Origin of the sequence: Coprococcus ammoniilyticus (genome assembly GCF_025567345.1) — a bacterium.
Taxonomy (GTDB): domain Bacteria; phylum Bacillota; class Clostridia; order Lachnospirales; family Lachnospiraceae; genus Coprococcus; species Coprococcus ammoniilyticus.
The window spans coordinates 178,354-236,024 of record NZ_JAOQJS010000003.1 but is presented as its reverse complement, the minus strand read 5'-3'; the positions used below and the strand labels follow the sequence as shown (position 1 = coordinate 236,024).

The 57,671-nt window shown below is 38.8% G+C and carries 42 protein-coding genes and 2 pseudogenes (1 of these 44 running past the window's edge); 43 read left to right on the top strand and 1 reads right to left on the bottom strand.

The features are described 5' to 3' along the window. The first annotated feature begins 370 nt into the window (after nt 1–370). The 19 genes from OCV60_RS05690 to OCV60_RS05605 all read left to right on the top strand — a co-directional run bounded on the left by OCV60_RS05690 (nt 371) and on the right by OCV60_RS05605 (nt 20,280). Complete coding sequence (locus tag OCV60_RS05690) at nt 371–1,822, top strand: sugar transferase (protein ID WP_262529689.1); 1,452 nt, start codon at nt 371–373, stop codon at nt 1,820–1,822. A 187-nt stretch (nt 1,823–2,009) separates the two neighbouring features. Then, nucleotides 2,010–3,131: a UDP-galactopyranose mutase gene (gene glf / locus OCV60_RS05685; protein ID WP_055052972.1), complete on the top strand. Its 1,122-nt coding sequence runs from the start codon at nt 2,010–2,012 to the stop codon at nt 3,129–3,131. A gap of 2 nt (nt 3,132–3,133) precedes the next feature. Continuing rightward, complete coding sequence (locus OCV60_RS05680; RefSeq protein ID WP_055052971.1) at nt 3,134–4,216, top strand: glycosyltransferase; 1,083 nt, start codon at nt 3,134–3,136, stop codon at nt 4,214–4,216. Beyond that, nucleotides 4,216–5,196: a glycosyltransferase gene (locus tag OCV60_RS05675; RefSeq protein ID WP_055052970.1), complete on the top strand. Its 981-nt coding sequence runs from the start codon at nt 4,216–4,218 to the stop codon at nt 5,194–5,196. The genes OCV60_RS05680 and OCV60_RS05675 overlap by 1 nt, the downstream gene beginning before the upstream one ends. 30 nt (nt 5,197–5,226) lie before the next feature. Further along, a complete protein-coding gene (locus OCV60_RS05670) occupies nt 5,227–6,201 on the top strand; it encodes a glycosyltransferase family 2 protein (RefSeq protein ID WP_055052969.1) in 975 nt (324 codons plus the stop codon). A 7-nt stretch (nt 6,202–6,208) separates the two neighbouring features. Further along, nucleotides 6,209–7,300 carry a polysaccharide pyruvyl transferase family protein gene (locus OCV60_RS05665; protein ID WP_055052968.1) on the top strand — a complete coding sequence of 364 codons (1,092 nt, stop codon included), beginning with the start codon at nt 6,209–6,211 and terminating at the stop codon, nt 7,298–7,300. Between the two features lie 11 nt (nt 7,301–7,311). Beyond that, entirely contained in the window at nt 7,312–9,066 is a 1,755-nt protein-coding gene (gene menD, locus OCV60_RS05660) for a 2-succinyl-5-enolpyruvyl-6-hydroxy-3-cyclohexene-1-carboxylic-acid synthase (protein WP_055052967.1), read from the top strand. 15 nt (nt 9,067–9,081) lie between these two features. Further along, nucleotides 9,082–9,930, top strand: a complete 849-nt coding sequence (locus tag OCV60_RS05655) for an SDR family NAD(P)-dependent oxidoreductase (RefSeq protein WP_055052966.1) — start codon at nt 9,082–9,084, stop codon at nt 9,928–9,930. A 36-nt stretch (nt 9,931–9,966) separates the two neighbouring features. Next, nucleotides 9,967–11,085 (top strand): glycosyltransferase, encoded by a 1,119-nt coding sequence (locus tag OCV60_RS05650; RefSeq protein WP_055052965.1) that lies wholly within the window; start codon nt 9,967–9,969, stop codon nt 11,083–11,085. Further along, nucleotides 11,082–12,212, top strand: coding sequence for an EpsG family protein (locus OCV60_RS05645; RefSeq protein WP_055052964.1), 1,131 nt, complete (start codon nt 11,082–11,084; stop codon nt 12,210–12,212). Before OCV60_RS05650 ends, OCV60_RS05645 begins: the two co-directional genes overlap by 4 nt. A gap of 35 nt (nt 12,213–12,247) precedes the next feature. Next, nucleotides 12,248–13,228: a glycosyltransferase family 2 protein gene (locus OCV60_RS05640; RefSeq protein ID WP_055052963.1), complete on the top strand. Its 981-nt coding sequence runs from the start codon at nt 12,248–12,250 to the stop codon at nt 13,226–13,228. Nucleotides 13,229–13,253: 25 nt separating this feature from the next. Beyond that, nucleotides 13,254–14,390, top strand: a complete 1,137-nt coding sequence (locus OCV60_RS05635; protein WP_055052962.1) for a polysaccharide pyruvyl transferase family protein — start codon at nt 13,254–13,256, stop codon at nt 14,388–14,390. 16 nt (nt 14,391–14,406) lie between these two features. Beyond that, complete coding sequence (locus OCV60_RS05630; RefSeq protein WP_055052961.1) at nt 14,407–15,927, top strand: lipopolysaccharide biosynthesis protein; 1,521 nt, start codon at nt 14,407–14,409, stop codon at nt 15,925–15,927. Nucleotides 15,928–15,984: 57 nt separating this feature from the next. Beyond that, nucleotides 15,985–16,416, top strand: coding sequence for an acyltransferase family protein (locus OCV60_RS05625; protein ID WP_173706480.1), 432 nt, complete (start codon nt 15,985–15,987; stop codon nt 16,414–16,416). A 2-nt stretch (nt 16,417–16,418) separates the two neighbouring features. Next, complete coding sequence (locus OCV60_RS13145) at nt 16,419–17,048, top strand: hypothetical protein (RefSeq protein ID WP_368041939.1); 630 nt, start codon at nt 16,419–16,421, stop codon at nt 17,046–17,048. A 28-nt stretch (nt 17,049–17,076) separates the two neighbouring features. Continuing rightward, nucleotides 17,077–18,117, top strand: coding sequence for a Coenzyme F420 hydrogenase/dehydrogenase, beta subunit C-terminal domain (locus OCV60_RS05620; RefSeq protein WP_262529685.1), 1,041 nt, complete (start codon nt 17,077–17,079; stop codon nt 18,115–18,117). 27 nt (nt 18,118–18,144) lie between these two features. Beyond that, nucleotides 18,145–18,339 (top strand): 4Fe-4S binding protein, encoded by a 195-nt coding sequence (locus tag OCV60_RS05615; RefSeq protein WP_081016994.1) that lies wholly within the window; start codon nt 18,145–18,147, stop codon nt 18,337–18,339. A gap of 142 nt (nt 18,340–18,481) precedes the next feature. Then, nucleotides 18,482–19,384 carry a sugar phosphate nucleotidyltransferase gene (locus tag OCV60_RS05610; protein ID WP_055052958.1) on the top strand — a complete coding sequence of 301 codons (903 nt, stop codon included), beginning with the start codon at nt 18,482–18,484 and terminating at the stop codon, nt 19,382–19,384. 152 nt (nt 19,385–19,536) lie between these two features. Continuing rightward, on the top strand, nt 19,537–20,280 hold the full coding sequence (locus tag OCV60_RS05605) for a hypothetical protein (protein ID WP_217798545.1): 744 nt from the start codon (nt 19,537–19,539) through the stop codon (nt 20,278–20,280). A gap of 45 nt (nt 20,281–20,325) precedes the next feature. On the opposite strand, the gene OCV60_RS05600 is transcribed toward OCV60_RS05605, so the two are convergent. After that, complete coding sequence (locus OCV60_RS05600) at nt 20,326–20,682, bottom strand: hypothetical protein (protein ID WP_055052957.1); 357 nt, start codon at nt 20,680–20,682, stop codon at nt 20,326–20,328. 149 nt (nt 20,683–20,831) lie between these two features. Here OCV60_RS05600 and OCV60_RS05595 point away from each other — a divergent pair, with 149 nt between their 5' ends. From OCV60_RS05595 to OCV60_RS05475, 24 genes and pseudogenes are all read left to right on the top strand, one after another. Next, nucleotides 20,832–21,074 (top strand): helix-turn-helix domain-containing protein, encoded by a 243-nt coding sequence (locus OCV60_RS05595; protein WP_044987291.1) that lies wholly within the window; start codon nt 20,832–20,834, stop codon nt 21,072–21,074. A gap of 111 nt (nt 21,075–21,185) precedes the next feature. Beyond that, nucleotides 21,186–21,788, top strand: coding sequence for a transcriptional repressor LexA (lexA, locus tag OCV60_RS05590; protein WP_055052956.1), 603 nt, complete (start codon nt 21,186–21,188; stop codon nt 21,786–21,788). 185 nt (nt 21,789–21,973) lie between these two features. After that, nucleotides 21,974–22,210, top strand: a complete 237-nt coding sequence (locus OCV60_RS05585) for a hypothetical protein (RefSeq protein ID WP_004612933.1) — start codon at nt 21,974–21,976, stop codon at nt 22,208–22,210. 518 nt (nt 22,211–22,728) lie between these two features. Beyond that, nucleotides 22,729–23,082 (top strand): helix-turn-helix domain-containing protein, encoded by a 354-nt coding sequence (locus OCV60_RS05580; RefSeq protein ID WP_055052955.1) that lies wholly within the window; start codon nt 22,729–22,731, stop codon nt 23,080–23,082. Nucleotides 23,083–23,262: 180 nt separating this feature from the next. Then, nucleotides 23,263–23,403, top strand: a complete 141-nt coding sequence (locus tag OCV60_RS05575; protein ID WP_167338126.1) for a hypothetical protein — start codon at nt 23,263–23,265, stop codon at nt 23,401–23,403. Between the two features lie 165 nt (nt 23,404–23,568). After that, the gene (locus tag OCV60_RS05570) at nt 23,569–24,273 is read left to right on the top strand and encodes a sigma-70 family RNA polymerase sigma factor (protein WP_055052954.1); all 705 of its coding nucleotides are present in this window, start codon (nt 23,569–23,571) and stop codon (nt 24,271–24,273) included. A 508-nt stretch (nt 24,274–24,781) separates the two neighbouring features. Continuing rightward, nucleotides 24,782–30,769, top strand: coding sequence for a SpaA isopeptide-forming pilin-related protein (locus OCV60_RS05565; protein ID WP_055052953.1), 5,988 nt, complete (start codon nt 24,782–24,784; stop codon nt 30,767–30,769). A 105-nt stretch (nt 30,770–30,874) separates the two neighbouring features. After that, nucleotides 30,875–31,033, top strand: a complete 159-nt coding sequence (locus OCV60_RS05560) for a hypothetical protein (RefSeq protein WP_167338125.1) — start codon at nt 30,875–30,877, stop codon at nt 31,031–31,033. A gap of 278 nt (nt 31,034–31,311) precedes the next feature. Further along, a complete protein-coding gene (locus tag OCV60_RS05555; RefSeq protein ID WP_242857114.1) occupies nt 31,312–32,172 on the top strand; it encodes a DUF6017 domain-containing protein in 861 nt (286 codons plus the stop codon). Nucleotides 32,173–32,192: 20 nt separating this feature from the next. After that, entirely contained in the window at nt 32,193–32,711 is a 519-nt protein-coding gene (locus OCV60_RS05550) for a PcfB family protein (RefSeq protein ID WP_055052950.1), read from the top strand. Next, nucleotides 32,708–33,304, top strand: a pseudogene (locus tag OCV60_RS05545) (type IV secretory system conjugative DNA transfer family protein); the annotation flags it as partial. The gene OCV60_RS05550 and the pseudogene OCV60_RS05545, both read left to right, overlap by 4 nt. Before the next feature lie 756 nt (nt 33,305–34,060). Continuing rightward, nucleotides 34,061–35,908 carry a group II intron reverse transcriptase/maturase gene (gene ltrA / locus OCV60_RS05540; protein WP_055052949.1) on the top strand — a complete coding sequence of 616 codons (1,848 nt, stop codon included), beginning with the start codon at nt 34,061–34,063 and terminating at the stop codon, nt 35,906–35,908. A gap of 109 nt (nt 35,909–36,017) precedes the next feature. After that, nucleotides 36,018–37,319, top strand: a pseudogene (locus OCV60_RS05535) (VirD4-like conjugal transfer protein, CD1115 family); the annotation flags it as partial. Between the two features lie 141 nt (nt 37,320–37,460). Further along, on the top strand, nt 37,461–37,676 hold the full coding sequence (locus tag OCV60_RS05530) for a Maff2 family mobile element protein (RefSeq protein WP_005338487.1): 216 nt from the start codon (nt 37,461–37,463) through the stop codon (nt 37,674–37,676). Between the two features lie 23 nt (nt 37,677–37,699). Next, nucleotides 37,700–38,569, top strand: a complete 870-nt coding sequence (locus OCV60_RS05525; protein ID WP_055052948.1) for a VirB6/TrbL-like conjugal transfer protein, CD1112 family — start codon at nt 37,700–37,702, stop codon at nt 38,567–38,569. A gap of 16 nt (nt 38,570–38,585) precedes the next feature. Next, nucleotides 38,586–38,960 (top strand): PrgI family protein, encoded by a 375-nt coding sequence (locus OCV60_RS05520; RefSeq protein ID WP_055052947.1) that lies wholly within the window; start codon nt 38,586–38,588, stop codon nt 38,958–38,960. Nucleotides 38,961–39,288: 328 nt separating this feature from the next. Then, the gene (locus tag OCV60_RS05515; RefSeq protein ID WP_465245478.1) at nt 39,289–41,760 is read left to right on the top strand and encodes a VirB4-like conjugal transfer ATPase, CD1110 family; all 2,472 of its coding nucleotides are present in this window, start codon (nt 39,289–39,291) and stop codon (nt 41,758–41,760) included. A gap of 96 nt (nt 41,761–41,856) precedes the next feature. Next, the gene (locus OCV60_RS05510) at nt 41,857–42,168 is read left to right on the top strand and encodes a hypothetical protein (RefSeq protein ID WP_055052945.1); all 312 of its coding nucleotides are present in this window, start codon (nt 41,857–41,859) and stop codon (nt 42,166–42,168) included. 29 nt (nt 42,169–42,197) lie between these two features. Next, the gene (locus OCV60_RS05505) at nt 42,198–44,666 is read left to right on the top strand and encodes a C40 family peptidase (RefSeq protein WP_070100100.1); all 2,469 of its coding nucleotides are present in this window, start codon (nt 42,198–42,200) and stop codon (nt 44,664–44,666) included. A gap of 16 nt (nt 44,667–44,682) precedes the next feature. Continuing rightward, on the top strand, nt 44,683–45,012 hold the full coding sequence (locus tag OCV60_RS05500) for a DUF4315 family protein (RefSeq protein WP_055052944.1): 330 nt from the start codon (nt 44,683–44,685) through the stop codon (nt 45,010–45,012). Beyond that, complete coding sequence (locus OCV60_RS05495; protein ID WP_055052943.1) at nt 45,002–45,685, top strand: CD1107 family mobile element protein; 684 nt, start codon at nt 45,002–45,004, stop codon at nt 45,683–45,685. Before OCV60_RS05500 ends, OCV60_RS05495 begins: the two co-directional genes overlap by 11 nt. An 82-nt stretch (nt 45,686–45,767) precedes the next feature. After that, entirely contained in the window at nt 45,768–47,864 is a 2,097-nt protein-coding gene (locus OCV60_RS05490; RefSeq protein WP_055052991.1) for a DNA topoisomerase 3, read from the top strand. Between the two features lie 19 nt (nt 47,865–47,883). Beyond that, complete coding sequence (locus OCV60_RS05480) at nt 47,884–56,052, top strand: SNF2-related protein (RefSeq protein ID WP_055052942.1); 8,169 nt, start codon at nt 47,884–47,886, stop codon at nt 56,050–56,052. Nucleotides 56,053–56,107: 55 nt separating this feature from the next. Further along, a protein-coding gene (locus OCV60_RS05475) for a DUF3849 domain-containing protein (protein ID WP_055052941.1) crosses the window boundary here: on the top strand, nt 56,108–57,671 show its 5' portion. The gene runs 3,302 nt beyond the window's last position; the window shows 1,564 of its 4,866 coding nt (coding positions 1–1,564); its start codon is at nt 56,108–56,110; the stop codon falls past the right edge of the window.

Sequence of the window (57,671 nt, the reverse complement as noted above, 5' to 3'; positions counted from 1 at the left end):
GGGGGGGTACAGTAAGGGAGATATGAAATGCTAGGAATATCAAAACGAAAGTGTACGATGGATACCCCAGTATACATTAATGGGAATGAAAAGAAAAAGAAAACTGAATATCGAAATTCTTATATCGCATATCTAAATATTCAAAATGTGATTCCCATGTGCTGCTTACTTGTGTTTGGGGTATGGCTATGGACGGAATTACATATCTCAACAAATCTTAACATATTCTGGATTAATGCTCTTCTTTGTGTAGCAATAATCCTATCTAGTTTTAAATCACTCAAATTTGAAGGCAATTTCTACAATTGTGGGGACGATTGTAGATTAACAAATAGATTACAAAAAAATGGAAGGGGAAAGAAAAAAATCTATGTATAGAAAAGATTCTGAAGGATGGTTAAAACACACAGATTTTATAATCTTAGACATGATCTGTTTGCAATTAGCGTATGTTCTGGCATATGCAATTAGCGGATATGGATTTAATCCATATGAAACAATTATTTATCGAAATATGGCAGTTTTCCTTGAACTGGCAGATCTGGTTATGATTTTTGCATATGGCACCATGAAAAGCGTGTTAAAGAGAGGATACTATCGTGATTTTGTAGTTACGTTAAATCATGCGATTATGGTAGGTGCCTTAGCGGTTTTATATTTATTCCTGCTTCATGAAGGGCAGGACTTTTCAAGATTAACATTGATGCTGACCATAATAATTTATTTAGTAATGACGTATGTTGTCAGAGAACTTTGGAAAAAACTTCTGCGAAAACAGATGAAGGATGGCGGAGAACGTAAACTACTGATTGTAACATCAGAAGATGTGGCTGAACAAGTAGTGTCAAGTATGCAGGAAAACAATTATGCCAGATTCTCATTGGCTGGTGTAGCTGTAATTGATGCGGACTGGACTGGAAGAGAAATTCATGGAGTTCCGGTAGTTGCCAACGAAGAGACTGCAGCAATGTATGTATGTCAGGAATGGATTGATGAAGTTCTGATTGTTGTTTCAGAAGTTCTTCCGTATCCGTCAGAGTTAATTGAGCAATTATCAGAGACAGGAGTAACCATTCATCTTAATCTTGCAAAGATCACAAGTGTGCCAGGGAAAAAACAGTTTGTGGAAAAGGTTGGTAATTACACAGTCCTTACGACAAGTATTAATTATGCATCAACCAGACAGTTAATGTTAAAACGATTGATGGATATTGCGGGTGGATTAGTTGGATGTATTTTTACCGGAATCATTTGTATTTTTGTCGGACCGGCAATTTATATTGCATCACCGGGACCAATTTTCTTTGCTCAGGAACGAGTAGGAAAGAATGGAAAGAAATTTAAAATGTACAAGTTCCGCAGTATGTATATGGATGCCGAAGAACGTAAGGCAGAGCTTATGAAAGATAACAAACTTGGAGATGGAAAGATGTTTAAACTGGACTTTGATCCTCGTGTTATCGGAAATAAGATACTTCCAGATGGGACACATAAGACAGGAATCGGTGATTTTATCAGACGAACAAGTTTAGATGAATTTCCGCAATTCTTTAACGTATTACGAGGCGATATGTCGATTATAGGTACTCGCCCACCCTTGATTTCAGAAACGAATCTGTATGAGCTTCACCATCGTGCAAGGCTGGCAATTAAGCCGGGAATCACTGGCATGTGGCAGGTAAGCGGACGAAGTGATATTACCGATTTTGAAGAAGTAGTTCGTCTTGATAAAGAGTATATCACAAACTGGAACATTGGGCTAGATATAAAAATATTATTTAAAACAGTGATGGTGGTTTTTAGAAAAGATGGTTCTATGTAATTAAATATCAATCAGCGGTTTGGTTTCTGCAAATAGAAATCAAACCGCAAGAAAGAATGTTAGATAAGTTATAAATATAAAACAAATTAAACAATGGTATTAAAAAGAAAAGTATCATCCTGCCGGATGTGATTATAGATACAAAAATACTTTTTAAGGGAAATATCAATAATTGAAGGAGTAAATTATGAAAAAATTTGATTATTTAGTAGTGGGTTCTGGTCTTTATGGAGCAATTTTCGCTCATGAAGCCAAAGCACATGGGAAATCTGTTTTAGTTGTGGATAAACGTCCTAATATTGCGGGCAACATTTACACCGAAAAAATCGAGGACATCAATGTCCATAAGTATGGTGCACATATTTTTCATACTAACAATAAAAAAGTATGGAATTATATTACACAGTTTGCAGAATTTAATCGTTTTACAAATTCTCCGGTTGCTAATTATAAAGGTGAACTTTATTCTCTTCCGTTTAATATGTACACATTCAACAAGATGTGGGGAGTTGTAACACCTGAAGAAGCAACTGAAAAAATTGAAGAGCAGCGTAGGGAAATCACTGGCAATCCACAGAATTTGGAAGAGCAAGCTATTTCTCTTGTAGGACGTGATATTTATGAAAAACTTATAAAGGGTTACACCGAAAAACAATGGGGACGTGATTGTAAAGATTTACCGGCTTTCATTATTAAGCGATTACCAGTACGTCTGACCTTTGACAATAACTATTTTAATGCTTTATATCAAGGCATTCCTATAGGTGGTTACACAAAAATGATTGCTAATTTGCTGGATGGTATTGAGGTTCGTTTGGATACTGATTATCTTGAACATAAATCGGAGCTAGATGCTATGGCTGATAAAATTGTATATACTGGACCAATTGACGCTTATTTTGGTTATAAGCTTGGACCATTGGAATATCGTTCTGTTCGTTTTGAAACGGAAACTCTGGATAAGTCAAATTTCCAGGGAAATGCTGCGGTTAATTATACAGATTCTGAGACACCGTGGACTCGTATCATTGAACATAAATGGTTCGAGTTTGGCAAAGATGAGAATGGAAATGATCTTCCTAAGACTATCATCAGTCGTGAGTATAGTAGTGAATGGAAACCAGGCGACGAGCCGTATTATCCAGTTAACGATGCCAAGAATGGATTATTGTATAGCGAATATAAGAAATTAGCAGAAGCAGAGGATAAAGTAATTTTTGGTGGTCGTCTTGGTGAGTACAAATATTATGATATGGATCAAGTTATTGCAGCTGTGTTGGATAAGTGTGAGAAAGAATTGGGAGAGTAAATATGGCAAAGAAGAAAATTTTAATGGTTTGTGAGGCTTTTGGAGGAGGCGTATTTACTTACGTATCGCAACTTTGTAATGATATGGCGGATGAATTTGATGTATATTTGGCGTATTCACTTAGACCTCAGACGCCTAAGAACTACAAAGACTTTCTGAATAAGAAAGTGCATTTAATTGAGATGAAAAATGTTGGTGTTAATGGACTAATTAATTTAAAAAGCGATATTGCAGCAATTAAAGAACTTCGTCAGATTGAAAAAAAAGTAAAGCCGGATGTAATTCATCTGCATTCTTCGGTTGCAGGTGGTTTAGGTCGACTTGCATATAAGGGAAAGAATAATACGGTTGTCTATACGCCACACGGTTATGCTCATATTCTTATGGGGCCGGGGAAGAAGAGCAAGGTATATAAATTTGCCGAAAAAGTTCTTGGAAACAGAGCATTAACACTTACCTGCTGTGAAAGTGAAGATGAAGAAGCAAAGAAATTTTCGAAGAGAACTGCTTATGTTGAAACTGGTGTGAATCTTGCAGATCTTTCTGCCTCTCTTGATGGAATTAAGCCTGTCAAAAATGATAAGTTTACAGTATTTACACTTGGTAGGGCGTGCGTTCAGAAGCAACCACAGCTTTTTAATAGGATTGCAGAATTGGTGCCAGATGCAAGATTTATTTGGATTGGTAATGGTGAACTTGAAAACGAATTGACTGCTCCTAATATTGAAGTGACTGGTTGGAAACCTCGTAAGGAAGCTTTAGCTATGGCAAAAGGTGCTGATGCATTTGTACTATGCAGTCTTGGGGAAGCTATTGCAATGAGCCTTATTGAAAATATGTACATTAAGAAATTAATTCTTGTTAGTAACACAATGGGAAATAAAAGTGTTATTCACGATGGTATCAATGGATATGTATGTGATAAGGCAGAGCAGTATGCTGAACATATAAAAGCAGCTATGAAGAAGTTCCCTAAAGAACTTCCAGAGAGAGCATATCAAGATGTGCTTGAAATTTATAACACAGAGGCAATGAAGAGAAAGTATATTAGATTATATACAGATATTATTGAAGGAAAATATTAATGGAAGAAAAAAAACATGAATTGGTGTCAGTTATAGTGCCAATATATAAGGTTGAAGATGATTTGCTTGATTGTGTAACAAGTATTCAAAATCAAACACATACTAATTTGGAAATTATTCTTGTAGATGATGGATCTCCAGATAAATGCGGAGAGATGTGTGATGTATTGGCTAAAGATGATGATAGAATTATAGTGATTCATCAAGAAAATGGTGGCTTATCGAGTGCACGTAATGCTGGAATGCAGGTAATGAAGGGTGACTACATTACATTTGTAGATAGCGATGATGTGCTTGAAAAAAAATTTGTGGAAAACTTGTTAAAATTGCTGCACAAGTATCAAGCGGAAGTTGCGGTGTGTCAGAATTCTGTTTTTACGAAAACGAGAGGTGTTGTGCATTTACATAGTCAAGATTGCATTAAAGAAAAGTGCTATGATTTTTCAGATGCAATTAAAAGTATGTTATATCAAAAGGAGTTTGATGTTGCAGCATGGGGAAAGTTGTATCGTTTAGATACACTTAAAGGTGTTACGTTTCCGGAAGGTTTAATTCATGAAGATATTCCAACAACATATAAGGCTTTGTTGAAGTGTAACAAAGTTGCATATACATCAGAGGAATTATATAGATACCAAATTAGAGAAAATAGTATTGAAAATGAGAAGTTTACTCCGAAAAAAATGGATTGCATCGCAACATCTCAAATGATGTTGGATGATATTGAAAAAAATTATCCTGAATTTGTAGCAGCAGCTCGAAGTAGATATTTTGCTGCACAATTTCATATATTGGCACAAATAAATGAAGATATTCCAGAAAAGAAAATTATAATTAATAATATTAAAAAAATTCGAGGTAAATTGATTAAAGATTCCTCTGCTAGTGTTAGGGTAAGAGGGGCGTGTTTACTAAGTTATTTTGGTTTCGATTTTACAGTGAAGATATTGAATAAGATGAATAAGCATAAGTATATTTGATATGTTAAATAGATATAAAGAGGTGATTTAATGCCAACAATCAGTGTAATTATTCCAGCATATAATGTTGAAAAATATTTAGATAAATGTATGAATTCAGTTCTTAATCAGAGTTTTACCGATTTTGAGGTTTTACTTATTGATGATGGTGCTAAGGATTCAACCGTTCAATTATGTGATAAATATGCTGAAAAAGATACTAGGGTAAAAACTTATCATAAAAAAAATGGTGGATTATCAGATGCACGTAATTATGGCTTAGAACGTATTTCAGGGAAATATGTAACATTTATTGATAGTGATGATTACATTGATGATAATTATTTAAAATATATGTATGATCTAATCCTAAAAGAAAATGCTCAAATTTGTATGGTTCAAGGACAGTTATTACTTGAAAATGAAGAGCCACATAAATTCCCCATAAATGTAGAGAAATGCGTAAGTACAGAAGAAGCAATTAGAATGATGTTACTTAGAAAAGAAGCTACACACACAAGTTGGGGAAAATTATATGACGTTTCTTTGTGGGAAAATATCCGCTTTCCTAAAGGCCAAAATTATGAGGATTATGCGACTACATATCATGTATTTTCGAAGGCAACAAGAGTTGTTTATAGTGATGCCAAATTATACTATTATATACAACGCTTAGGATCAATAATGCATGATGCTTGTTCAATTAAAACATTGAGTGTTTTAGATGTAGCAGATAACGTATCAGAGTATTTGTTAACAAAATGGCCAGAAAGTAGTGATGAGATATTAGATTTACAAGCTCATACATATTTGAAAAATTTGCAGCAGATTTTAAATAGTGGAAACAAGGCATTTTTGGAATATCAAAATAGAATTATATTATTTATTAAAGATAATAGACATAAACTTTTGACTTCAAATCGTGTACCATTAAATGACAAGGTTAAGATAGTTTCTCTTATGTTGGGAAAAGGAGTTTTTCTTAAAGTATATAATTTTTGTGATGGAAATAGAAAGGTAAATTAAAGAAACAATGAAGATTGATATAATTACGTTACATTATATTTGGCATTATGGTTCATTACTGCAAACTTATGCCACTTGTAAAGTCTTTGAAAAGTTAGGTTTAGAAACAGAAGTAATAGATTATGTTAGACCAAATGCAAGTGAAACAGAAGAAATAAAAGCAGGCGTAGTTGCAAAAGGATATGAAAAAAAACCTGTTAAAAAAGCATTATTTATAATTAGTAAAAAAATAGAAAATAAGCGAAGAAAAAAATTTAGCGAGGAATTTTTGAAAAAAACGGTTTCTATGACGAAACGTTATAGTTCATTTGACGAGTTAAAAATGAATCCTCCAATAGCTGATATTTATTGTACTGGAAGTGATCAAACTTGGAACAGTGAATATAATGGAGGCTTTCTACCAGCATATTTTTTAGAATTTGCACCTACAGGGAAAAAAAGAATTGGGTATGCGATAAGCATAGGTATGGATGAAATTCCAGAAAAAGAATTAGAGCAGACTAAAAATGCTGTACTAAAATATTCTGCAATTTCGGTTAGAGAAGATTCAGCAGTTAAATTAATAAAGAAATTAGGATATGAATCAGTTCAGCAGGTATTAGATCCTACGTTAGGATTAAGTTTAGAGGATTGGAAACCATTAATTGCTCCAGATGCGAATAATGGTAAATATATTTTAATTTATAAATTGAATCCAAATGATAAGTTAGAAAAATTTGCAGAAAAATTGGCAAAGGAAAAGAATTGTAAAATTATACGTGTAAGTTATTATTTAAATCATTTTAAGGATCAAGGAAAAATGAAATATAGTCCTAGCGTAGAAGCGTTTTTGTCATTAATTTATAATGCAGAAAGTGTAATCACAGATTCATTTCATTGCGTAGCTTTTTCGTTAAACTTTAATAAGGACTTTTATGCTTTTTATCCGGGAAAATATAGCACGAGGATTAGTAGTATTCTTGAATTGACAGGAACAAAGCATCGTGCAGTGGGAGAAAGTGAATTTAGTTATGATGTAATTAATTATGAATATGTAAACGAAGTTCTTTCAAGGGAAAGAAAACGAACACTTGATTTTTTGAAAGAAAGTTGTAAATAGGGGGATAAATTATGTATACAGAATTAAAATCATATCAAATTATTATTGCATTACTCAAAAAATATGGAATACGACATTGCGTGCTTTCTGCTGGTAGTAGAAATGTACCATTTGTTCATTCAGTTGAAGAAGATCCATATTTTAAATGTTATTCAGTTGTTGATGAAAGAAGTGCTGGGTATTTTGCATTAGGATTGGCTCAAGAAACAGGTGAGCCAGTGGTAATATCTTGTACAGCATCTACAGCATCTTGTAATTATTGGCCACCTGTTGCGGAAGCTTTTTATCAAGATGTTCCTCTTGTTATTTTAACAAGCGACCGAGATCCACATATGTTAGGACAACGAGAGGATCAGATGATTGATCAGGTAGGAATGTTTGATAGACATGTAAAAAAATCTGTAAATTTACCTATTGTGGATACTAAAGATGACTTTATATGGTGTCAAAGATTAGTGAATGAAGCCTTGTTAGAGTTAGATCATCATGGAAAAGGCCCAGTACATATTAATATTCCAATGAATAGTTATAATGTCTCATTTACTGTAAAAGAATTACCAGAGGTTACGAAATTTGAAAGATTACAGTATGCTTATGAGCAGGAAAAATGGGATGATAGAGTAGAAAAATTAAAGAGATGTAAAAAAATTCTGCTTGTTTGCGGACAGAATAGTAATGTATCTGAAAAATTAAAAACAGAGATAAAAGAATTTTCGAAAAAATTCAATTGTGCGGTATCAATAGAGTATATGTCTAACATAAATGATCCGGATTATATTAATACGGTATTATGTACGGATACACAATATATCACAAATAAAAAATTTGAAGAAATTATGCCAGAGATAGTTGTTTCATTTGGAGGAAATATTGTTGCTGGACTGAAAGAAATGCTTAGACGATTTCCAGGAAAATGTGAGCATTGGCTTATTCAGGAAGATGGTAGAGTAGTAGATTTATTTAAAAATTTAACAACCATTTTTGAGTGTACACCAGAATGGTTTTTTGAGTATTTTAATACAAAAGCAGGAGATATTCAAAATGATAATGAATATAATCTTATGCTAAAGGAATATAAAGAATCAATTAAGTATCCTGAATTTGAGTATTCTAATGTGTATGCAATAAAAGAAGTTGTTGAAAATGTGGGCTCTAATTCTATGATTCATATGGCAATTAATAATGCAATTAGAATCACTAATTATTGTTGTTTAAAACCAGATGTTAAAGTATATGCTAATATTGGAACATTTGGTATTGATGGTTGTATGTCTAGCTTTCTAGGACAAGCATGTGCGAGAAAAGATTTATGTTATTTAATAATTGGAGATCTTGCATATTTTTATGATATGAACGCAATGCGTATTAAACACATTAATAAGAATGTACGTATATTATTGATTAACAATGAAGGAGGCGGGGAATTTTATTATAATTATACTTGGATTAACAAATCTAGTGATTTGCATACGACTGCTCGTCATTGTACTAAAGCAGAAGGATGGGTTAAAGAAAATGGATTCAAATATTTATGTGCACATGATAAATTGAGCTTTGATAAAGCTAGAAAAGAATTTATGGATGAAAACAGTGATCAACCAATATTATTGGAAGTATTCACAGAAATGTCAAATGATGCAAAAGTACTTCATGATTTTTATGCTTTAAGTAAACCTGTTGATGTAAAGCAGAAAGGAAAAGAAGTTATAAAGGGTGTTATTGGACAAGAAGCAGCGAAAAAATTGAAAAGTATGTTTAGCAAGTAACTGGAGGATAAGTAAATGATAAAGAACATTCTTCGTAAAATCAAATATAAATTAAAGAATACTTTTTCTATGAAAATTCCTGTTAATAATCCAATACTTTATGGAGAATTGTTAAAAGGCAGATGTGCTCTTATTACTGGTGGCACAAGTGGAATTGGTTTTGCTATTGCTGAGGCTTTTTTAAGAAATAAGGCGGATATTATAATAACAGGAAGAAATGAGAGTAAGATTGAAAAAGCAGTTAATCAGCTAAAAAAAGAATTTGCGGAACAAAAAGTTATAGGGATTGTACTAGATAATTGTGATGTTACCAAAATGAAAGATATTTTTCAAAATCCATTGTTGGGGGGGTTAAAAATAGATATTCTTGTAAACAATGCAGGTGTTATTAATAAAACTTTTTTTGGTAATACATTAGAATCAGATTTTGATATGGTTATTGATACGGATTTAAAAGGCCCATATTTCTTAAGTGAATTATTTGCTGAATATATGAAAGAAAATAAAATTCAGGGAAATATTTTGAATGTTTCATCATCATCGTCCATTCGTCCTGCCAATAATTCATATGGTCTTGCAAAATGGGGTATACGAGGAATGACATTGGGACTTGCTAAACATTTGAGTGCAGATGGGATTGTAGTAAATGCAATTGCACCGGGGCCTACAGCTACGTCAATGCTTATGGGAAATGATGAGCAAAGTATCAGTCGTCCAGCGTCACCTTCTGGACGATATACAACCCCAGAAGAAGTTTCCAATCTATCAGTTGTTCTTGTAAGTGATCTTGGACGAATGATTAATGGAGACACAGTTTATGTTACAGGTGGATGTGGCTTGTTAACTTTTGATGATTGGTCGTAATTAGTGGAGATAAGATTGATGGAGGAAATATGAATTATGAAAAGAGTTTTACAAGAACTTCCATCGCTAGATGGAGGCGGAATTGCGAAACTTTTATATGAGTATTATTCGCAAATGGAACATGATAAGATTCATTTTGATTTCATAATATATAGTTATTATGATGAAGGAATTTATGAAAAACCGTTGAGAGAAATGGGATGTAATATATATAAATTACCGCCATATAAATCCAATCCCAAAGAGTGTATAAAAAAAATGGAAGATATTATAGAACAGGGAAACTATGATATTGTTCATACACATATGGGAGTAATGGGATATGTGATTATGCGTATCGCTAAAAAATATAATGTAGCCAGAAGATGTATGCATTCACATATTGCAAATGAAGTTACAAGTAAAAAATCAAAATTTGCTAGTTTCTTTAGAATGATGATTGCACGCCATTATGTTACAGATAAATTAGCATGTGGTCAAGATGCAGCAATTGATATGTGGGGAAAAAAGGCCGTTGAGAATAATGAAGTTTTTATTATGAAAAATGCGGTTGATACAAATTTATTTAAGTTTAATGAGGAGAAAAGAAATCAACTTAGAAAGAAACTGGCGTTAGAAGATAAACTGGTATTAGTGATTGTCGGACGTTTATCTAGTCAGAAAAATTATCCATTTCTTTTTAAAACGTATAAAAAGGTTATAGAAAAAAGAAATGATACAGTATTATTGGTTATTGGTCGAGGAATGGAAGAGACTAGTATAAAAAATCTAGCAAAAGATATGGGATTAGAAAATTCAGTTCGATTTCTTGGAGTTAGAAATGATGTAGCAGATATTTTGAATGCTTGCGATTGCTTTTTGCTTCCGTCTTTATATGAAGGGCTTCCGGTAGTTTTAATTGAAACGCAGGCCAATGGTTTGACAGCTATAGTTTCAGATAGAGTAACAACAGAGTTGGCAGTTACCGATGTAGTTGAATTTTTACCAATAAGTGAAGATGCGGTTGAGATTTGGGCAGATAAAATATGTAGTTATAAGCCTTTAACAATGGATCTGAGAAAAAGTTATTTTAAAAAAATAGAACAAGCGGGATACGATATTATTAGTGCTAGTAAAAATATGGAAGATTTTTATCTTAAGGAGCCAAGAAGTTGAGTATATATATATCAGTATTTTTATCTTCGACAGTTTTTTTGTATGCAGGGGAGAAGATAAAAGATAAAAAATTAAATAGATTTTTAATCGTGATTGGTCTTTTGATACCATCTATAATAGCAGCTTGTCGTGCAGATAGTGTTGGAACTGACGTTTTGGTATATGGAAAAGCATTTTATACCCAAGCCGTTTCGTCTAGCAGCTTTATTACGTATGTTATTTCAAAAGTGGATTCAATGTTTTCCGATTTTGGATTCTATTTTTTGACGTACATATTATCTCGCTTTTTTAAGGATTATCATATTGGTTTTTTTGTATATGCCATTTTGGTACAAGTATTCTTTTATATAGCGTTTAAACGATGTAAAAAATTATTTAATACACCTGTTTGGTTTGCAATGCTGTTAATAAACTTATTTTTGTATAATATATCATTAAATTTAATGAGACAGTGTATAGCAGTTCCAATAGCTTTTTTGGCATGGACATATTTGGCGGATGGTAAAATTAAACAGTATATTTTGTTTACAATAATTGCTGTTGTTTTTCATTCATCAGCTTTGATAACGGTGTTGATTCTACCTATGTATTTATTACTCAGAGCTGGAAGAAATAAGCAACCTGTTGTTAAAATCATGCAAGGAATTTTGTTTTGTAGTTTAGTATTTGTAATATTATATTTTGGTTCCTCATTAATACAATTATTAGTTGCAAGAGGTATAATTCGACAAAATTATTTAAGTTATCTTGCAAACGGAAGATACTCAACATCATCTGCAATAGATATTTATACTGTTTTACAATATTTGATTTATATTATATTGGGTGTATTCACATTTAAATGCTTGAAGAATAGAAAAGTAGAGCCTACATTTTTAATAATGTGTGTTGGCTGTATTTTACTCTCTAAATTTGGAACAACATTTAACACATATGTATCCAGAGTTGGATATAATTTTTACCCGTACATGGCTTTGTTGTTGGCAAATATAGACAATTGTTTTACAAAACAGTCTAAAAAAATATATAGAATAGTAATCTTGGCTGTTGTGGGTTATTTTTGGTATCAGGCGTTTGTTTTACGAGGTTACAATGCAACAGTTCCATATTATTTCTTTTGGAATTAATTGAGAAGTTATATTTTGATGTTGAGGAGAAAATGATGAAATTAAGTATTATAATTCCAGTATACAATGCAGAGAACGATATTGGTAGATGCGTGGAGTCTATTAAAACAATTAATGAAATTGACTATGAGTGTATCATTATTGATGATGGAAGCACAGATAATACTTGGTTGAAATTGAAAAAATATACAGAAAATATTCCCCAATTTATTATTAAACATATTACCAATGGTGGTGTTTCCAATGCGAGAAATATTGCCTTGAATTTGTCTAGTGGAGATAAAATATTGTTTCTTGATGCTGATGACTACTTACTTTCAGATGCCGGTGATATATTGAAAAAAAATATGGCATTTAATGACGATTTAATTATATTTACTCATAAGAATGTTGTTAACGGACAGATTAAGGAGAATTATATTTATCCGAATATACTAGGACTTTCCTATACAGAGGCGTTAATCAAATTGACAATAGAAAATCAATGTTTAAATAATTGTTGGGGGAAGCTCTTCAAAAGTGAAATTATAAAGAATAATAAAATAAGATTTGATTCTCAAATGAAAATTGGAGAAGATGCCAAGTTTGTATTGGAATATTTGCAAGAATCCTCTAGCTTGAAGATATGTAATCTGCCTTTGCAGGCATATATAATTAATGAAGAAGGTGCGATGCGGAAAGCAGGATTAGAAGCACTTGGTGATGAAATTAAAACCTATGAGGCAAGAATAAATACATTAAGAAATCTGCAGGTTGAAATTAGTGATGAGTTAATGCAGGTCTTAAATTTGACATATTACAATAAAATAATAGGATATTTGATTCAAGACAGTCATAAATTTGGAGTTGTAAAAAACTATGAAAATATTTGCAGATATATAGAAAATAAAAAAATAAAAGAAATTCTGAATAAATTACCTAATAAATCATTATCTTTTAAACAGAAATTACTATTATTATTTATTAAAAATAGGTGGTATTTATTACTTGCGGTCATGCTTAAAATATTTATATAAGCTTAAATATAGAATGAGAGGAATTATGAAGATTGGAATTGTAACATTAATTTATGCAACTAAATTTGATAATTATGGAGGAACGCTACAAAATTATGCACTCTCGCAGGTGCTTTCTGATATGGGACATGAGGTTTCTACTATTGCCTTATATTATTCTAAAGAACCATTTTGCTTATATGGAAAAATTAGGCGTAAATTATATTGTAAATATGGTATTGATGTTCGCATTAGTAAAAAAGGCATACAATGTGCTAAAGTTGAAAAGTACCAGAAAAAAAGAAATGATAATTTTTTGCAATTCAGATCAGAAAAAATTCATACGGATACTCGTTGGATCGAGAAAAATAATTTTAGAAATCTGGATTCGGAATATGATCTTTTTATAGTAGGCAGCGATCAGGTATGGAATCCATATTGGGCTGTGAATAAAACTACTTTTGATGGGTTCTTTTTGCGGTTTGCCAAAAAAGATAAAAGGGTTTCATATGCTGCAAGTTTTGGGGTATCAATGATTCCTGAAAACCAAATAAGTGATTATACAAAAGCTCTTTTGGAATTTAAGCGTATTTCAGTTAGAGAAGATGCTGGAGCATCCATTATAAAAAATTTGTGTAATAGAGAAGCACAAGTTGTTCTTGATCCAACTCTGTTGCTTGATAAGTGTCAGTGGGAATGTATTCAAAAAAAGATGCTTAATATTCAGACAGATAGTCCATATATACTAACATATTTTTTAGGGGAAATGCCAGAAAATGCGAAGGACTATATAGAAAAGGCTTTTTCTATAAAAGGGGAAATGAAAATTTACAACCTTGCAAAACAAAATGAAAAAGATTTATATGCACTTGGTCCGTCTGAGTTTATTTACATGATTTCTCATGCAAAATTAATTTTAACAGATTCATTCCATGCATGTGTATTTTCTTTTATTTTTGAAAAGCCATTTATTGTGTTTGATAGACAAGACAATACAGCAGATATGATGTCAAGAATTGAAAATCTGTTGAAGACTTTTTCTATAGAACGAAAATATGCATCTAGTGGAATGGAAAATGATTTATTTGAGGCAGACTATCAAATTGGACACACAATTTTAAATGAAAAAAGAAAAGAATCTATAAAGTATCTGGAAAATATATCAGATAGTAGTGGTAAATAAAGTTGGTGGTGACGGAATGAAAATTGAAAGAACGAAAAATGCATCCAGAAATATTGTATTTGGAACATTGCTAAAATTATACCAGGTAATTGGCCCTTTTTTGATGCGTACGGCTATGATTTACCTTATGGGTGTTCAATATTTGGGGTTAAATAGCTTATTTACATCAATTTTGCAAGTTTTAAATCTTGCAGAATTAGGTGTTGGTAGTGCTATGATCTATAGTATGTATAAGCCCATAGCGGATGATAACAAGACCATGATATGTGCGTTAATGAAGTTGTACAGAACATATTATAGAGTGATTGGTCTTGTTATTGCGTTGGTTGGTGGATTTCTTACACCGTTTATACCTAGACTAATTTCAGGGGAAGTTCCTAATGGAATTAATATTTACGTATTATATTTACTTAATTTAGGAGCAACAGTTTTGTCATACTGGTTGTTTGCGTATAAAAATAGTATTCTTCAGGCTTTCCAAAGAACAGATATTGTAAGTAAGGTTTCTTTGTTTACAATAACTGTTCAGTATGGTCTGCAATTATTAATATTAGTTGTTTTTAAAAATTACTATTTATATGTTTTGGTGATGCTTATAACTCAAGCATTAACAAACATTATAACAGCAATTGTAGCGGATAGAATGTATCCAGAGTATAAGCCACAAGGGAATGTTGATAAGAAACAAATTAAGCGAATAAATCAACGTATTAAAGATTTGTTTACATCAAAAATCGGAAGTGTAATATATGATTCAGCAGACACGATTGTTATTTCTTCATTTCTAGGATTAACCGTTTTAGCAGTATATCAGAACTATTTTTATATATTGAATGCTATTACCGGTTTTATAACAATAATTTTTAATTCATGTACAGCTGGAATAGGAAATAGTTTGGTTGTTGAAACGAAGGAAAAAAATTTTAAGGATTTAAAAAAATTCTCGTTTATTATTTGTTGGATTGCCGGAATCTGTACAGTTTGCTTATTGTGTTTATACCAACCTTTTATGGAGTTATGGGTTGGAAAGGAATTAATGCTTTCTTTTTATGCAGTTATTTGTTTTTCCATTTATTTTTTTATTCGGCAATTAAACGGTCTTCTTAACCTATATAAGGATGCTTCAGGAATGTGGCATGAGGATAGGTATAGACCATTGATAGCAGCTTTGACCAATTTAATTCTTAATATTATTTTGGTTAGAATTATAGGTATTTATGGAATACTTTTATCAACCGTCATTGCGGTCTTGATTGTTGGAATTCCTTGGCTTTTACATAATTTGTTTACATATGTGTTTGAAAGAGACTGTCTGGCACTTTATTTAAAAAAGATTGTAGGCTATGTGGTGGTTATTACAATTAGTTGCGTTGTTACATATTATATTTGCTCACAAATTGTATTGCCGATAATATTAAATCTGGTAGTTCGTGCGATTATATGCTGTATCTTGCCAAACTTTATTTATTATATGGTTTATCATAATTGCGATGAATTTCAGCAGGCAGTCATGCTTTTGAAAAAACTTAAAAAATAATGTAAGAGTGAACAGAAATAAGTTTAGTAGATAAGCTAAACTGGAGAGGAGTTTATTATGGCAGAACTGAAAGTGAAATCTAATACAGTTTCGGCTGTTGATTTATTTAAATGTATATTTGCAATTTGTGTAGTCGCAATTCATACAATGGCATTTAAGGATCACGGTGAATCAGCTTATTTCGCATTCACATATTGTATTACTTCTTTTGCGGTACCATATTTTTTCGTATGTAGCGGATATTTTCTGGGACGTAAAATATATAGGAAAGATTTACAAAAAAGTGATTATAGATTGATTATAAAAAATTATGCACAGAGACTTTTAAAACCGTATTTAATATGGGGATGTTGGTACTTTCTTATTGTTTTGGTAAATGAAATAGTAAGAAACCACAAAAATGTTATTGAGGCGTTAAAATCAGGTATACATAATTGGATTGTAAGTAGCCCTGGGGGGGGGGATTATGGTATGTTCAAGCTCTCTTGATTATGCTCATAATCTTGTATTATTGCGATAAACACAGATCTAAAAAAATTGTAGGAATTGCTGTTGGTTTGCTAGTGTGTTTTTTTATTCCAGATATTTTAAAATTTATTAAATTACCATTGGTTGATTTAGTTGTTGGAACATATAATAGTATTTTTTTAACAACGAATAATTTTGTGTGGTGGGGAATTTATTTTTTTATTGGAATATTGCTTAATGAATCGAGATTTAAAGAAAAATATAGTTGTTTTAAAGTGAGTTATCAGTGGATGATTGTAATTGCAATTTATTTGATATATATGTGTGTATATTGGATTTTTGGAAAAAAATTTTTGATAGTTTCTCATCTTTTAAAATTGATAATTGTTGGAATTGTGTTTATTACGACATTAAATACGAAACTTAATTTAAAGGTAGAGTCAAGCCTTTATATGCGAAAAATGAGTGCGATTATATATTTTACTCATTTTACATTGGTTTATGCTTTTCAATTTTTGTTTAAAATAATTGGAATATCTTTGGAAACAAATTATACGTTTGAATTTGTTTTGTGTACAATTAGTGTAATTGTATATTCTCATTTTATAATGAATTGGAAGGACGGAAAAAATTTCTTATCAGGATTATATTAAAAATTGTAATGGAAGGAGAGAAAATAAAGTGGAACCAGTAAAAGCATATGCCTGTTACCTAAGGGATGATAATAAGCGTATGAATAGTTCATCTGGTGCAGTATTTTCTGCGTTGTCTTCATACATTTTTTCAGTAAATGGTGTTGTGTATGGTGTTGCGATGGCAGATGATTGCTGTTCGGCAGTTTTTATTTCTGTGACAGATGAAGAAGGATTAAAGAAACTCAGGGGATCAAAATATCTTCAAGCGAAGATAGGTGATACATATAAAAATGTAAAAAAAGATTTATTAGATGGAAAAACAGTATTATTTACTGGAACTGGATGCCAAATTAATGGATTAAAGAATTTTCTTCAGAAAGATTATAACAATCTTATATGTGTAGACGTAATTTGCCATGGAGTTCCATCTCCGGAATTATGGAGAAAATATGTATATTATCAGGAAAAAAAGAATAAAGGGAAATTAGAATATGTTAATTTTCGGTGTAAAGATGAATCTTGGACAAACTTTGGCATGAAAGAGATAATACAAGGGAAAAAACTGAAAAAGAAGTTTATTTCTAAGGATATTGATCCCTATATGTTAATGTTTCTTAGGGATTATTGTCTCCGACCTTCTTGCTATGAGTGTATTGCTAAGAAGGTAAAAAAATCTGATATTACTATTGCAGACTTTTGGGGAATTCATAGAGTTGCTACAGAAATGAATGATGGAAAAGGAACATCGTTAGTATTGATTCGATCCGAGCATGGAAAGCAGGTATTTAATTTAATTCGTGACAAGATGAAATGGAAAGAGGTTTCATATGAAGATGGGGTGAGAGGCAACCCTGCAGAATATAGTTCGCCTAGTCGTCCTAGTCAAAGAGATACTTTTTTTGGAGATATGGCGAATTTAAATTTTAATGAACTTGCTTCAAAATATGCCGTACCTACTAGTGAGGCAAAGAAGATTGAACTAAAGAGAAAAATAAAACATATAATTGCTCCAATTATTCGAAATCGGGGGGGTATAATATCTATAATTATGGCGTTTTGTTTATCTTCGATTTTGAATAAACTATAATATAAGAGCAAAAGTTGGTGGTTAAAAGTGGAAAAAGAAATACCTGTGTTATATAAAAGAAAAGAAGAATGTTGTGGATGTTCGGCCTGTTATGCAGTTTGTCCGAAAGAAGCTATATTGATGGTAGCGGATGATGAAGGCTTTGAATATCCGCAAATAGAGGACAGCAAGTGCATTCGTTGCTATCAGTGTATAAAAGTTTGTCCATTTAAATCTAATTAAAAAAGATTGTGAAGAAATCAATTATTTATTATGCAGAACAATTAAGTGGAAGTCCACATATTTTTCAGTATATTGATTTAGATGATTTGAAAAATATGATGTTTATATAAACAAATAATTATAAAAGGGGTAAAAGTAAAAAATGAAAACAACATTATTGATCATGGCGGCCGGTATCGGTTCACGATTTGGTGGAGGAATTAAACAGTTAGAACCAGTTGATAATAATAATCATATTATTATGGATTATTCAATCCATGATGCGATTGAAGCAGGTTTTAACCATGTAGTATTTATTATCCGTAGAGATATTGAGGAAGAGTTTAAAGAAGTCATTGGTGAGCGAATCTCAGGAATATGTGAAAAACATGGTGTGACTGTAGATTATGCTTTTCAGGATATTAATGACATTCCGGGATCATTACCAGAAGGAAGAACAAAGCCTTGGGGAACTGGTCAGGCGGTTCTTGCAGCAAAGAATGTATTACATACTCCATTTATTGTAATTAATGCTGATGATTACTATGGTAAGGAAGGATTCAAAGCAGTTCATGAGTACTTAGTAAATGGTGGAAAGTCTTGTATGGCAGGTTTTGTGTTGAAGAATACATTATCAGATAATGGTGGAGTAACTCGTGGCATTTGTAAGATGGATGATTCTAATAATCTGACAAAAGTTGATGAAACAAAAAATATTGTTAAAACAGAAAATGGAGCAGAAGCAGACGGTGTCATTATCGACATAGACTCATTAGTATCTATGAATATGTGGGGGTTAACTCCAGATTTCTTAGAAGTACTAGAGGCTGGTTTTAAAGAATTTTTTGAAACGGAAGTTTCAGAGAATCCATTAAAGTCTGAATATCTGATACCAACATTTATTGGTGAATTACTTGAACAAGATAGAATATCTGTAAAAGTTTTGCGAAGCAATGATACTTGGTACGGTATGACTTATAAAGAGGATGTTAAAGCTGTAAAAAATAGCTTTAGAAAAATGTTAGAAGATGGTATGTACAAAGAAGATTTGTTTGCAGATCTGTAAGAAAAGCTTGATAACTTTTCAAAATATCGAATTTGATAAATAATTATAGGATGTAGATATTACATAAAAATCAGAACAGAGGAATCTGCTAACATAGGCCAGTGTCTGCGGATGGTAATTCCTCTGTTTTAAACACATGTGATTAGATTAACATGAAAATGAAAGGAAACGGTATGCCTGGAAGATTAAAAAAGAAACCAGAATATAATCCAGAACTTCAATTTAATAATTTTCTTCAAGAGTTAAGGGATGCCTATGAAGAAGCAGATTCTTTAAGATCACTGGCAGATGAGTTAAATATTAGTCTGCTTAAACTCCGCAAGCTACTTATTACTGCAGATGTATTCACATCAGATATATGTACAGAAATCAATGATCTGCACCAGTCAGGAAAAAAGATTCCAGAGATTATGAAACTCACGGGTCTTTCCAGAGCATCGGTTCATTCCTATCTGCCCTACACTAAGGGACTGTATAACGCAGCAGAGATAAGTCTAAATGCGGAGCGATGCCGGACATATAAGATTCGACAAGAGCAGGTTCGGCTTTTACGGGAAATGCCATCAGAAGAAAATCTGTGGCAGGCTGTTATTGCATTTCAGGATTATCCATTTAAAACGGCAACAGGATTACCATTCTGGTATAAATTAAAGGTTGGTAAAAACGGAGAGTATAACAGAGAGTTGCTGATAGACCGAAGAGAGAAAAGTAAGAGCCTTGCCTGGAGTAGTGTGGTGCTGGCATTTGAAAATAGTAAGAGGGTTTCAGAAGAAGTGAAGAAACCGAAGGCACTTGGAGATATTAGAGGAGTTTCATATATTTATCCGATATTATGGCGATTTGGCTTGATCAGAGTTCCGGAAGCAATAGAGAAGAAAATGGGAAAGCAGAGATAAATCCCTGCTTCATTGCTTACGAGTGATTAGATTAACATGAATATATTAAAGAGTTTCTCGTAAGATAGAAAATGCATCAATGATTCCTTGCTTATAGGCAATCCGTATATATTCTATAGATGAAATGTTTTCAGCAGTGATAGCGGCATCAACAGTGTCCCATTGTTGAGGAGTTAGATTAAGATCCCGTATTTTTTCATTGGCTTTATTACATTTTTTCTGAGTTTTTTGATATTTTTTATCTTGTCTGAGTGCGGCAGGTAATCCTGTTTCCATGCGAAAAGAGGCAAGCTGATCCAGAATACTTTCTGATGATGTCAGACTGTTTTTAGGATTATGAATGAAATATTCTGTGAATGTTTTATAGAGATTCTTTTTTAGTTTCTGTTCTTTTTTGCTCATTAGATAAATTCCTCCTTAAAGTTGTACAAGTAAATAACGGTATAACGTTAATTTATCATCAGTTTGCGGAAATGTCAACGGCACACCGTTAATAAACGAAGGAGAAATCATTTATACTGAATATATATTGTGATTTAAGGAGAATTTGCATGACGTATTCAGATGCCATAATAAAGAGATTGACTGATCTGTGTGTTGAGAGAGGGATAACGACAAATAAACTTGCTACATTGTCAGGGATTACGCAATCAACGCTTAATAGTATGATGAGAGGAGAAACAAAGAATCCAAAGCTGAAGACTTTGCGTAAAATTGCTATGGGATTTAATATGACCGTTTCTGAGTTGCTGGATTTTCCAGAGATGAACGAAATGGAATTTGAGGATGAATGAACAAAAATATGTTCGGGAAAATTAAAAAACGTATTGACTTACGAAAATTTGTTCGGTATAATTACTTCTATCAGAAACGCAACGTTTCCGATAGAAAGGTAAGGTGAAAAGATGCGGCATAAAAGCGAAGAATTGATGAAGCAGATTATGGATTATGCAGAACAGTTTCAGTTGCTGAATCATCGTTCACCTTATACCAGCGAAATCGCAGATGCGCTCGGTATAGTCAAGAGTACAGTATACAAGTACCTTGTTGCTATGAATGACAGAGGAATGTTAAGCTACCGCAATGGGGAGATTGTTACTGAGAGAACGAATAAAATATCTCTACTTACGAAGCCAGCGGCAGTACTTGGGTCGGTATCCTGTGGTATGCCGCAGCTGGAGGAAGAGTACATTGAGGAATATGTTTCTCTTCCTGTTTCGTTGTTTGGAGAGGGTGAGTTCTTTATCTTGCGGGCCAGTGGAGATTCTATGATTGGAGCAGGTATCAACAGTGGAGATATGATTGTGATTCGGAAGCAGAGTACAGCTTCAGATGGAGACATTGTTGTAGCACTTGTAGATAATGAATCCACATTAAAGCGGTTTTTCCTTGATACAGAAAGAAGGTGTGTACGGTTGCATCCGGAGAATCCAAAGTACCCGGATATTTATACACAGAATTGTACTGTTCAGGGTGTTGCTGTTCATGTGATCAAGTCATTGGAGTAGATGATATGGACAGTAGCAGGTGTAGGTTGCGATGAGATTGTCAGAGCCAATCCCAGGGGAAGATTATATAGCAGGTGGCATGGCTTCGGTGCTACGGAATCGCCTGCTATTAACTCATCAACGGTTTTCATTTCCCTTATCCGTTTGAGTGATAGTTTGTGTAGATATTACTTGGAGGATTATTGATGAGCAAAGAACCATTATTTGTTACATGCCCGGTATGCGGCAAAGTGAACCAGAAAAGCCTTTTTACCTATTCAGAGGTGCGTTGCCAGAGATGTCATAGAGAGCTGACAGCATTTGCAGATTTGGGTGTAGTTGTTGGTATTGATATGAATAAGAAGCGGTCGAAGGAAGAAGTTGATCGCTTAGAGATGTATATGTCACATCTGGTAGGAGTTCTCCGGGATACGGAAGAATGAGAAGAAGTAAAGTATAGTGATACAATTTAATATGCAGGAATGAGAATATCTGTGAATCTGTAATATTAGACGGCAGGAATCTTCACATACAGCACGGATATTCAAGAGTTTGCTGAACGTGTTGGAGATGGCACAGAAACATCAGGAACCCGGCAAAACATATGCAAGAAGTTTATGGGGATAGTATACCTATATATTATCAACATAGCGATTAAGCATAGTGTTTTGTCGGGTTTTTGCGTTTTTATACCAGAAAATGGATAATTAAAGTGGACAGAAATAATTTCTTGTGATAAACTCAGTATGTTAAGAAAAATAAATAATTTACATAAAGAAAAGTTTATTTCTATAAGACTACAAATATTTAGCCTGGAATAAACAGTACAATATACATACTTGAGGATGATTTTACATAGTTGGAACTTGAGTCTTACTATGCACATTTTTAGTATGTAAGGAGATTACTGTTTATTTCAGGCTTTTTTATTTCCCAAAATATAAAAGAAAGGGGGTACTGCATGTCTACGAAAGAAAAAAACATGGATGCAAGAATTGCGTTTGGCAATTCTCTAAGTGAGAAACGTAGAGAAAGTGGTTTTTCGCAGGAAGAGCTTGGACTAAAGATTGGAAAAAGCTCTAATGCAGTATCCCGGTATGAAAATGCAGAGAATACGATGGATGTACATACCTTTGCAAAAACTGTAAATGCTTTAAAAGCAAGTCCATATGAATTACTTAAAGATTTAGAAGTACCAGAACCCGATAGTAAAATAGTGTCTTTGTTCTTCCAGATACAAAGATTAGATAAGAATAAAAAAAAGTTTGCATTATCAATGGTGGAATCCATGCTTGATAATCTGGCAGGTCTTTAAAAATTTAAGCCTAGCACTTACTTATAAAATATGAGTAGGTGCTTTTTTTGTACAAAATTTTATTTCCACAGATGTGGGGAGAAGTATAAGGATTTCCACACATCTGCCGGGGAAAAACGAAAATGATTATTCTATAATCAAAGCATCAACAGCGAGGTGCTGAAATAAGGAGGACAGAACATGACTCAGGAAGAATTAGAGTTTCGCCGCAGGTGTCCCTACGATGCCTTTGGTGATTATTCAGATGTATTAAAGGAAATCCGTCAGAAAGAAAAAGAGAATAAGACGGATACCGTATCAGTAGTAAATAGAAGTAAATAATGCTGGTTGAATCTTAGCACTGTGATTGTGCAGCAGATTTTTCCATACAGAAGGCAGCAGGCTGGAGCTTCGGTTCCGCTAATAAAAAAAATTAGCGGAATCGGGGTCTATTTAGCTTAGCTGCCTTTCTTTTTGTCACCGGTTCCTGCGAGAAAGGTGGCAATTATGCTGACATTAAGAACACTGAAAGAACTGATCGACACACCAAAGAGAGGAGAGAAACTTCCTACACCGAAGCAGCTTCGTACAGGGGAATCACCGGTAGTTGCTCATAAAATAACAGGAGCAGGAGTGAATGAGGTACATATTATTGTATATCAGTCCGGATATGCGGTTTATGGCATCGGAAACAGAGCAACGGTATTCCCGGTAAATTTGGAACTTGGTTATGGTTATTCTTCTGTGACAGAAAAGAAGAGAAAGGAAGATGAGAAGTATAATACCTGGAATCCAGAGACAGGACTTCGTGAGAAGAAATATTTCTGTGAATTAGAGGAAAGTTTTTTTGAAAAGGAAGAATGGTATCTGCGTCTGATGCTGATTGGCGAGGACCGGCTGGCACATAATCTGGCTACTCGTGATCGGGGACGCTGCATTTCATTCAATGGCATTTCAGAGGATTTTGAAGGAATGGAAGATGAATTGATGGATGTAGAAGAACGTGTGAACCGTCAGCAGATCGCAGAAGAGATGATGAGTGTACTTAGTGATAAGCAGAAAAAAGTAGTTCAGGAATTTTACTGGAATCAGAAAACACATAAACAGATTGCAAAGGAAAATGGAGTAAAGAGAAATGCCGTAACAGAAATATTGAAATATGCTCTTAATAAAATAGAGAAGAATTATGATGAAGATGGCAAAAAAAGATAAGTAAAATGAGAAGGGGAAGCTGCATGTGTAAAGCAGTTTCCCTGTAAGTTTATTTTCAATTCTAAATAGCATTTATATTCTAAAAAATTTTTTTGAAATTTTTCTGACCTTTTGCCCTCTGCCGCCTGTGATTAGTGGAAAGAGGGAAAAGTCATTCAAGACAACATTTCTAAATGATTTAATCCCAATCCACCGTACCTTGATAACTGAATAAAAGGTCAGAGGAGGATGAAAGCTCAGCTACGCATTTTGCGGCCAGTGGAAGTTCTCTTCTGATCGGAAATGCTCAATCCTTATTTTTGTTATGCCCGGTTCGCCGGGCGATGACAGTAGACCATGCGTCGGAGCTTTTGCTTTTGCAGGTTCCGGCGTATGACTGTGCTGTCATCAGTAATGATTTTGGCACAAATAATTTAAAACGGGGTGATGCCTATGATTTGATTGTATCAGACAGGTGAAAGCCTGTAAACCGGTAACAGAAAAAATAAAGCAAAGTGAGGTATTGAGAATGAAAGGGACATTGAAAAGAGTAATGTCTGGAGTATTATCTGTTATTACGATTGCAAGTGCTGTGGCACAGCCAATGACTGCTTATGCAGCAGAACCGGAAAAGGCAGCTTCTTCTTTTGAAGCACAGTATCCGGAACTGGAAGCGGTGAAAGATAAACTGGCTGCGGATGAGATTTTAACTGCCAATGATTACAGCATTGATTATGGTTCTGATTTTGACATTAAGGTGGATTTTTCCGGTATTGAAGGAATCAATGATGCCAAAGTGAAAGTAGAGCTGTATGAAGCGAAGAATGAGGCAGGAGATGATTTTGACACATACCAGGCAGATACCTATAAAACAGTTTATAAGGTAGAGCCAGTCAGTGGAAATCCTTCTTATCGTATCAGCCGAAATGTAACCGTAAAAGAGCCGGAAACAGAACAGCTGACAGAACCAAATACTTCTGAAAATACCGTCGGTGAAGGAAATGCTGGCGAGACAGAAGATTCTGGTAATGCGGAAGAAGATGCCGATGCAGAAGGGCAGACGGAAATAGTAACTGATTTGCCAGAAGAGGAGGAAGTCACAACAGATGAAGAGTCTGGATTAACTGTTTCTGAAGTAATGGATCAGGCAGAGGATAGTGGTATTGACCTTTATTCAATGGAAGAAGGGGAAGCGGTTACTTTCATGGCAAGGGAAGCATCAAGCCGAAGCACAAAGAAGGTAACTGTGACCAGAGGAGCCTGCTATCAGTATTCGGATTATGGGTATGGAAGCTATCTGACGTATAAGTACACCGTGAAGTTTGGAAATGTTTCTGCAACCGCTTATTGTATCCAGCCGGAGAAATCCAGTCCTGGAACCGGAACATACGATATTACAAAGCTGAGTGACGGTAAGAAACTGGCTAAGGTTTGCTATTATGGAACGAAGGCGGCAGGTGATGAAGGATTCTTTACAGAAGAGAACGGTTATGGCAATTTAAGTGCAGGTGCCAGATTTATTTTGGTTCATCTTGCTGCATCATATGCAAATGGTGGAGATTCCGCTTTTTCCGGAGCAAGCAGCAAAGCAAAAACACTTGCTATGAAATTGTATAACTACTGTATTTCACAGCCGGAGATCCCGGATGTCGATATGAGTTTTTCGGATGCAAATGTAACTGCTTATGTAGATGGCAGCAGCCAGAGAACAAAGGAGATTACATTTAAGGCAGACAAACTACAGAGTATCACGATGAAACTTCCAAGTGGCGTGAAGCTTCATAATGTAACAACCGGAAAGACAAGTAAAGCTGGGGAAGCCGTAGAGATCATTGGTGGAACAAAGTTTTATTTATCAGCACCATTGACACAGGTGCAGGATGTTGCAGGAAGCTGGTCAGCTACGATGAAAGGAAGCGTAACAAAAGACTATTCTGCTTATAAGATCAGCACAGGGTCAGGTTCACAGGATTTAGCACTGGTATTTGGTGAAGGTGTGGATGATGAGAAATATGTGGACTTTAAAGTAACCTGGGTACAGTACGCAAGCGTTAAGGTGATTAAGAAAGATGCCAAGGCGAATGCGAAGCTGGCCGGGGCAGTGTTTGGCTTATACAGCGATGCTAATTGTACGAAGCTGATCACAAAGTTACCGGCAACAGATGCAAATGGTGAAGCGTCTGTACAGATTGTTAAGACACAGGAGACCGTATATCTCAAAGAGATTACAGCACCAAGCGGATACCGTATCAATGCAACCGCTTATAATGTGAAACTGGAAGTCAGCAAGACCACAACTGTTACAGTTCCAGATGAAGAACAGCTGGGACAGCTTACCGTTTATAAAGAAGGTGAGGTACTTGTTGGTGCTGACGTGACAGAGAACGGTACAACATTTAAGTATGAGAAACGTAGACAGAAAGGTGCGGTTTACGATGTGTATGCCGGAGCAGATATTAAAACTGCCTATGGCACAAAAGTTTACAGCAAGGGTGATCTGGTAAAAGAAAATCTGACAACAGATACGAATGGAGCCATCGTTCTTAAAAATCTGCATCTTGGTACATATGTTGTAAAGGAAAAGCAGGCTCCGACAGGATTTTATAATGCTGGAGAGGAGAAGAAAGTGACTCTTTCTTATGCTGGACAAAATGTGGATGTTGTTTTCTCCGAGACAACCTTTACGAACGACAGACAGAAAGCAGAAGTGATTGTTACCAAACAGGATGAAGATACAGAAAATCCTCTGGATGGAGGAATCTTTGGACTTTATGCTGCAAGTGATATTACCAATGCAGATGGTACAGTTGTTGTGAAGAAAGGTACGCTGATCCAGAAAGTGACAACAGGAGCAGACGGTACAGCAAAGTTTACAGCAGATCTGCCACTTGGATTTTCTTATGATGTGAAGGAAGTGCAGGCTCCGGAAGGTTATGTGAGAAATACAGAAGATGTTTATACGTTTGCTCTCTCATATACAAATGATAAAGAGGCAAAACAGACATTTAAGCATACATTCAAAAATGAGCGTGTGACAGCTAAGATTTCTTTGCAGAAGCAGGATAAAGAAACCAAAAAGGCAGTTCCACAGGGCGATGCCACTTTGGAAAAAGCAGTGTACGGACTTTATGCCCGTGAGGACATTGTGCATCCGGACGGTGCGACTGGTGTGATCTATAAAGCAGGAGAACAGGTTGCCACTCTTACGACAGATAAGAATGGACAGGCTTCTGTGGATGGATTATATCTTGGCAATTACTATGTAAAAGAGATCACTCCTCCAACCGGTTATCTGGCAGATGAGGAAGAACATGATCTGGTCTGCAATTACGAGGGGGACCTTGTAGCAGAAGTAAAACGTGATTGTCTGTCTCTGGAGCAGGTGATGAAACAGCCATTCCAGATCATTAAAGCAGCGAACAATGGAAAGACCGATGCAGACTTACTGAAAGGGGCTGGCTTTACCGCTTATCTGGTATCTTCCCTGAAAGTAAATGAAGATGGCAGCTATGATTTTGATTCCGCCAAACCAGTAGTGATCGGAGAAAATGGTGCAACAGAAATCTTTACAGACAAGAAAGGTTATGCCTGCAGTATTGCAATCCCTTATGGAACGTATATTGTCCGTGAGACAACAACTCCGCATAACTATACTCCGGTAGATGATTTTATTGTACAGATTACAGAGAATCATCCAAGCACTCCGCAGGTATGGAGAGTGATGCTGGATAAAGAGTTTGAAGCGAAGCTGAAAATCATCAAACAGGATGACGAGACAAAGAAAGCAGTGCTTCAGAAAAATACAGAGTTCAAGATTTTCAACATGGACACTGAAAAATATGTGGAGCAGGTAACGACTTATCCGACTACGGTAAAACATAAATCCTATTTTACAGATGAGCAGGGATATTTGATCCTTCCGCAGAATCTTAAGATCGGGCATTACCGTATTGAGGAAGTAAATGCACCTTATGGATATACTCTGAATGAGAATTACTATGAGGTGAATGTAGATTCCAATACGGCATATCAGATGGACGGAACTTCTGGCGATGTCATCATTGAGATCGTATATGAAAACCATCCGGTCAAAGGGGAACTGAACATCGTAAAACAGGGTGAGGTTCTGAATGGATTTAAGGACGATTTCACTTACCAGAAAGAAAATCTGGAAGGTGCAGTTTTTGAAGTATATGCAGCTGAGGATATTTACACAGCGGATTTCCAGAAAGATGACCAGGGCAGCCGTATTCTGGAATATGCTTCTGGAGCATTAGTGGGAACGGTTACGACCGATAAAGACGGAAAAGCACAGATTGCTGACCTTCCTCTTGGAACGTATAAGGTTGTCGAAAAGACAGCACCAGAGGGCTTTGTGTTAAACGAAGAGGCACAGACCGTTACTTTCTCTTACAAAGACCAGAAAACACCAGTGATCGAGCAGACAGCAGCTTTTGAGAATGACCGTCAGAAGGTAGAGGTATCCGTAGTAAAACAGGATGCTGAGAACGAGACGGTTGTAGCAGGTGCAGAATTTGGACTTTATGCAAAGGAAGATATTCACGCTCATGGAGAAGTGATTGTGAAAGCAGACACTCTGCTTGGAAAAGCAGTCAGCGATGAAGATGGAAAGGCAGTGTTTGAATCTGATCTTCCATTCGGAAGCTATTATATCAAAGAGCTTGCAGCTCCTGCCGGTTATGTATCTTCATTTGAGACACTGGAAGTAACTGCGAAATATCAGGGACAGGATGTGAAAGTGGTAAAACTGGAATCTATATTTAAGAACCAGCCAACAAAAGTAACATTCAAGAAGTCAGATATTACTACAGGAGTAGAGCTTTCTGGTGCCACTCTTACAGTGCTTGATAAAGATGGAAATGTGGTAGATACATGGAAATCTGTAAAAGGGGAAGAACATCTGATTGAACGACTGACTGCTGGGGAGACTTATACACTTCGTGAAGAAATGGCTCCTTATGGTTATCTGATGGCAGAAGAGATCACATTTACTGTGGAGGATACTGCAGAAATTCAGAAAGTAGAAATGAAGGATGCCGTACCGACTGGAACACTGATCATCAATAAAAAAGGTGAGTTCCTGGACAAAGTATCTGCATTGGATTCCGTTGGTGGCTGGCTCAAGCATCTGTTTGAATATCTCTCTGGTTCCTTGAAAGAGGTTACTTTTGAAGTTTATGCCTTAGAGGATATTAAAGCAGCGGATGGTGAGAGTGAGGATTATTACAAAAAGGATGCACTGGTAGCAACCATTACAACGGATGAGACTGGTGTGGCAAAACTGACCGATCTTCCTCTTGGCAAATATTATGTCAAAGAGAAGGAGACAGCAAACGGTTATGTCCTTGATGGGGAAACCCGTGAGGTTGATCTGACTTACCGTGACCAGAATACTGCGGAAGTTACTTACTCTGCGGACTGGCAGAACAAACGTCAGAAGGCAGAAGTGAAAGTGCTGAAAAAAGCGAAAGATTCTGACCGTGTACTGGAAGGAGCGGTATTTACTCTGTGCAATAAGGATGATATTGTCAATGCAAAAGGTGATGTGATCCTGAAAGCGGATACGGTGATTGAAGAACAGGCTACAGATAAAGATGGAAAACTGACTTTTACTGCGGATCTTCCTCTTGGTCATACCTACTATGTGAAGGAAACTTCACCAGCACCGGGATTTGCGACTACAGATCAGGTACAGGAGTTTACTTTTGAGTATGGTGGAGCTGAAAAAGAGACTCTTTCCTATGAGTTTACTTTTGAAGATGAGGCAACAACCGTAGAATTTACCAAGACATCTCTGACGGATGGAAAAGAGATTGAGGGAGCAAAACTGAAAGTGACTGATGAAAGTGGAAATACCGTGGATGAATGGACTTCCGGAAAAGAGCCGCATATCATTAAAGAACTGACAGTTGGTAAAAAGTATACCATGACAGAGACACTTCCAGCGGATGGCTATGTTACAGCAGAGAGCATTACCTTTACGGTTGAAGATACCGGTGAGGTACAGAAGGTAGAAATGAAGGATGATGTGACAAAAGTGCAGATTTCCAAGACCGATATTTCTGGTAAGGAACTGCCGGGAGCGAAGCTGACAATCCTTGATAAAGATGGAAAGACAGTGGAGAGCTGGACATCCGAGGAAAAACCACACTATATTGAAATGTTTCCGATTGGAGAATATACACTTCGGGAAGAGACTGCACCGGATGGATACCTGGTAGCAGAAGATGTGAAGTTTACAGTAAAAGATACAGGAGAGATCCAGAAAGTAGTGATGAAGGACGAAGTGAAGCCGACGGAAACACCAACAGAGACTCCGGCGGAAACACCAGAAACAACATCAACACCAGAAACAAAAGATACTGAGACAACAAAGACATCTACTTCACCGAAGACAGGAGATAACACACCGATCCTTTTCTGGATTCTGCTTGCAGGAGTTGGAATGGCAGGAGTCGGAGGTACTGTGATTCTCCGCAAAAAGAAGAAAAAATAAGAGATCCTAAGATTTCTTAAAGAGGAATAGGGCATTTATGGACAAGTGTTTCATAGATGCCCTTTTTGCTAATACTGATAAAAAAGTGAAGGGAGAAGAAATGGGATGAAAACAGTATTGATCGTTGCAGGGATTATCGTATTCCTGGTATATGGGTTTGTTTTATACTGCTGCATAAGAGTTGGAAAGGAATCCGATGAACAGTATAACAAGCTGAGAGAAGGAAAGGAGCAGGAAGATGACAGAAGTAGGGTATGCAAGTGATAAGCCTTCGGACTGTGCGTATTGTTACTTCTTTAGTGCCAGGAGAAAGAAATGCAAAAGGAAAGAATGTTTTTATCGTATTTCTTCTCCGCCACTTCGCAGGAAGGTAACTCACTGGGAGCCATGTGAAGGCTGTCCCTATGGAAAACATACTCCCTGTCTGGGTTACTGCATTGTGAAGGCTATGAAAGAAGTGAAGGAGCATCGGAACACAGGATAATACATATGAATTTCCGTATCATTACGGTGAAGAAGCTGAATCCTATTCTTTTTACCGTGTGCCTAAAGTCCTTTTTACCAATACGCAGTTTAAGAGCCTTTCCTGTGAAGCGAAATTGCTTTATGGACTTTTGCTTGACCGTATGCAGCTATCTATAAAGAATCGGTGGCTGGATGAAGAGGGAAAGGTATATATTTATTTTTCCCAGGAGCAGATCTCCGGCATGATGGGATGTGGCTTGAAAAAGGTAGGGAATCTGTTAGCAGAGCTTGACAGTCGGAAAGGAATTGGATTGATTACGAGGATACGGCAGGGGTTAGGCAGACCGGATAGGATTTATGTACGCAAATGTACGCAACGGGATATGTATAAAAGGAATATCCAGACACGTCAAAATGACATTTCTGGAAATGCCAAAATGACAGGTACAGATATGTCAGAAATGCCGGGTAATGATACTGAGGATAATAAGACTGAAATAAGTGACACTGATAGGAGTGATACTGAGTATCTTTCTTTCTATTCCGAAGAAAGTGAAGAAATGCACAGGAAACGAATGGAAAGAGAAGTATACCACCAGATGATCTTGAACAACATTGGGTACGAATATCTGGTTGATGTGTATAACCGGGATATGCTGAACGAGATTGTGGAGCTGATTGTGGATACTGTCTGTTCCGAACAGGAAATGATACGGATAGGTGGGGACAGAAAGCCAAAGGATGTGGTTAAAAGTCAGTTTTTGAAACTGAATTCTGAACACATCCGGTTTGTCCTGAAATGCTTGAAGGAGAATACCAGTAAGGTGATCAATATCCGGCAGTATTTACTGACAGTTTTATATAATGCACCACTTACGATCAGCAATTATTATTCCGCACTGGTGCAGCACGATATGTATGGTGACAGTGAAGAATAAAGAAAGGAGGAGTGAGATAAGTGCAGGATGAAGTAAACGAAAAAACCGTATCGCTTTGTATCCGATGTGGGAAGGTCACTGCAAATCTGTTAAAGGCAGCAATGAAAAAAGCTCTTGTTAAGATGGAACAGGAGAAACAAAAGCTGAAGGGGCAGAAACAGCCTAAGCAGGATAAAGAGGATAAAACCTATAAGGGAAAGCAGAGTATGGATAAGCTGATGAAGCAGAATGTACAGCTTTCCAATATTGAGATTACGGATGGAAACATCAAATCGTTTGAGCGTGTAGCAAAAAAGTACAGCATTGATTTCAGCCTGAAAAAAGATGTGAACGCTGATCCGCCAAGATATTATGTGTTCTTTAAAGCCAGAGATGCAGATGTAATGACTGCGGCTTTTAAAGAATATACAGGACAATCTCTGAACAAGGATAAAAAGCCATCTGTAAGGAAAAAGCTTCAGCAGGCGATTTCCAAGTCGCTTAAAAAGCACAGAGAACTGGAGAAAACAAAAGGAAAGGAGAAAGAGCCGTCATTATGAGCAGATTACAGAAGTTGCTTGGTGTAGGAAAAGGATACCTGGAGAGATTACCGCCGGTGGATGTACATAAGCTGCTTCGGCTCATTCTGCTGAATCTTCCGTATATCATGATTTTTTATGTGGGGAATAAGCTGGCATGGTTGTATCAATACTGTGCAGGTAATTCCATGATAGAAAGACTGATAGTGTTAGTCCTGAATTTTCAGCTGGCATTTAGCAGGATTCTTCCAAGTATGCATAAAAATGAATTGCTGGTTGGATTGACCGGAGCTGTGGGAGTGAAGCTCATGGTTTATCTGAAAGGGAAAAATGCCAAAAAGTTTCGGCAGGGTGTGGAGTATGGTTCGGCTAGATGGGGGACAGCAAAAGACATTGCACCCTTTATCGACCCAATATTTGAGAACAATATTCTTCTTACCATGACTGAACGGTTGACTATGAACGGCAGACCCAAGAATCCGAAATTTGCAAGGAACAAGAACGTGATTGTAATCGGCGGATCTGGTTCCGGAAAGACCCGGTTTTATGTAAAACCAAATCTGATGCAGATGGGAAAATATATCAGCTATGTGGTCACGGACCCCAAGGGAAGTGCGAGACGTTCCAGTCTGAAAAGGACTGGCACATCTCAACTGAATCATTGTTTATTGTAATGAAATTAGTTCGAGTTGGAGAACTGAATGCGTGAATAGTCGAATGAAGGGGTAACGCCCTGAAAGGCTACTCTAATACTCCGGCTGGCATGGAAATGAGTAAACATTGAAATGTCAGAAGCCCGGTGAAGTCGGCAGAGAGATACCGTAACAATAGTAGTTGACGAAAGCTGTCCAGAGGTGGATGGTGTATCCTATATGCCGGGAGTCTATAAAATACCTATGGTTAGAATGGTGGATGTTACATAATCCACTGACGAACCCTCGAATGTACGGGTCTATATCGGGACTAAGTAGAAATGCTTAGTAACACAACTAGTGTTGCTACTGCGGGTGAGTAAGACTTCTGCCTTTATGAAAATCCGTGCAATGTTACAGGCATTGATGTGGTAGCAGGCTCAGAGATGGGAACCTACGGGTATATATGAACAGATAACGCATTCGGAACGTCGTAAGCTGACAGCGTGGAGATTTTACTGTCTATGAAACGTATCGAACGGGAAAGTCATCGTGAGATTAGCGATGATATAAGGGAGATAATGTCAGTGAAAGCGGTGGCATAGTACCGATGAAACCGTGATAACAAGCGGTGGAGGGATAGCCACTAGTCATACATTAGAGTAAATAAGTTACAAATGGTATGGGTTCGAGTAAGACTAAGAGATGTAATAACTCCCAGATAGGAGGTTACAGACCATACAAAAGAAAGCTAAGCTCCGGTACAACGAATATTACGATATGCAGAAAGCATTCGATGAGTTGTATCAGCAGAGCAAAAATGGTAACAACTTTTATAAGTTATTAGAAATTATCGGTTCAGAGCAGAATATTTGCCTGGCATACCGAAACCTAAAAACCAATAGCGGAAGTAAAACCGCTGGTACAGATGGTAAAACAATCGAGGATATCAAAGGTCTATCGGACAGGGAAGTAATTGAAACTGTCAGAAAACAATTAGCAGATTATCATCCGCAATCAGTCAGGAGGGTCTTTATTCCTAAGCCCGGAAGCGATAAAAAGCGTCCGTTAGGGATTCCATGTATCTGGGATAGACTGATACAACAGTGTATCTTACAGGTGTTAGAGCCGATTTGTGAACCTAAGTTTCATAATCACTCCTATGGATTCCGGCAAAATAGAGATGCCCACCATGCGGTCAGCAGAGTTGTCAGCATGGTAAATATGTATAAACATTATTATTGTGTGGATGTGGACATCAAGGGCTTCTTTGATAATGTAAACCACGGAAAGCTGCTAAAACAGATATGGACATTAGGTATACGAGATAAACGATTGCTATGTATCATTAGCAAAATATTAAAATCAGAAATTGAAGGAGAAGGAATACCGGACAAGGGTACACCGCAAGGTGGGCTGATTAGTCCGTTACTTTCGCTCATTGTGCTGAATGAACTTGATTGGTGGGTAAGTAGCCAGTGGGAGACTTTTACACCAAATGGAGTGAAGAAAGGCAACATGAAAGGAAGTAAGGGCTGGCTGAGTTATGCACGAAAATATACAAATCTAAAAGATGGGTATGTGGTGCGTTACGCTGATGATTTTAAAATTATGTGCAGAAGTTATACTGATGCACAAAGATATTATCATGCGACAATAGACTTTTTAAAGTCAAGATTAAAACTCGACATTAGTCCGGAGAAATCCAAAGTTGTTAATCTCCGAAAGAACTCTTCTGATTTTCTGGGATTCAAAATTAAAGTCCTGCCAAAAGGCAAGACCAGATATGGATACATTGCTAAAACTGATATGAGCGATAAAGCCATCAAAAAGGTTATTGCTGAATTAAAGGCAAAAGTGATTAATATAAGAAAACACACAACTGTTGGTAGAATCAATGCCTATAACATGGCAGTGATAGGAATACAGAATTATTATTGTATTGCTACCAACATATATAACAATCTAACGGATGTTAATTACGCTCTCTTACCAACCTTTAGAACCAGATTATCATGTATTGGAAGTACAATTCCGTTTGCGGAAACGCCCTATGAATTTCAACAGAAAACTGTAGGAATCAAGAAAGAAACCAAAATTATAACAGTAGGCAAAATGCCACTACTGCCACTTACAGGAGTTCATCACAAACATCCTATAAATTTCTCACAAGATATTACCAGCTATACAGCAAAAGGAAGAGAAAAGATTCATAAATCTGTCCAATGTGTAGAAACACAGGAATTACGAAATGTGATGAAGTATAGGAATCCTAATGAAAGCATTGAATTTAATGATAATAGTATTTCTGCATACCTCGTGCAACAGGGGAACTGCTATGTCATGGGAAATAGGCTGAATGTACATCAAATGAAATGTATAAGGAAAATTCCAGTAGGTGAAGGTGGTACAGATAAGCATACTAATATCGCATTTATTTCAGAGGAAGTATGGCGAGCTGTTATGACAGAGGATATTTCAGAAACTATCAGAATAATGAAGAAATTCAATATGGACGACAAGCAAAGACGGAGATTCAACCGATTGCGTGAAAATTATGGATTACTACCAATTAAGAAAAGATAACTTATAAATTTACTTGAGTATGATGGCACGCCGTATGATGCGAAAACATCATGTACGGTGTAGAGCGGGGGAAAAGGTGGAGATTACTTCAAAGCCTTACCTATCGCTATCGATCATCATTGAGTGCGGAAAGATGCTAGTACGGCATGGATATAAAGTGAAAGTATTGAATACAATCAATTTTTCCAAGAGTATGCACTATAACCCGTTCCACTATATCCATTCTGAAAAAGATATTCTGAAACTGGTGAATACTATCATGGTAAACACCAAAGGGGAAGGGGAGAAGTCCAGTGAGGATTTCTGGACGAAGGCAGAAAGGCTTCTGTATTGTGCATTGATTGGCTATATCTGGTATGAAGCACCGGAGGAGGAACAGAACTTTGCGACACTGCTTGAATTTATCAATGCATCGGAAACAAGGGAAGATGATGAGACATTTAAAAATGCAGTAGATATGCTGTTTGAGGAACTGGAGAAAGAAGAACCGGAACACTTTGCAGTACGTCAGTATAAAAAATATAAATTAGCCGCCGGCAAAACAGCGAAGTCGATTCTGATTAGCTGTGGAGCCAGACTGGCACCATTTGATATTGCGGAGCTTCGTGAGATCATGAGCTATGATGAAATGGAACTGGATATGGTAGGGGATCAGAGGACAGCATTGTTTATCATTATTTCAGATACCGATGATACGTTTAACTTTGTTGTGGCAATGATGTACAGCCAGTTATTTAACCTGTTATGTGACAGGGCAGACGATGTACACCATGGACGATTACCATATCATGTCAGAATATTAGCTGATGAATTTGCAAATATCGGACAGATTCCGAAATTTGACAAGCTGATCGCAACTATTCGTAGCCGTGAGATTTCAGCATCCATTATCCTCCAGTCGCAGTCACAGCTTAAGACCATCTATAAAGATGCTGCTGAAACTATTTTAGGTAACTGCGATACGATGTTGTTCCTTGGAGGCAAGGAAAGTTCCACATTAAAGGAGATTTCCGAGACACTGGGAAAGGAAACGATTGATTTATACAACACTTCTGATACCCGTGGGCAGAGCCGTTCTTATGGGATGAATTATCAGAAAACAGGAAAGGAATTGATGAGCCGGGACGAGCTTGCGGTCATGGATGGCAGTAAATGTATCCTTCAGCTGAGAGGTGTCAGACCGTTTTTCAGTGACAAGTTCGATATTACCAAGCATAAACGATACAAGGAATTGTCGGACTATGATAAGAAAAATGAATTTGATGTGGAAGCGTATATGCGGCATCGGATGGAAGTGAAGCTGACAAGGGCACAGGAATTTGACCTGTATGCCTTTTCAGAGGAAAGTCTGGCAGAAGAATTAAATATAGAAAACAAGGAAGCAGAGCATGTGAAAGATTTAAACACATAGCTCTTTTTTCTTTGCCCTTACGGGGAGGTGATGGATTTGAGAGATCATGAAAGGCCGCCCATAAGGGCAGAGCCGGAAGAGACTTTTTAAAACATAGATAGAAACTGATAAAAAGCAAAGATTTGAAAGGAGACAACGACTATGGCGTTTTTTAATCAGGCAATTAATATTTTACAGACTCTTGTAGTAGCGATCGGAGCTGGTCTTGCAGTATGGGGTGTCATCAACCTGCTGGAAGGATATGGTAATGACAACCCAGGTGCAAAATCCCAGGGGATTAAGCAGCTGATGGCGGGAGGTGGTGTTGTTTTGATTGGCACCCAGCTTGTACCGTTACTTTCCGGTTTGTTTAGCTGAGAAACTTAGGAGGGAGATGACTCATGGATCGGATATTTGAAGCGATTGAAGAATGGATGAGGAATCTTCTGACAGGCATGGTAAGTTCCAACCTGACAACAATGTATACCGATGTCAATGAAAAGACCGGTCAGATTGCTGCTCAGGTTGGGCAGACACCGCAGGGCTGGAATGGGAACATTTACAGCATGATACAAAATCTTTCCGATTCGGTCATTGTGCCGATTGCTGGTATGATTATTACCTTTGTGCTTTGTTATGAGCTGATTTCCATGTTAACAGAAAAGAACAATATGCATGACATTGATACATGGATGTTCTTTAAATATTTTTTCAAGATGTGGGTGGCAGTCTGGATCGTCAGCCATACATTCACGATTACCATGGCGGTATTTGATGTCGGGCAGTCAGTAGTGAGCCGGGCCGCTGGTGTCATCAGTTCCGATACAGCGATCAATATAGATACGATGATTACCACGATGGAAACGGCAATGGAATCTATGGAAATCGGTGAACTTGTCATACTGGCACTGGAAACGATGCTTGTGAGCCTGTGTATGAAGGTTATCTCAGTCTTTATTACAGTGATTTTGTATGGGCGTATGATTGAAATCTATCTCTATTCGTCCGTTGGAGCTATTCCATTTGCAACTATGTCTAACCGGGAATGGGGGCAGATTGGAAACAACTATCTTCGTGGATTGTTTGCACTGGCATTTCAGGGATTCTTTATGATGGTCTGCGTGGGAATTTACGCAGTCTTAGTAGCGAATATCCAGATGTCAGATAACATTCATTCTGCATTGTTCGGCGTGATGGCATACACGGTGATCCTTTGTTTCAGTTTGATGAAAACAGGAAACTTTGCCCGTAGTATCTTCAACGCTCACTAGAAAGGAGGAACTGGCAATGGCATTTGTATCAGTGCCTAAAGACTTAACCAAGGTTAAAAATAAGATCATCTTCAACCTGACCAAACGGCAGCTGATCTGTTTTGGGATTGCGGCGGCAGTAGGAGTTCCGTTTTATTTCCTTACCAGAGGGATCATCGGTTCCAGTAACGCAGCCACCGGGATGTGCCTTTTGATGCTTCCGGCATTTTTATTTGCCATGTATGAAAAGGATGGACTTCCGTTAGAAAAGGTTTTGAAAAATATGATCACCGTGAAATTTATCCGTCCTCCGGTACGGAAGTATCAGATGGAAAATCTGTATGAGAAGAAATTTATCATGGTCAGAAAAAAGAAGGGAGGACAGAAGAGTGTTAAAAAGAAAAAACGATAGACAGCCACCGCAGAGATTGGAAGAAGAATGTTATCCAAATGATTACTGGCTGGATGAAGAGGATGGTGGAGAAGATATTCCAGATCCGGCGGTCAGCAGTAAGCCGGTAAGCGGCAGACTGCACAGCGAGCCAATGGTAACAGGCTATGAAGCATTGGAAAGACAGAGAGGGGTACGCCGACCAAACAGAAAGCTGACCCGCAGGGAAAAGAAGGCTTTGAAAAGGGCGCAGAAATATGAAGCGAAACTTCATAAAGAGCATGAAAAAGCGGATAAGAAAAATGCGAAGAAAGAAGCGAAGCTTGCGGCAAAAGCAGAGAAACAGGCGATGCGTGAAGCAAAGAAAAGTGCAAAGAAGAAAAAGAGCAGTTCAGCTACAGTACCGCCGAGACAGCAGCCGGAAGGGAAGAAGGTTTCGGGCGGAAAAGGTGGTACCACAGAAAAGAAAGTAGCAAATACTGCCAAAGATAAACGGATCACAGCACAGCAGTCCATTCCTTATCATGAGATGGGGAGAGATGGTATCTGCCGTGTGCAGGATAGATTTTATTCCAAGACCATCCGTTTTTATGACATCAACTACCAGTTAGCTCAGAATGAGGATAAAAATGCGATCTTTGAAAATTGGTGCGACTTCTTAAATTATTTTGACAGCACGATTCATTTTCAGCTTTCCTTTATCAATCAGCACAGCAACATGGCGGAGTATGAAAAGGTTATCCATATCAATCCGCAGGAGGATGAGTTTGATGATCTGCGTATGGAGTTTGCACAGATGCTTAATAATCAGCTGGCAAAAGGAAATAATGGATTGATGCGTACCAAGTATATCACCTTTGGTATCGAAGCAGAGAGTATCCGGGAAGCACGACCGAAACTGGAACGTATCGAGTCGGATATTATGAATAACTTCAAGATTCTTGGTGTGACAGCGTATCCGTTGAATGGAGCCGAAAGGTTGCAGATCATGTATGAGACATTTAATCAGGATAGTAAAGTCCCTTTCCATTTTTCTTATGATGAGGTACTTCGGACAGGTCTTAGCACAAAGGATTATATCGCACCGACCAGCTTTGTATTTAAGAATGGAAAAGACTTTCAGATGGGTGGAACGATAGGAGCCGTTTCTTATCTTCAGATTCTTGCCCCAGAGCTTACGGACAAGATGCTGGCAGAGTTTTTGGAGATGGACAGTAACCTTATGGTGAATTTCCATATCCAGTCCATTGACCAGATGAAAGCGATCAAGCTGGTAAAGAGCAAGGTGACCGATATTAACCGGATGAAGATTGAGGAGCAGAAAAAGGCAGTTCGTGCCGGATATGACATGGATATTATCCCATCAGACTTAAATACATATGGTGGAGAAGCCAAGAGACTTCTGGAAGATTTACAGTCCAGGAATGAGAGAATGTTCCTTGTAACGGCACTGTTTTTAAATACGGCAGAGACAAAGCAGGAGCTTGAAAATGTCGTATTCCAGACTGCCGGTATTGCACAGAAATATAACTGTGCATTGAAACGTCTGGATTATCAGCAGGAGCCGGGGCTTATGAGCTGCCTGCCGCTTGCTATGAATCTTGTGCCTATCAAAAGGGCACTTACCACAACATCTACGGCAATCTTTGTTCCGTTTACCACACAGGAATTGTTTATGGGTGGGGAATCCATTTACTATGGTTTAAATGCCCTTTCCAATAATCTGATCATGGCAGACAGAAAGAAACTGAAAAACCCGAATGGTTTGATTTTGGGTACACCGGGTGCCGGTAAGTCATTTGCGGCAAAGCGTGAGATCACCAACGCATTTATCGTGACAAAAGATGACATTATCGTGTGCGATCCGGAAGGAGAATATTATCCGTTGTTCCGGGCATTTCATGGACAGGTTATCCGCATTTCACCGACCAGCCATGATTATATCAATCCGATGGACATCAATCTGGATTACGCAGATGATGATGACCCACTTTCCTTAAAGTCCGATTTTATCCTGTCTCTTTGTGAGCTGGTAGTTGGTGGGAAGAATGGACTGGAGCCGGTAGAAAAAACAGTTATTGACCGTTGTGTGCGTCTGGTGTATCAGGACTTTCTTTCTGACCCAGTACCGGAAAAGATGCCGATCTTAGAGGATTTATATAATCTTCTCCGTGAGCAGAAGGAGCAGGAGGCACAGCGTCTTGCGACTGCACTGGAAATCTACGTCAATGGTTCTCTGAAAGTATTCAATCACAGAACTAACGTGGAACTGAGTAACCGCATGGTATGTTTCGACATCAAAGACTTGGGAAAACAGCTGAAAAAGCTTGGTATGCTGATCGTACAGGATCAGGTATGGAACAGAGTAACGATTAACCGTTCAGCGAATAAGAGTACCAGATATTACATTGATGAATTTCATCTGCTTTTAAAAGAAGAGCAGACAGCTGCGTACAGCGTGGAGATCTGGAAGCGATTCCGTAAATGGGGCGGTATTCCGACGGGTATCACACAGAATGTAAAAGACCTGCTTGCCAGCCGTGAGATTGAAAATATCTTTGAAAATTCTGATTTTATCCTGATGTTAAACCAGGCATCCGGTGACAGGCAGATTCTTGCAAAGCAGCTGAATATCTCACCACACCAGCTTTCTTATGTTACCAACAGTGGAGAAGGTGAGGGACTGGTCTTTTATGGCAGTACCATTATCCCGTTTAAGGATAAATTTGATAATTCCCTGATGCTGTATGCGTTGATGACTTCTAAGCCGGATGAGGTGGAGAAGCGTAAAAAACTTGGTATCGGAGAAAGAGACGATTAAAAAATATAAAAAACAAAATAGAACAAAAGCAGGGGATGAGCCGGGAAAAGATTTCCGGCCTTTTTTCTGCCCAAGAATGAAATGGAGGATCACTACATGAGAGATTATACGAATTTTGAGAGATGCAATGGGGAACCTTGCTGTGTATTTGCAGAGAGAATCTGTGCAGACAATTATAAAGAACTTTTAGAAAAAGGAAAGGACAGTAACGGGGAGGAGGTGTTTGGCGAGATGTTAGATGATCTGCTGTATTTAGCGGAACTGATTGACTTTATGGGGATTACTTCCTGCTTGGCTGCAAGAAGAACATTGAGTGAAAGACTTACAGATAAGCTGACAGATTCCATTGCAGGACTGGCAGATGAGGTACTGGAAAAATGGGAGAGCTATCAGGATAAAGCAGAATAACAGGTAAACAGTAAAGGGGATGGTGAGATTTGCAGGAGCATGAGTATAAGGCGAGAGATAAAACCGTCCAGAAGATGAGTCGTGATGGTCTTAGAGAAGAGAACCTTCGGAATAAAGAAGAAAAAAGGATCACTGGACGGGATATGGATACAGAGGTTTCCCGTAGTGAAAAAAAAGATGAACTGGATTTCAGTAAGAGAAGGCGTGAGCATATCAATGAAAAAAGGGAAACAGAACATCCGGAGCAAAGTTCAAAAAAAACCAGATATAGTAGAGAATCTGTACTGGATGAGAAGTCAGAACAAGATATAGATGGAGAACTGGATAGGGAACAAGTAGCCGATGAAAGCACAGCTGCAACGAAATCCGCATTTCGCAGTGAGAGCATCCGTGGACAGCCAAGAGGAGAACGGGCTTATCTGGAAACGGTTGCAGACAGCCGGGATCTCCGTAAGAAAAAGATGGTCAGAGATTATGCGTTAAAAGAAAGACGGAAGGAAAAGGAGGATTCCGAAGAAAGCAAGACGGCAAAGAGAGAAGCTACCCGGTACAGGGAAACTTCAGAAGTGGCAGAAGAGTCTCTGGATGGATTTTCGGAGGAGATCAAAGGCAAATCGAAGCGGGAACGTGTGCTGAAAGAACAGCGGAAAAAGAGTTCCAGATTATCGTTTGGCGATGAAAGTGATGGCATGGTACATGGAGCCGGTATCGGTATCCGAAGTTCTGCATCTGTCGTGAAAGATGCTGCGGCTACGGCGGCTCATTGGAAAACCCATGAGGCAGAAGAGGATAATGCTGCGGTAGAAGGGGCACACCGGGCAGAGCTTGCAGGAGAGAGCCTTGCAAGAAAATCCATTTATACAAGGGAACGCTTAAAGCAAAGGAGGGAACAGTCAAAAAGACTGAAAGAAAGCGTTCTTGATGAAGCAGAAAAAAGCAGGCTGATGTTTGAATCTGTTTATGGAAATGAAGCAAAAAATATGGTGAAGAAGGAAGCGGAGCAGAAAAGAAAATCTGCATTGCAAAAACTGTTCCAGAAGAAACGCTATCAGAAACAGTATCAGGCAGCAAAGCAGAGTAAAAAGGCAAAGGATGCCATGATTACTTCAGCACAGAAATTTACAGAAAAGGCGAAAGATGCGGTCAAAATGATTGCGGCACAAAACCGTGGGATTTTTGCTACAGTTGCTATCTTTGGATTGATCTTTGTCTTGATTGCAGCAAGTTTTACCAGCTGCAGTGCATCCCTGCAGGGAGCTTCGTCTGCCATTATTTCCACCAGTTATTCCAGTACAGATGAGGACATTTATGCCGCTGAAAATGCATACCGGGCATTAGAAGAAGCCTTAAATACGCAGATCAATCAGATGGAATCCACGCATCCGGATTACGATGAATACCGGTACCAGATTGATGAGATTGGCCATAATCCATATCAGCTGATCTCTTATCTGACAGTAAAATACGGTGGTTTTACTTATGATGAAGTGGCAGAGGAGATAGAGTCCATTTTCCGTCAGCAGTATGGTATTACGACAGATTCTACCAGGGAGACAGTTACCGAAACAAAGACAGTCCGGGTAGGAGAATCACTGGGACAGGTTGTCACCAGTGGGTATTGTAACTGCTCCATCTGCTGTGGGCAGTGGAGTGGAGGACCGACAGCCAGCGGTGCGATGCCGACAGCCAATCATACAATCGCAGTAGATGCATCAAATCCTTTTGTACCGATGGGAACCCATGTCATTATGAATGGTGTGGAATATGTAGTAGAAGATACCGGAGCTTTTGCAAGATATGGTGTTCAGTTTGATGTTTATTATGATAACCATGCAGCAGCTTCCGCACACGGGCACCAGACATGGGAGGCATACATAGCAGACAGCAATGGAAGCCAGGAAGTGCAGGTTACGACAACGAAGGAAGTAAACCGTCTGGATGTGACGATGACAAATCGCAATCTGGATACCGTATTGAGAAGCCGCATGACGGAAGAAGAACAGGAAAGATACGATGCGTATAACAAATATTATGGAAATCGTGATTACCTGTTTGACTTAAACAGCATACCCACCGGAAGTGGAGGTTTTGGTTATACCATACCGGCAGATGCTTTATCTGATCCACAGTTTGCAAAGATGATCCGGGAAGCAGAGAAATATCTGGGAGTTCCTTATGTCTGGGGTGGCTATTCCCCAAGTGGATTTGATTGTTCCGGATTTGTAAGCTGGGTTATCAATAATTGTGGAAATGGATGGAATATTGGAAGATGTACCGCCGATGGACTTCGTTCTCACTGTTCGCAGGTATCTCCATCGGAAGCAAAACCGGGAGACTTGATCTTCTTCCAGGGAACCTATAACACAAGTGGAGCGAGTCATGTTGGAATCTATGTCGGCAATAACATGATGATCCATTGTGGTAAGCCGGTGCAATATACAAGTATTGCAAGTGCCTACTGGCAGGAACATTTTATGGCATTTGGTCGTCTGCATTAGAGGAGGTGACAGGCAGATGAACATGAAATTGAAAAAGATTCTGGATGATATTCAGAAAACAGAGGATAAGATTGCAGAGCTTCAGGAACATCTGAAACGGCAGAATACTTTAAAACAGCAGATGGAAGATATGGAGATTATCAAATCATTTCGTTCTATGAAGCTGGGCAGTCGGGAGCTGCTGGTACTGCTTGACGGGATTCAGAAAGGAACCGTTACGATTCAGATGAATGAGGACGGCGGTATCACAGTGGAAGATACCAAGGAGACACCCCAAAAAGAAAGCGATAACAGACCACCTGTGGGGCAGGTGGCAGAAAGAGAGGTTTTAGACGATGAGGAATAAAGTGGTAAAGAAACTGCTGATGCTTGCCATGGTGGTAACGATGCTTTCCGGGACATCTATTGCTACTGTCTATGCAAATGCGAATCCACCGGCAGAAGAGACAACGACAGAAGTAGTGCAGGAGACTTCTACGGAAACAACCGAAGATACGGAGAAGAAAGAGGATACCGGAAGGGTGAGTGGAGAGAGTAACAATTCCGCTTTTTCTACACCGGGAAATGCCCAGCTTGTAGATGATAAGGAAAATGATGATACAAAACAGTTCCTTACTATCCAGACGAAAAAGGGGAATACTTTTTACATGGTCATTGACCGTTCCAGTAATACAGAGAACGTATATATGATGTCTCTGGTCGATGAGAACGATCTGGCAGAATTTTTGGATGAAACAGAAAAAGACAAGGAAACTGAAGAATCAACCGTAGTGATCCCGGAAACCACACCGGAGACTACACCAGCAGCAGAGGAGGAAACCGAAGTGAAGAAAGAAGAGAAAAGCGGAATGAATGTGAAAGGTCTTGCAGCTATCGTAGTTGCAGCAATCTTAGGCTTTGCAGGAATCGCAGTCTATAAGAAACATGGACGCAGTAAGGACGAAGATTATGTAAGTGAACAGCTTGAATTTTCAGACGGTCCGTATGTAAATGAAGAGGACGATGAAAAAGAAGAATAAGCGTTTTTAAGAGATGGAAACAGTAATAAGGACAGGGGCAGCCAGAAATCTTGGCTGCCTTTTTTGTAGAAAGGAAAGGATTATGTCTAAATTTTTAGTGATCGCAGAGAAGCCAAGTGTAGCACAAAGTTATGCGAAAAATCTGTCCGCTTATAAGCGGGAGGACGGTTATCTGGAGGGAGAAAGCTGTATTGTCAGCTGGTGCTTAGGACATCTGGCAGAATACGCACAGCCAGAGGAATATGACCCGAAATATGAAAAATGGCAGTTCGATGATCTGCCAATCCTTCCAGAAGCATGGAAGTTGAAAGTTTCCAAGGATAAAAAGAAGCAGTTTGATGTCTTAAAAGGTCTGATGAACCGAAGCGATGTGGAATATCTGGTAAATGGCTGTGATGCAGGAAGAGAAGGAGAACTGATCTTTCAAAGGGTGTATGTGCTTGCCGGATGCAGGAAACCAGTGAAACGTCTGTGGATCAGCTCGATGGAAGATGCCGCCATTCAGAAAGGTTTCCAGACAATGAAAAGTGAGGAAGAATATAAGAATTTCTGTATGGCTGCGGTGTGCAGGGCACAGGCTGACTGGCTGATCGGAATGAATGGAACCAGAGCATACACCACGAGATATTTTAAACGATTGGTTGTGGGCAGGGTACAGACCCCAACCCTTGCCATGCTTGCAGAACGGCAGGAGAGGATTGAGCATTTTCAAAAAGAAGCATTTTATAAGGTAGCACTGACAGATGGAAAACTTACAGTAGTTTCCGAGAACATTGCAAATGAAGAAGCTGCGGATCTGCTTGCAGCGTTATGTAATGGTTCGACCGCTGTGGTCACACAGATGAAGAAAGAACGTAAGAAATCATTTCCACCGAAACTTTATGATCTGACAAGCCTGCAGAGAGAAGCCAACCGTTACTTTGGATATACAGCGAAACACACACTGGATATGTTACAGGAATTATATGAAGAAAAGCTGGTTACTTATCCAAGAACAGACAGCCAGTTTGTAACGGAGGATATGAAAGATTCGGTAGAGGAACTGGTAGGAAAAATGCCAGTATTACTTTCGTTTGTAGATTATGGACAGTTGGGGCATGGCATAAAAAGGGTGATCAACAATGCAAAGGTATCTGATCACCATGCGGTTCTTCCGACGAAAGAAGCCGTGGAGAAAGGAATTGCTGATTTACCGGCGGATAAAAAGAATCTGATGAGGCTGATCTGTCAGCAGCTGGTACAGGCAACCGGAGAAGAATATCTGTATGAGCAGACAGATATTACGGTAAAGTGCCAGGAACATGATTTTAAAGCCAGAGGGAAGATTCCAGTACAGATGGGATTTAAGGAAGTAGAAAAGGCATTTAAACAGCTGTGTGTCAAAGCGGGACCAGTGGAGGAAAAGGAAAAAGAGACTTCGATTCCTGCTGGGTATGAAGAAGGGATGAGGCTTTTTCCAGTAAAAGCAGAGAAAACCACACATTATACCTCTCCGCCGAAACCATTCAATGAAGATACGCTCCTCGCTGCAATGGAAACAGCCGGTAATAAGGAGTTTGATTCTGAAACAGAAAAGAAAGGGCTGGGGACTCCGGCAACAAGGGCAAGTATCATTGAAAAATTGGTTTCTTCCGGTTATGCACAGAGAAAGGGTAAGCAGATATTACCAAGTACCGAGGGAAAGGAATTGGTAAAGGTCATGCCAGAGTATCTGAAATCAGCAGTAATGACAGCGGAATGGGAGAACCAGCTGTTGCTGATGGAAAAGGGAGAGATTACAGATACTCAGTTTATGGGAGAGATTACTTCTCTTGTACGTAAGATTTTAGAGGTATGCAGGGAGATACCGGAAGAGGAACGCAGGAGATTCCAGATGGAGAGGGAAGTGATCGGCAAATGTCCGGTCTGTGGCTGTGATGTTTTCGAGGGGAAACAGAATTTTTACTGCTCAAACCGTCAGTGTGATTTTGCCCTTTGGAAAGAAAACCGTTTCCTGGGAAGCATGGAGAAAAATCTGGATAAAAAGATGGCAAGAGAACTTCTTGATAAGGCTTGTACCCATGTAAAAGGTCTGTATTCTAAAAAGAAAGATATGAAATTTGATGCAGATCTGTTACTCACGCTGGAGGATGGCAAGCCGAGATTCCATCTGGAATTCCCAAAGAAGAAAAAGAAATAAGACAAGGAGGTAAAGCGATATGTCTAAATTACAGGACATCCGGGATCTGGCACAGGAACATGCCGTATCAGTGAGCGGTTCCCCCAGAGACTGGATGGATTATATGGACACAGCATCAAGGTTATACCGTTATTCTTTTTCAGACCAGCTTCTGATCCATGCACAGCATCCGGAAGCAACGGCCTGTGCATCACTGGAATTATGGAATGAAAAGATGTTCCGATGGGTGAACCGTGGTGCAAGGGGAATCGCCCTGCTTGATGAAACAGGACAGCATACCAGACTCCGTTATGTGTTTGATATTTCGGATACCCACATGGTAGCCGGGGGCAGAAGCCCGTATCTGTGGCAGATGCAGGAACACCAGAGAGAAGAGATCCTCACCCATCTGGCAGAAGTCTATGCTCTGGAAGAAAAGGATGCGGCAACTTTGCAGGACGCATTGATGGCGGTCGCAAGGGAAATGGTCAATGACAATCTGGAGGAATACCTGGATGGATTGGAATATGCTGTAGAAGGTACTTATCTGGAAGATCTGGATGAGGTGACGATCCGCAGTGATTTTCGTCAGCTGGCAACAGACAGTGTTTACTATCTGCTTTCCAGGCGATGCGGGCTTGACCCGATGGAACTTCTGGAAGAAGAGGACTTCATGCATATCACAGATTATAACCGTCTGTCAGTTCTCACCTTCCTTGGAAATGCGGCAAGCCAGCTCAGTGAGAGTATTCTGATTGATATTGGAAAGACCGTACATAAAATTTCTCTGGAAGAAGCGAGAAAAGAGGTTGAAAATTCCAATGAAAGGAATTATAATAACTTTACCACGTTAATTCGTGAAAACAAATACCAGGATGCAGAAACGAAAAAAGAAGAAAATATTGAAAATGAAGGAGGAACCGATTATGGAATTGACATATCATCGCAAGGGAGATTATCTGTTTCCGAATCTGACCGTCGAAGAGGAAGAAGTGACGATCGGGAAATATGGGATGCTGCGGAGGACATTTCTGAAAGAACACAAGAACAGCCTTTATCAGAGCCTGTTCCTGACCGGGAAGCTGAACAGCCATCTGGAACAGATCGAGAAAGCAGCACAGGAGAGAATGGACAGCCAGATGGAGAAATTACTGGAGAAGAATCCGGCACCGGACAAGGAAGCAGATCCGATGGCATGGACAGCACACATGAACGCACTGATGGCAACAGCGGAAGAGAGCATCTTGACGGAATTGGTATACAGTTAGTCGAAGATACAAGAGAAGATGGATTGAGTAAAGCAGAGGAAGAGATCGCCTCTGCTTTATCTTTGCCCGAATATCCTACCGCAGATGAACAAAGACGGCAGATCGAGAAAAGGGCAGCTGCCCTTTATGCCGGAGAAATCCCGATTCCAGAGGAAGTTGTCGATGAGATCTTACGGACAGGAGGAAACCGGAAAGCCAGCCAGCTCCGGATCATCTATAATTTCATGAGTGAACAGACACCGGAGGAATATACGGAGTTTGTGAAGCGTGAATACCGTAAAGGTGGAAAAGGTTTTCAGATTGATGGAAATGAATATTCAGTCTGGTTTGATGAAACCGGGATGCAGATCGCAGTAGGGCATACGGTTACAGACCATATCTTAGATAAGGCATTTTTATCATGGGAAGATGTCAGCGGACGTATCCATCAGCTTTTAGACCAGGGTGAATATGCACCGCAGTCTGTATTGGATGCGGCAAGAAGTAATGCAGTAAAAGAACACGCCCAGGCTCTTGCCTATATGAAAGGGGATATGGCAGAAGGAGTAGCGGAGATTGTTTTCGATGAGGAGGATTTACCACATCTTCGCAGTATCTATCCGGAGATCACGGATTATCTGGAAGAAAAGCTGGAGGATTCCCAGTGGCTTTCGGAACTGAATGAAAGACTGGATGCACTGGCAGAAGCCTATGAAGAAAATCATTCTATTATGCGTTTCCATCATTATAATCCTATAAATATCTCAAAGCAGTTTCAGAAGTTTGCGGATGAGGTGATTCCTTATCAGGCTAGGGACGGCTTTGCCTGGAAAGAACATCCGATGTTCATTACACAGGATGAGATTGATGCTTATATTGCAGGAGGTGGAGCGTATTCGCAGGGCAGGCTTAGGACGTATTCCTTTTATCTACTTCATGAAGATGAAAGATCGAGGACAGGTTTTATCAAGGAACAGTATGGGATCGGTGGAAGCAGTCATGCACTGTCTGGTGCCGATGATTCACACGCAAACTATGATGGAAAAGGCTTGTTTCTTGCAAGAGGTGCTTATGGGAATCCATATACGTCAATTTTATTATCCTGGAATAAAGTTGCAAATAGAGTAGCTTATCTGATAAAGAATGACCAGTTCTTGCAGGCAGAAGATTATGCTCGTATGCCGGAATATGAACGGGAGCAGATGGCAAATAAGGTACTCCGTTTTTATGACCGTCTTCCGGAAGAGGTGGACAGACCATTTACGGAGGACTTCTTCTGGGAAAAACCAGGAAAAGAAATGGTGGCAGTTTTAGAGAATCCAGAGCAGACAGAAGAACTGTTACAGAAGATGGATGCAGCATTGGCAGCTTTGCCATTGGATTTTGAGGCATATGGGACAAACTACCAGCAGAAAACAGAACTTCTTTCGGAACTCCACCAGTATGCAGAAGGAACCTATACGATATTCCCGACACCGGAAGCAGAATCATCTTTTGCGGAACCATCCGGACACCAGATGACCATGTTTGATTTCTTGGATACAAAGGCAGTGACAGAACCGACCGTAGTAGATATGTCAGATGTGGAGGAAATAGAAGAGGAAGAGGTTACTGCCGAAGAATCTATTCTGGAAAGTCAGGAACAGGAAACAACGAAAGATTCTGAGGGACAGGAACCAACTGAACCAGAAGAAGAGACAACAGCTAAAACAGCAGAAGAACTGGCAGAGTCCTGGGATGAGGGTGTTTTTGAGTATCAGGGGTATCACTTTGAAGCAGTAGGGGTATTGCCGGAAGGACTAGAGGGAAAAGATCTGGTTGCACAGACCCGTTCCAATACAGAACTTCATCTGTCGACCTATCATACAGAAGATTTCCCTAAATATTCGTATGATGAGTTTTATGCAGTCAGCAATGCACCAACTGCCGATGTGTTCCGGTGCCTGGAAACCGGACGCAATTATATTCCCGGAGAAAATGAACTGTTTGGATATGAAGGAGAATTCCAGCCATATTTGAAACCGGAAGCAGAAAAGATTGTAACAGAACCGCATAACTTTCGGATTCAGGATAATGACCTTGGAGCAGGCGGTCCGAAAGCAAAGTATAAAGCAAATATGGAAGCCATCCATTTGTTACAGACTTTGGAGAAAGAAGAACGTCTGGCAACACCCGAAGAACAGGAAATCTTATCCCGTTATGTTGGCTGGGGTGGTATCCCACAGGCATTTGAGGAGAGTAACAGCAGCTGGGCGAATGAGTATCTGGAATTAAAGAATACTTTATCGCCGGAAGAATACAGTGCAGCAAGGGCATCGACCTTAAATGCTTTTTATACGTCCCCGACCGTGATCCGAAGTATGTATGAAGTACTGGAAAATATGGGACTGAAACAGGGAAATATTCTGGAGCCGTCCTGTGGTGTCGGTAACTTTATGGGACTGATCCCGGAGAGTATGGGCAAAGCCAATATGTACGGTGTGGAACTCGACCCGGTTTCGGGAAGAATCGCAAAACAGCTTTACCAGAAAAACAAGATTGCAGTACAGGGATTTGAGGAAACCAGTTATCCGGACAGCTTTTTTGACTGTGTGATAGGCAATGTTCCATTTGGGGCGTATCAGGTCAGTGACCGCAGATATGACCGGCATCATTTTATGATCCATGATTATTTTATTGCAAAATCCCTTGATCTGGTCCGTCCGGGCGGTGTAGTTGCAGTGGTAACTTCCAGTGGAACGATGGATAAGCAGAACCCGGCAGTGAGACAGTATATCGCAAACCGGGCAGAACTGCTTGGAGCCATCCGATTACCGAATAATGCGTTCCAGAGAAATGCCAATACCAGCGTTGTTTCTGATATTCTGTTTTTCCAGAAAAGGGACAGGGCATCCATTGAGGAACCGGAATGGTTAAATTTAAAGGAAACACCGGAAGGCTATTCAGTCAATGCTTATTTTGCAGAGCATCCGGAAATGGTGCTTGGTGAGTTTACTACAGAAAGTACCCAGTATGGAAAGCAGGAAGTGACCGTAAAACCAAAAGAGGGAATAACCTTAGAGGAGCAGTTAAAGGAAGCTGTAAAGCATATACATGGTACCATTACGGAACTGGAACTTTCCGATACCGAACTGGAAGAAGATGTGGTGTCCATTCCAGCAGACCCGGAAGTAAAGAATTTCAGCTTTACGGTGGTCAATGAGGAAGTGTATTACCGGGAAAACTCTGTGATGAACCGGATGGAACTTCCGGCAATGACAGCGGAACGTGTCAAAGGGATGGTGAAGATCCGTGATGTTACGAATGAACTGATCCAGTGCCAGATGGAAGAGGGAAGCGATGAACAGATCACAAAGCTGCAGGGAAAACTCAATGAAGAATACGATACCTTTACAGCAAAATATGGTTTACTCAGCAGCAATGCCAATAAGAGGGCATTTAGTCAGGACAGCAGCTATTGTCTTTTGACTTCTCTGGAATTTCTGGATGACAAGGGAAATCTGAAACGAAAAGCAGATATTTTTACCAAGCGTACAATCCGTCGGGCAGAAACAGTAACTTCCGTGGATACTGCCAGTGAAGCACTTGCGGTTTCCATTGGTGAGAGGGCAGGCGTTGACCTTTCCTATATGGCACAGCTTTCCGGGAAAACAGAAGAGGAGCTTACCGAAGAACTGGCAGGAGTGATCTTTAAGAATCCAATCAGTGAAAAGTGGGAGCCGTCGGATGAATACCTTTCGGGAAATGTAAGGGAGAAGTTGCAGATTGCCAAACAGTTTGTAGAACACCGCCCGGAATATCAGGTGAATGTACAGTATTTGGAGCAGGTACAACCGAAAGATCTGGATGCATCAGAGATTGAGGCAAGACTTGGAGCAACCTGGATTTCAGAGGATTATATCACACAGTTCATGGCAGAGACATTCCATACTCCAAGATATTATGTAGGGGACAAAATCAAAGTCCAGTATGCAGAAGTGACCGGACAGTGGAATGTCATGGGAAAAAGCGTGGACAGCTATGGAAATGCTCTTGTCACTTCCACTTATGGAACACAGAGAGCCAATGCATACCGCCTTTTGGAAGATGCCTTAAACCTTAGAGATACCAAGATTTATGACACGATACAGGATGCCGATGGGGAACACCGGGAACTGAACCGAAAAGAAACAATGCTGGCACAGCAGAAGCAGGAGCTGATCAAAGAGGAATTTAAGGAATGGATATTTAAAGACCTGCACCGACGGGAAGATTTATGTAAGATTTACAATGAACGATTTAACAGTATCCGCCCACGAGAATATGATGGAAGTCATATTCAGTTTGTCGGTATGAATCCAGAGATTACCCTGATGCCGCACCAGAAAAATGCGGTGGCTCATGTATTATATGGAAACAATACGTTACTGGCACACTGCGTAGGAGCAGGAAAAACTTTTCAGATGATCGCTGCTGGTATGGAATCAAAACGGTTGGGACTATCACAGAAGAATCTCTATGTCGTACCAAATCATTTGACAGAGCAATGGGGCAGTGACTTTTTACGTCTTTATCCGGGGGCAAATATCTTGGTGGCAACGAAGAAAGATTTTGAACCGGCAAACCGAAAACGGTTCTGTTCCCGCATTGCGACAGGGGATTATGATGCGGTGATTATCGGACATACGCAGTTTGAGAAAATCCCTCTTTCAAAGGAACGTCAGATTGCCATGTTGGAACAGCAGATTGCAGACATTACATTTTCTATTGAAGAAGCAGCACATCAGGCAGGGCAGAATTATACCATCAAGCAGTTGGAAAAAACAAAGAAGAGTCTGCAGGCAAGAATGAAAAAACTCAATGACCAGACCAGAAAAGATGATGTAGTAACTTTCGAGCAGTTAGGTGTAGACAGGCTGTTTGTGGATGAAAGCCATGGCTTTAAGAACCTCTTTTTATACACAAAAATGCGAAATGTGGCAGGTATTTCACAGACGGATGCACAGAAAAGTTCCGATATGTTTATGAAATGCCGGTACATGGATGAACTGACAGGCGGCAGAGGAATTACTTTTGCAACGGGTACTCCCGTATCGAATAGTATGACGGAACTTTACACCATCATGCGTTATCTTCAGTATGACACACTTATGCGTATGGGTATGGGACACTTTGATTCCTGGGCGGCAACGTTCGGGGAGACAGTAACCGCAATCGAATTATCACCGGAAGGAACGGGCTATCGTGCAAAAACACGGTTTGCCCGTTTTTTTAATCTTCCGGAGCTGATCTCTATTTTTAAAGAAGCTGCGGATATTCAGACATCAGATATGCTGAATCTTCCCGTACCGGAAGCAGAATTTATCAATGAAGTCTTAAAACCAAGTGAAGAACAGCAGGAAATGGTCAGTGCCTTTTCTGAACGTGCGGAAGATGTAAGAGCCGGCCTTGTGAATCCAACGGTAGATAACATGCTTAAGATTACCAATGACGGAAGAAAATGTGCATTGGATCAGAGGTTGTTAAATGAACTTCTACCGGATGCAGAAAAAAGCAAGGTCAATACCTGCGTGGAAAATGCTTTTCAGGTATGGGATGAGGGAAAAGCAGACAGGACAACACAGCTGATCTTCTGTGACCTGTCTACTCCAAAAGGGGATGGGACTTTCAACGTATATGATGATGTCCGGAACAAACTGGTTGCCAGAGGAATTCCAAAAGAAGAGATTGCTTTTATCCATGAATACAACACGGAGGCAAAGAAAGCAGATCTGTTTGCAAAGGTACGGGCCGGGCAGGTGAGAATCCTTATGGGTTCCACTCCGAAACTTGGTGCAGGTACGAACGTGCAGGACAGACTAATCGCTCTCCATCATCTTGACTGTCCATGGAAACCATCCGATCTGGAACAGCAGGAAGGGCGTATTTTAAGGCAGGGAAACCAGAATGAGAAGGTAAAGATATTCCGGTATGTGACAGAAAATACCTTTGATGCGTACATGTGGCAGATTTTGGAAAACAAGCAGAAGTTCATCAGTCAGATCATGACCAGTAAATCGCCAGTCAGGGCTTGTGAAGATGTGGATGATACGGCATTGTCTTATGCCGAGATCAAGGCACTTGCCACAGGAAATCCCTACATTAAGGAAAAAATGGATCTGGATGTACAGGTGAGTAAGCTGAAACTTCTAAAGGCAAACCATACCAGTCAGATTTACCGTCTGGAATCCGATATTGCAAAGAATTTCCCAGTACAGATCAGTGCATTGAAAGAACGGATTGCCGGAATGCAGGTGGATTCGCAGGTAGTAAAAAGTGTGGATTTACAGGATAATGACAAGTTTGTCATGACGGTAGGGAATGTCCTTTATGAAGATAAGAAAGAAGCAGGAGAAGCATTGATCGCTGCCTGTGCAGGATTAAAAGCGGTCAGCACAGGTGGAAAGGTCGGAGAGTATCATGGGTTTACATTATCCGCTTCCTATAATATGTTCTCCAATGCTTTTGAATTGACGATCAAAGGAAAATGTTCTTATAAGCTGGAAATCGGAAAAGACCCGGTAGGAAATATGCAGCGTATCCATAACACCCTTTCTTCTATCGACAGGAAGCTGACGGAAAGTGAGCAGAAACTGGAAACTGTACAACAACAGCTTGCTACCGCACAGGAAGAGGTGAAGAAGCCATTCCCGAAAGAAGCGGAACTGAATGAAAAGATGGAACGATTATCAGAATTAAATGCGTTGCTGAACATGGATGAAAAGGGTAATGAGACTATTCTGGCAGATGAGGATATTGGCAGAGAAGAAAGTTCCGTAGACAGCAGGGAAAACGTGGAAGAAAAAGAACTTCCGGAAACAGCGGACAAAATCCATAAGCCGTCCATTCTGGAACTGTTAAAGCAGGAGAAGGCACAGCAGAATACAGCGGAACAGACCGTTACACAGAAAAGTGCAAAGAAAAAGCACGAACAGGAGTTATAAAAGAGTTCCCGTCAGAGTTTCCTCTGGCGGGAATCCTAAAATGGAGGATTTGTTTATGGCGAACAATAATATAGAGAAACAGTTAAAAGAAATATCGGAACGACTGGAGCAGGGAGTAAAAGAAATCTTTACATCGGAGAGATATACAGAATATCTGAATACCATGTCGAAGTTCCATAATTACAGCTTTAATAATACGCTGCTGATCACCATGCAGAAACCGGAGGCAACACTGGTGGCAGGGTATCAGGCATGGCAGAAGAAATTTAACCGCCATGTAAAGCGTGGGGAAAAGGGAATCCAGATCATCGCACCTGCACCAATCCGGGAAAAACAGGAGATTGAAAAGATTGACCCAGTAACAAAAGAACCGGTGATTGGGGAGGACGGACAACCGGAAACAGAGATTGTGGAAATGGTCATTCCAAGGTTCCGGGTAACTACGGTATTTGATGTCAGTCAGACAGAGGGAGAACCGATTGCTGACCTGGATGTACCGGAACTTACTGGAAGTGTACAGTTTTATGACACGTTTATGCAAGCATTACAGAATATTTCCCCAGTGCCAATCCGTATGATGAATGTGGAAGGGGAAGCGAAAGGTTACTATCACCAGACAGAAAAATATATTGCGATAAAGGAAGATATGAGTAATGTTCAGACGATGAAAACCGGAGTCCATGAAGTGAGCCACGCATTGCTGCATGACCGGGAAGTAATGGATGCGGAAGGCGTCTTAAAAGACCAGACAACAAAGGAAGTGGAAGCAGAAAGTATCGCTTATATTGTCTGCAACCATTTTGGTCTGGATACTTCAGAATATTCGTTTACCTATATCGCCAGCTGGTGCGAGAGCAGGGATATGAAGGCACTGAAAGCGTCTATGGATACCATCCGAAAAACATCGGCAGAGATCATTGGGAACATTGAGGAGCAGATGCATGAAATTGAGATGGAAAGACCGATCAGAGAAACATTTCATAGAGAGGATGTCATCTTGTATCTTTCAGGCAGTATGGGTTCGGAATATAGTTATAATCTGGTTGAAAATATGACAGCAGAACAGGTGCAGGAGAATGTAAGGGAATATGTTACTTTACTGGAACAGAAAGAACTTTCAGAGGATGAGAAACCACTGGAAGAATTTTTGGAGGACAGAGGTGCAGCAATCACAGTATTGTATGCAAGTGATGGAGTGGGAGAAAATTATCCGATTCACTTTTTTGATGCAGCGTATGATGCAGATACAGGCAGTGCTTATTTTTCAGAGCTGACACCGAAAGAACAGGCAGAAATGCTGGTGGAAAAAGCAGAATTTCCGAGAACGATTTTTACAGAAGAAGAGAAAGCATTTGTAACGGAATATGCAGAAACCTTTCCTGGACAGGTAGAAAGACTGAATGATCTTGTCTGGGATATGAGGGAATCTTATGAGGAAGCCGGTACAAAATTAGTACATGAAGTGATCCAGGCTGCGAGGGCAAACTTTCCAACCAAAGAACTTTCAGAAGAAAGGGAAAGTACCATGCAGTATGCCCATAGACTGATTGAAGCTGCAGAAACCGCCAGCCATGAGAATTTTACGGAATCACAAAGAAATCTTATCGTAAATTTTGCTT

Bases quoted from the DNA above. Each gene is read 5' to 3' on its own strand.
- OCV60_RS05630 (WP_055052961.1), top strand. From the start codon at position 14,407: ATGAAAATTGAAAGAACGAAAAATGCATCCAGAAATATTGTATTTGGA.
- OCV60_RS05570 (WP_055052954.1), top strand. From the start codon at position 23,569: ATGCTGACATTAAGAACACTGAAAGAACTGATCGACACACCAAAGAGA.
- OCV60_RS05560 (WP_167338125.1), top strand. From the start codon at position 30,875: ATGAAAACAGTATTGATCGTTGCAGGGATTATCGTATTCCTGGTATAT.
- OCV60_RS05525 (WP_055052948.1), top strand. From the start codon at position 37,700: ATGGATCGGATATTTGAAGCGATTGAAGAATGGATGAGGAATCTTCTG.
- OCV60_RS05675 (WP_055052970.1), top strand. From the start codon at position 4,216: ATGGAAGAAAAAAAACATGAATTGGTGTCAGTTATAGTGCCAATATAT.
- OCV60_RS05490 (WP_055052991.1), top strand. From the start codon at position 45,768: ATGTCTAAATTTTTAGTGATCGCAGAGAAGCCAAGTGTAGCACAAAGT.
- OCV60_RS05565 (WP_055052953.1), top strand. From the start codon at position 24,782: ATGAAAGGGACATTGAAAAGAGTAATGTCTGGAGTATTATCTGTTATT.
- OCV60_RS05665 (WP_055052968.1), top strand. From the start codon at position 6,209: ATGAAGATTGATATAATTACGTTACATTATATTTGGCATTATGGTTCA.
- OCV60_RS05495 (WP_055052943.1), top strand. From the start codon at position 45,002: ATGAGGAATAAAGTGGTAAAGAAACTGCTGATGCTTGCCATGGTGGTA.
- lexA (WP_055052956.1), top strand. From the start codon at position 21,186: ATGCGGCATAAAAGCGAAGAATTGATGAAGCAGATTATGGATTATGCA.
- OCV60_RS05610 (WP_055052958.1), top strand. From the start codon at position 18,482: ATGAAAACAACATTATTGATCATGGCGGCCGGTATCGGTTCACGATTT.
- OCV60_RS05670 (WP_055052969.1), top strand. From the start codon at position 5,227: ATGCCAACAATCAGTGTAATTATTCCAGCATATAATGTTGAAAAATAT.
- OCV60_RS05510 (WP_055052945.1), top strand. From the start codon at position 41,857: ATGAGAGATTATACGAATTTTGAGAGATGCAATGGGGAACCTTGCTGT.
- glf (WP_055052972.1), top strand. From the start codon at position 2,010: ATGAAAAAATTTGATTATTTAGTAGTGGGTTCTGGTCTTTATGGAGCA.
- OCV60_RS05580 (WP_055052955.1), top strand. From the start codon at position 22,729: ATGTCTACGAAAGAAAAAAACATGGATGCAAGAATTGCGTTTGGCAAT.
- OCV60_RS05680 (WP_055052971.1), top strand. From the start codon at position 3,134: ATGGCAAAGAAGAAAATTTTAATGGTTTGTGAGGCTTTTGGAGGAGGC.
- OCV60_RS05595 (WP_044987291.1), top strand. From the start codon at position 20,832: ATGACGTATTCAGATGCCATAATAAAGAGATTGACTGATCTGTGTGTT.
- OCV60_RS05575 (WP_167338126.1), top strand. From the start codon at position 23,263: ATGACTCAGGAAGAATTAGAGTTTCGCCGCAGGTGTCCCTACGATGCC.
- OCV60_RS05625 (WP_173706480.1), top strand. From the start codon at position 15,985: ATGGCAGAACTGAAAGTGAAATCTAATACAGTTTCGGCTGTTGATTTA.
- OCV60_RS05600 (WP_055052957.1), bottom strand. From the start codon at position 20,682: ATGAGCAAAAAAGAACAGAAACTAAAAAAGAATCTCTATAAAACATTC.
- OCV60_RS05605 (WP_217798545.1), top strand. From the start codon at position 19,537: ATGAAAATGAAAGGAAACGGTATGCCTGGAAGATTAAAAAAGAAACCA.
- OCV60_RS05515 (WP_465245478.1), top strand. From the start codon at position 39,289: ATGCGTGAAGCAAAGAAAAGTGCAAAGAAGAAAAAGAGCAGTTCAGCT.
- OCV60_RS05650 (WP_055052965.1), top strand. From the start codon at position 9,967: ATGAAAAGAGTTTTACAAGAACTTCCATCGCTAGATGGAGGCGGAATT.
- OCV60_RS05520 (WP_055052947.1), top strand. From the start codon at position 38,586: ATGGCATTTGTATCAGTGCCTAAAGACTTAACCAAGGTTAAAAATAAG.
- OCV60_RS05655 (WP_055052966.1), top strand. From the start codon at position 9,082: ATGATAAAGAACATTCTTCGTAAAATCAAATATAAATTAAAGAATACT.
- OCV60_RS13145 (WP_368041939.1), top strand. From the start codon at position 16,419: ATGCTCATAATCTTGTATTATTGCGATAAACACAGATCTAAAAAAATT.
- OCV60_RS05500 (WP_055052944.1), top strand. From the start codon at position 44,683: ATGAACATGAAATTGAAAAAGATTCTGGATGATATTCAGAAAACAGAG.
- OCV60_RS05530 (WP_005338487.1), top strand. From the start codon at position 37,461: ATGGCGTTTTTTAATCAGGCAATTAATATTTTACAGACTCTTGTAGTA.
- menD (WP_055052967.1), top strand. From the start codon at position 7,312: ATGTATACAGAATTAAAATCATATCAAATTATTATTGCATTACTCAAA.
- OCV60_RS05585 (WP_004612933.1), top strand. From the start codon at position 21,974: ATGAGCAAAGAACCATTATTTGTTACATGCCCGGTATGCGGCAAAGTG.
- OCV60_RS05635 (WP_055052962.1), top strand. From the start codon at position 13,254: ATGAAGATTGGAATTGTAACATTAATTTATGCAACTAAATTTGATAAT.
- OCV60_RS05640 (WP_055052963.1), top strand. From the start codon at position 12,248: ATGAAATTAAGTATTATAATTCCAGTATACAATGCAGAGAACGATATT.
- OCV60_RS05480 (WP_055052942.1), top strand. From the start codon at position 47,884: ATGTCTAAATTACAGGACATCCGGGATCTGGCACAGGAACATGCCGTA.
- OCV60_RS05690 (WP_262529689.1), top strand. From the start codon at position 371: ATGTATAGAAAAGATTCTGAAGGATGGTTAAAACACACAGATTTTATA.